The organism is Azovibrio restrictus DSM 23866 (genome assembly GCF_000429665.1).
GTDB classification, from domain to species: Bacteria; Pseudomonadota; Gammaproteobacteria; order Burkholderiales; family Rhodocyclaceae; genus Azovibrio; species Azovibrio restrictus.
The window spans coordinates 127993-178608 of sequence record NZ_KE386938.1 but is presented as its reverse complement, the minus strand read 5'-3'; the positions used below and the strand labels follow the sequence as shown (position 1 = coordinate 178608).

Genomic DNA, 50616 nt, shown 5'->3' with positions numbered 1-50616 from the left:
GCTTCTTCCAGGTTGATGGACATGGGCTTACCTCCGGGAGCTGATCAGGACCGGGTCGCCGAAGTAGCCCGAGAGATCGCACAGGTCCAGGATCTCCAGCACCACCGGCGCGTGATGGACGAGGCCCAGGTTCTTGCCCTGGGCCTGGGCTTCGGTTTTGGCGGCCACCAGCAGCTGTACGCCGGCGCTGTCGATTTCGTTGATCCGGGACAGGTCCACTTCCACGGCGTCGGCACCGTTCAGGGCCGCCAGGAGCCGCTCCTTGACCAGGGCGGCGGTGAAGATGCTGAGTTCCCCTTCCAGGGCCAGTTGGGTGGCGCTCATGGGCATCCTCCTAGGGCAGAACCAGCTTGGAGACGGCGTTCAACATCTGCGCCGGCTGGAAGGGCTTCACCACCCAGGCCCGGGCCCCCGCCGCCTGGCCTTCCTGTTTCTTGGCGTCGCTGGCTTCCGTGGTGAGCATGATCACCGGGGTGAATTTGTAGGCGGGAATCTGCTTGGCCGCCTTGAGAAAGCTGATCCCGTCCATGTTGGGCATGTTCACGTCGCTGATGATCAGGTGCAGCTTGCGCCCGTCCAGCTTGTTCAGGGCATCCTTCCCGTCACACGCTTCCACGACTTCGTAACCCGCCCCTTTCAGGGCAATGCTCACCACTTGGCGAAGGGACGCGGAATCGTCCACGATCATGATCGTTTTACTCATGGCTGGTCCTTGCTTGAATCAGAAGAAGGTAATTTCGGAATCGGCGGCTTCCACCTGGCCCCGTTGGCCACCATGCACCCGGTGCTGCTCGGGCATGGTGTAGGTCTGGGAGAGTTCCTGCAGCCAGATGCCCGCGTCTATGGGCTGGCCCTGGCGTTCCTGCTCGATGATCCGCTCCTTGAGCTTGCCCATGTCCTGGCATACATGGTTGAGCACCTGGCTGATGCGGTCCTGGAATTGCAGGGCCACCAGGATGTCCGCCAGCTCGTCGCTGATGTGCTGGCTTTCGGCCCGCAGGGCCTGGGAGGATTCGGAAAGGCCGCCGGTGGCATCCCGGAACTGGCTCACCACCCGCTCGATGACCTGGCCGGAGGAGACCACAGTGGCTTCGTCCTGCTCGGCGTACTGGCGGGAAATGTTCAGGGTGTTGTGGATGGCCTGGTTCACGGTTTCCACGGTTTCGCTGATCTTGCGCCCGGTTTCCCCGGACAGGCTGGAGAGCTTGCGCACTTCGTCGGCCACCACCGCAAAGCCCCGGCCCACCTCGCCAGCCCGGGCGGCTTCGATGGCGGCATTCAGGGCCAGCAGGTTGGTCTGCTTGGCGATCTCGCCCACTTCCCGGGCCATGCTCTTGAGGGCTTCGGTGAATTGGGACAGCCCGGTGATTTCGCCCAGCAGGGATTCCTTGGTCACCAGGGCCCCCCGCAGGGATTCGATGATGGAGTTGAGCTCCTGCTGGCTGGTGTTGAGCAGGGCCACCAGGTCATGGGTGGCCTGGCCCTGGGAACTGGCCAGGGTGGTTTCCAGCCGCTGGTAGATGTCGGAGAAACGGTTCGCCAGGGCGGTGATGGATTCTTCCGTGTGGGAGCGTGCCATTTCCACCTGCCCGGACCAGATCGGCAGCACGTTGCCGCACAACCGGTCCAGCCCCTCGATGTTGCTGGTGTGTTCCGCCTGCCAGGCGCTACGCGCCGCTGCCATGGCCGCCTGACAGGCCCGGCGCTCACCGTCCTGACTGGCCGCGAGCCAGAAGCCCAGGCCTGCGCCGCCCCCGGCCAGGAGCACGGCGAACACCAGCGCCAGGAGCGTCATCCCCCCCACGGCCAGGACTGCACCGGCCCCCAGAAGGCCAAACCCCGCAACGACAAAGGATGGAGTCCTGGAACTACCTGCAACTGCAAAAGATTCGTTGATCATCGCCTACCCACCCGTGGTGCTGTTGCATTTATTTACACTTTTCAGCCAATCTCGATCAGCCGCAAAGCCTTGTCAAGTCAAATCACAGGGCCCTTCTCCTCCCCTTCCGGAGACAAACCCATAGGCATAATCATATAGGCTGATAGATATTCCGTATGACTTGATTTTCCGCCCACGCCATGGGCATCACTATCGATGAATTTGTGATTCGAGGCCACATCAAGGCACTACATGACAGCCCCACAGGCCAGGACGGCGTCGCCGCAGCGGCATCCCCCTTTCCTGGCCCCGACTCAGAACGCTGCCGCTTCCGCCTCCAGGTAGGCCAGGCTCACGTACTTGCCGATGTTGCTCTCGAAGCCGGCGGTTTCCCGGGCTCGGCTGGCGACCCGGGGGTCCCGCAGCACCAGGGCCTTGGCGGCTTCCAGGGGCTGACCTTCCTGCACCGCCTGGACGCAGGGCTCGTAGATGCCCTGGAACAGCTCCCGGTTCCACTGCAGCACCCCGGCTCCCGGCCGGCCATGGCCGGGAATCCATAGCCGGCTGGCGGCATTCCGCTCCAGTTCCGCGTAGCACTTCAGGGTGCCCAGGTAGGAGCCGTCGTCCATGTTGGCGATGCGCCGGTCCATGGCCACGTCGCCCACGTAGGTGATGCCGTCCTCCACCACCTGGACACAGATGTCGGCCGGGGTATGGGCCTTGCCGTAGTGATGCATGCGCAGGGTGAGGCTGCCGAACCGGAGCTCCTGCCCGTGGGCCAGGGGCTGGTTGGGGACGATCACCCGGGTGCCGGCGGTGGCCTGATTGGTCCATTGCTCCATCAGGGTGCGCCACATGTTGCCTTCCAGGCCCTGGATCGCCGCGATGGTGCCCGGATGGGCGTAGATGGGCAGGTCGCCGAAGGCTTCCACGAAGGCCTGGTTACCCAGGAAATGGTCGCCGTGATAGTGGGAGTTGATGATGGCCAGCACCGGCTTGCCAGGGAATTTCTGCCGCAGCTGGCGGATGGCCATCTCGCCGATCTGCACCGAGGCGCCGCTATCGAGCACCACCAGTCCCCGGGGGGTATCGACGAAGGTCAGGTTGCACATCATCCCCTGGTTTTCCGGGGTGGGAAAACCGTCGGGAGAATGGATCATCCAGACATGGGGAGAGAGCTGCTCCAGGGGATGGTCCTTCACCACGGGCCCCCGGACGAACTCATCCACCTCCCGGGCAACGGCGGAAACCACGTGCCAGGGGGCGAATTCCAGGGTGGTGAGGGCGGTCAGGGCCAGGCTGCCCCGCAGAAAATGGCGGCGCTTCATGGGTGTCTCCCGTGTTGTGCTTGTGCGCCGCATCATCGCGCCAAAGACCGGGGCAGGCAAGGTAAGCTTGGGGCCTTCCCGTTATCCGCCCATAAGCCATGCCAACCCGCCGTTACCCTTTCAGCTTCATCGTCCTCACCGCCCTGGGCGTGCTCACCGGACTCCCGGGCCTCATCAGCATCGCCGGCTTCGGGGCCCTGCTGCACCCGCTCCTGGAAGACCCCATGGCGGGCCTGGCCCTGGTGGTTTCGGCCGTGGCCCTGATCGGCTCGGGCCTGTTTCCCTTCGTCATCGCCCGCCTGACCCGCAGCGAGGGCAGTTTGCCGGAAGGCTGAGCCTCCGGACCCTGCTCCCGGGGGTGCTACAATTTTTCAACAAATATAAATGCCCCAAGGAGAAACCATGGCCCAGGAATTGGCCCAGTTCATCGCCTGGCTGGAACGGCACCCCCGCTCTTACACCCTGCTCAGCCTGGCCGCCCTGGGCCTGCTGGCCTGGCTGGCCAACTGGCTCACCCGGCACATCCTGCTCCGGGGCCTGCGTCGGCTGGTGAGCTTCACCACCCTGGCCCGTGACCCGGACCTCAGCCCCCTGAAGGTCATCGACCGGCTCGCCCACATCGTCCCGGCCCTGGTCTTGAACCTGGGCATCAAGCTGGTGCCGGACCTGCCCGACCCCCTGGTCACCGTGGTGGAGAACGTCTGCGGCGCCTTCATCGTGCTCACCCTGGCCCTGGCTCTGGCCGCCGCCCTGAACCTGGGCAATGCCCTCTACCAGCGCCGCCCCGACGCCCACCAGCGGCCCATCAAGGGCTACATCCAGGTGGCGAAGATCATCGTCTACGGGGTGGCCGCCATCCTGGTGATCGCCAGCCTCATCGACCGTTCGCCGCTGATCCTGCTCTCCGGCCTGGGGGCCATGGCGGCGGTGCTGATGCTGATCTTCCAGGACACCCTGCTGTCCCTGGTGGCCAGCGTGCAGCTCAGCTCCAACGACATGGTGCGGGTCGGGGACTGGATCGAGATGCCCAGCCAGAACGCCGACGGGGATGTGATCGACATCGCCCTGCACACGGTCAAGGTGCAGAACTTCGACAAGACCATCACCACCATCCCCACCAAGAAGCTGATCTCCGACTCCTTCCGCAACTGGCGCGGCATGCAGGAATCCGGCGGCCGGCGCATCAAGCGCAGCCTCTACCTGGACCAGCAGAGCATCCGCTTCCTCACCGACGCGGAACGTCACCGGCTCGACCGCTTCGCCCTGCTGGACGGCTACCTGCCCGCCAAGGAAGCCGAGCTGGAAGCCTGGAACGCCAGCCTGCCCGGCGGCGAACGGGACGTGGTGAACCGCCGCCGGGTCACCAACATCGGCACCTTCCGGGCCTACGTGGAACGCTACCTGCGCCGCCACCCGGGCATCCACCAGGGCATGACCCTGATGGTGCGCCAGCTGGCGCCCACCTCGGACGGCCTCCCCCTGGAGCTGTACTGCTTCACCAACACCACCGCCTGGCTGGCCTACGAGGGCATCCAGTCGGACATCTTCGACCACCTGCTGGCGATCCTGCCGGAATTCGGCCTGCGGGTGTTCCAGCACCCCAGCGGCGCTGACATGCGCGCCATGCTGGAAAGCGCCAGCCAGGCGACAGGCTGAGACGGGGAGGGCGGACTTACTCCGCCCAGATGCCCAATTCCACCAGTTGCCGGGTCGCCGCCGGGGCCCAGCCCCGGTTGGCCGCCGGGCTGGCCGGGCTGGGATGCAGGATGCGCCCGAAACGCACCGGCAGCCCCGCCAGGGCCAGCGTGGCCCGCTTCTCCGCCCAGGCCCCGACCCCGATCACCCACTCGGGCGCCAGAGCCTCGATCATGGCGCGCAGATGGGCGTCGCAAGCCGCCTGCAGGGGCTCCGCCTCCCGGGCCGGCAGCTTGTCCGGCGTCAGGTTGCGGCCTTCCTCGAAGAACACCAGGGGGCAGTAATTGGCGACGAAATGCTCGGCAAAGAAGGCATCCGGCGTGCCGAAGCGCTCCCGGAACAAACCCCACAGCCGCTGGCCGCTGACCTCGCCCCGCGAGCAGGCAAAACCCTCCACCGGACGCTTGGGATTCTCCCGCTCCGGCTTGCCCACCGGCCCCGCCAGCCCGAGCCAGTCCCGCACCGCAGCGATCTCGCCGAAGGGCACCCCGGTCTGGGCCATGCCGAAGGGCCCGGGATTCATGCCCAGGAACACCACCCGCTTGCTCCCGTTGCCGTAACGCTGCAGGTAGTTGCAATGCACCTCCCAGGCGTAATCCAGGGGGTTATAGACGTGGCTGACCGGCGCGGCAAAAGGCAGGGCATCGACCTGGCGGGACAGTGCACGGGCGGCGTCGATGAGGCGGGAGGCGGTGGAGGACATGGGGAAAGGGATGGGTGAAAAGGGGGGGGGATTATCCCAGATCAGCCCCTTGCAGCTCAGTCGCCGTAGATGCTGTCCCGGCGGCCGACGGCGACCGGGGCTGCTCCAGCCGTTCCAGCAGCGACAGATTGTCACCGACCGAATCAAGCGATTTGACCGATTCGAACAATTTGTCCACATTGAGACTGTTGTTTACAGGAAATGAGCCCCCGATCATGCAAACCTATACCGCCAATGAAGCCATGACCCGTTTTGGCGAATTTCTCGACCGCGTGCAGCGCGAGCCGGTGCGGGTGACGCGCCACGAGCGTGTGATGGGCGTGATGGTCAGCGCCGAGGATTACGAGGCAATGCGGGCTTTTTACGCGGATCGTTTGCTGAAAACCATGGACGAAACCGCCGCTGACGCGGAGCGCGCCGGCCTGACACCGGAAAAGCTGGCTGAACTGCTGGCCGACGAAAGCTGATCCGCACGTGCGTTCGAGTTTCCCAGGCTTCGCCGTGGTCATCGACACCAATGTCTGGATCAGCGGCTTGCTGTCCAGCAGCGGGGCGCCCGCGCAGGTGACGCGGTGGGTGGTGCGAAACAGCCAGCCGGTCTTTTCTGCCGAGACCTTTGCCGAGCTCAAGGAACGGCGGTGGCGACCAAAATTTGACCGCTACGTCACGCTCGAACAGCGCCAGCGCTTCCTGCTTGATCTTGAGTCCATCGCACACTGGGTTGAGGTGCCGTCGGCAATTGCCGCAAAGATGCTGTGTCGCGATCCAGCGGATGACAAATTCCTCCATGTGGCGCTCGCAGCCGGAGCCCACTGCTTGGTCACCGGCGACCAGGATTTGTTGGTCCTGAGCGAGACCTCCTCAGCCCTGGGGGTGCGCATCCTCTCTCCCGCCGACGCCATGGGTCAGTCTGAATTCTCGCCCTGATCTGTTCATGCACGAGGCCGAAACCCAGCGCAAGCTGGCTGGTAGCTTAGACCTCTCCTCCCCACTCACGATGCCCCGCGCCGGGCTTCTGCACCAACCCCGAAGCCGAAAGACCTGTCCCAGCACAGTTCGGTCCGCTCCTCCCGCCTGGGCACCTGGAGTTCCAGGCCAGCGGCGGGGGCGATTTCCATGGCGGCGCAGGTGGCGGCCAGTTCGTCCAGGTCCCAGGCCAGCCAGTCGTTCGCCAGGCGGGGCACTTCCCCGGCCAGGGCGCGGGTCAGCCAGGGCTCGGTCTCGCCGGCCCGCGCCTGGCGGCGGAAGACCCAGGCGCCCTCCACACACTCGGCCCGCCAGGCTTCCCGGGGTGCGCCATCGCGCAAGGCGTAGTTGCTGTAGAAGGACTGGGTCATCCATTGGGAGCGGAACTCCTCGTTTGCTTCGAGGATGTTCAAGGGCTCCCTGAGGCGAGCCCGGACGATACGATCCTCGTCCTCCGCCATCCGCCCCTGGCCCAGGCGCAGCCGGGCATCCAGGGCGTCCAGATCGGCGTCGGCCAGCAGGGTGAGCAGATCGGTACTGGAATAGCGGTGGTCCATTGACTTGGACTCCAGACCTGGCCAGACAAAGCAGGGCTCGCCATTGCGCCCCTCCAGCCAGCGCCAGTTGTGCTGCAGGATCGCCACATTGGGTTCGCTTACGGGCCGCAGGCGGTGCCGGTTGATACGGCCGGCGGTCTGGACGATGGAATGGGCACTGGAAGGTTCGATCACGCCCCAGTCGAAATCATGGTCGCGGCCGATTTCCTCCACCGGGGTCGCCACGACGATGAAGGGCACATCCGGCGCGGCACTCGCTGCCAGCAGCCCAGTGATTTCCGCGTCCTGCACGATGTGCCCGTCGCCCCGTTTGCGGTTCAAGAGGAAATCCAGCCGTTTTTCCTTCAGATAACGCTGGATGCGGAATTCCCGGGCGTGGTAGCAGGCCACCCGGGCCAGGGGAAAGGCCAGGGCCAGGGCCCGCGCCGTGGAGATGGCCGTACTGATGTTGGCTACCCGCACCAGACCGAAGGACAGGCGCTTGCCACCCGGCCCGTTCCAGGCATGGGCTGCGTGCAGGCGCGCTACTGCGGCGATGATGGCTTCGTGCAAGGCCGCACCGCTGCGAGTGCAGACCGGCAACACCCAGGCCCGCCGCACCGCTGGACGTGGCACGGCCAGCAGACGCCGGACATGCTCGGCGAATTGCCCGGCCAGGTCCGCGTCGCTGGTATAGGTGGTAGGCGCCGTTTGGTCATCCACGATGGCGATGCCGAAATGAGCCTGCCGGTCTTCCAGGGCGCAAAGCATCTCCACGCCGCTGTGAAAGGCCCGGCACACGGCCTCGGCCACCGGCTGGGGCAGGGTCGCCGAGGAGCAGATGACGCTGCGCCCCATCAACCCCGCCATCTGTACCAGCCGCAGCACGGCCACCAGGGCGCCGGGCTCGTAGGAATCCACCTCGTCCAGCACCAGGTCGCTGTCGGCCATGCGCAGCAGAGCCGAAACATGGTGGCCCTGGCGCCCCGGCTCGCCGGCATTGATCAGGTAATCGATGGTGGACACCAGCACCGGGGCGCCGATCACGCTGCGCAGCAGCGGCCGCCGTTCGGTCAGCACCCGCATCCATTCCGGCAATTCCACCTCGCCGCCCCGGGCGTCGTATTCGGTCGCCGGTCCTTCGCTCTCGAAAGTGCCCGCATGGGCCGCATCGTCGTCCTTGCCCGCCGCGTGCAGCCGGCTGGCGGTGCGGTCGCCGATCACCGTCGCTAGTTCGTCCTCCCCCAGGCCCAGATCGTCGGCCAGGGCATCGCCGGTCTGCAGGGTCAGGCTGCGCAGGTTGAGGGCGATGGCAAAGCGGGGCCGGGGTGACAGCGCGCAGGCCAGCTTGGCGTTGGCGATGGTCTTGCCGGCGCCGGTGGCCGCCATGTTGAAGATCAGCAGCCCGCCTTCTGAACGCTCCCGCAGGGCGCTGACCGCCGCCACCGCCCGGTTCTGCCAGGCGAAGCGCCCCCCTTCGTCGGCCGGCGACAAGATGTGCTCGACGCTCTCCGTCGCCAGCCCGGGCAGGCGCAGGCTGGCCAGATGCCAGGCGAAGTCGGCGGCGCGACCGCCCACGGTGCGCAGGTGCCAGTCCAGGGGCTGATCGTAGGCGCCCTCCTTGGTGTTGGCGTAAAGCCTGCAGCCCTGTACGCCTCCCGGCCAGGGGCGGGCGGAAACCCCATGGTCGGCGAGGATCAGCGCCGCCCGGGCGAGGATTGCCGCCCCTCGCCAGAAGGCCGGGCTGCGCTCCCCGGCCTTGCGTACCAGACGGGCCTGGAGCCGCTCCAGCCCTTCGAGCAGTTCGTCGGGTAGTGCCCCGACAGGCTTCAGTTCCCGGGCCCGGCTGTCTTCCAGCACATGGTTGTCGCTGGTGGGGCTTGAATTACCCTTTACCGGGCCGAACAGGCGGTGATGGGTGGCGATCAGGTAATCCAGGGCGTGCTGGGGGCTGTCGATGCCCGTATCTTCCAGTCCGCCCGGTTCGCACAGGGGCAGCTTGTTCGCCAAGGCCGACCAGGCCTGGCCCCAGTCGCGCCCCCGGCGCCGTTCCTGCAGCAGGCGCATGGAAATCCACTCGTGCCGGACCGGATCGGCCTCGGGAGGCCCGCCCGCCACCGCCCGGGCCAGCTTGTCGGCAAAGAAATTGCCGGACTTGCCCAGGTCGTGCCCCAGCCCCGCCGTATGGGCCAGCAGGCCGACGATGCTGAGCCAGAAGGGCGGCGGTGCCCGGCGCCGGGTGTGACCGGCGGGGAAATGTCCTTCCGGCCCGAAGCAGTCCCGGGCGCCCACCACCCACAACAACCGCATCCGCTCCCGCCCCTCGTTGCGGTAACAGGCCACCGCCGTCTGCCGGGTGGCCGAGGCCTTGAGCAGGCCGCGCAACTCCCGCAGCCTTTCGAGGGTGATCGGCGTCGCCCAGGAACGGACTCCGGTGCGGATCGCGTAACTGTCCAGAATCGCCCGGCTCCGCTTCACCGCCCGCCGCTCGCAGGCTGAAATCAGGGTGATGTGCATGGTGTTTGCTCAGGTCCGTGGTAGCCTTGCGGCCGCCACCGGGAAGGTGGTTGAGAAGTAGTTTTTAGAAACGATAGTAATTGTTTGCCGCCGTGCAGGCGGTTGAAGGCTACTAGGGACCCAAGGTAAAAATAAACCCTAGTTATTAAAAACGGAAATAAATTTTTATTGACAGAAAATCAACCCGGATTTAGCGTGCCAACATCATAGTCATAAGCGAGGAGCATGACATGGCACGTTCCAAGAAGCCCGCCGCCCCCGAACCCCCAGTGTGGGTCAGCCTGCCCCACGAGCTCTACGCGGCCACCTGCGCCGAACTCGTCACTTTTTCCCACAAGACCGTCAATTCCAACGCCCCGGCTGGCGGCATCCGTCTGGCGCCGGAACAGGGGTTGAAACTGCCCTATGTTTCCGCCCGCACCCTGCTTGGGGCAGGGGAGGCGCTAGCCCTCGATTACCCAGCCAATGCCGGCAAGACGGCCACTGCGGTCAAGCAGTTGAACCAGCTCAGGGAGGGTAGCGCCACGGCTCCGGCCGACGAGGCCGAACGCATCCTGGCAACCCTGACGGAAGCCACCGCCCAGGGCACCCAGATCGGCACCGACAAGGTTTCCCTGCGCGCCCGGCAGTTGTTGCTGCCGAAAGAAGGCGGTTACGTGGCGGTCACGCCGCTCACCGCTGGCGGGTTGAACCGCAAGCTCCGGGCCCGGGTACGCCAGCACAACGACCATTTGAAGGAAACGCCGGATGACAGCCGGCGGCGGATTCCCTTCGCGGTGTTCGGTCTGGGGGGCTCCAACCCCCAGAACGTGGGGTCCCTGGTACGCGACATGCAGCGCCCTCTGGTCTTCTTCGCTCCCCCGGAAAACCGCCAGGTGAAGGCCATCCTCGCCCTGCATTTCCAGGGCGTGCGCATCCGCCTGCCTCGCCCCCTGCTGCGCGCTTTCCGGGACTGGTGTGCTGACTGTCGGCGGCGCCATGGGGGCTTGATCCCCACCAATATGGCCACCCGGGATGAGGAAATCGTCCACATCCGCCGCATCGCCCGGGTCGTCCTGGCCCAGGGCGAAGCCGCCCGGCAGCGCCTGCTGGCGCACTTAGATGTGCTGCCGGCGGGCGGCTCGCCCCTGGTTGCCGCCGAGGCCGCCCCCCTGAACCGGGGGCTGGTGGACCCCGAGCTGCGCGACAAGGACTGGCCCCGAACCTTTGCCCTGCACCTGGCCGGGCTGATCGCCGACCACCGTTTCGGCGACGGCCAGGAGGAATTCCAGTTCGAGCAGGCCGACATCCACGAACTGCAGGCCATGATCGAGGAGGTGGCGCGATGAGCTACCTGCTCCTGCCCCGCCTGCGCATCCGCGCCGCCAACGCCCTGGTTGGCAACCTGGCGATCAGCCCGGCCCAGGTCCTGGCCTGCGTGCTGTTCGGCCATAATCTGGGCCTCAAGACCGGCTGCAAGCCTTTGCGCGTCGCCATCCTGCACCACGACGCCCAACTGCTGGGCGAGTACGGCAGCGACGGCTTCTACGACTTCCATCCCCAGCAGCGGCGGGGTGCCACCTTCATCGACGGGGTGGATTACTCCTCCAAGAACCCCCACGCCCTGTCGCTACAGCCCACCGCCAGCTGCCACCTGACCCTGTCGCTGCTGATCCAGGTGCAAGGCGGCATCAACGAAAAACGGGTTGAACGCTTCCTGCGCAGCGCCCGCATCGCGGGCGGCAACATCGACGGCCATGCCAAGATCGAGACAGGAAACGAACTGGACGAGCTGCATCTGCCCAAGGGCTTCTGGCTGATCGAACGCAGCGATCTGCTCCAGGGCGAAGGCTCCCCGGTGGATGCCCTGGTGGCCGCCATCGGCCGCAAGCCAGCCAGGGACACAGCGCCACCGGCCCCGGCCGACGCCACGCCGCCGCCCCTGCCCGAATCCTGGCTCGCCGCCAGCGTGCTCGGCTATGCCATGACCACTCCCTTCGAAACCCGGGCCGGCGTGCGCCAGACCGACGCGGGCGACACCCCGCCCCATGCCTTCTGCGAGCCCCTGCTCGGCCTGGTCCAGTACGTCTCCACCCGGGACTACGGCCAGCGCCCGATTCCCTGGTGGGAACACGGCTGGCTCCAGGACGACGTGTTCGTGGTCCGCCAGCAGCAGGCCCCCCAGTAATCCATCCGCCCCATTTCTTCCCTGCAAAGGAGCTTTCCCATGAATGCACCCGAATTCAAGAAACTGCCCGGCGTCCTCGCCTTCCAGCGCGGCCTGGTGATTACCGATGCCCTGTTTTTCAACGTGCTGCCCGAGGGCCAGAGCCCGGTCATGGTGGTGCGCCACGGCATCCGCGGCACCCAGAACGTGAACAAGGACGGGGACGCGGAGAAGAGCACGGCCGCCAACGCCAAGCGCCAGGAGGTCTCCAACATCCAGACCACCGACACCGCCAAGCTGGATGAAGAAGCCCAGGCCCTGGCCGTGCGCTTCAGCCTGCGCTTTCTCGACTTGAAGGACGTGCTGTTCGCCTGCGCCCCCGCCAGTACCGACGCCGACGACCTGGTGCGCAATTACCGGGACAGCGTCACCGGCTTCATCGAACGGGCCAAGGCCTCCGGCGGCCTGGACGAAGTCGCCCAGCGCTTCGCCCGCAACATCGCCAACGGCCGCTGGCTGTGGCGCAACCGCACCATCGCCCGCAAGATCGAAGTCAGCGTCAAGGTCGCCGGCAAACCCGTCGCCAGCTTCGACGCCCTGGCCACCCCCTTGAACCATTTCGACCAGATCAGCGACGCCGAGCGCCAAGTGGCCGCCTACATTGCCGATGGACTGCGCGGCAGTGACGACAGCGGCCTAGACATCGAGGCACGGCTGGATTTCGGCGTGCGCGGCGCCCTGGAAGTCTTCCCCTCCCAGAACTACGTGGAAGACAAGCCCCGCGGCTTCGCCCGTCCCCTCTACTGCCTGGGCACGCCGGAACGGGCCAGCAGCCGTAGCGGCATGGAGTTCGAAAGCACCCGCACCATGGGCCACGCCGCCCTGCGCGACCAGAAGATCGGCAACGCCCTGCGCACCATCGACACCTGGTACCCGAAATATGCCGACCATGGCCGGCCGCTGCCGGTGGAGCCCAACGGCGCCAGCCTGGAAGCCCAGGAATTCTTCCGCGACCGCAAAACCTCCGCCTTCGAGTTCGCCCGCCGCCTCAACACCCTGGACCCGGCCAGCCCCGAAGGCATGTTCATGATCGCCAGCCTGATCCGGGGCGGCGTCTTCTCCGGGGGCAAGGAGTGATGGAAGCGCGCCATTACGTGGACTTCCAGCTCGGGCCGCGTCCCTCGCCGATAGGGGCGGCCCTGGCCCTGCGGGTGCTGCACGGGGTGTTCGCGCTCTACCCGGGGCAGTACGCCCTGGCACTGCCCGACTACCCGCGCAGCTTTCCCCGCCTGCGGGTGTTCGCCGCCAGTCGGGAAAACCTGGACCGACTGGTGGCGGCTGGCGAAGCCGCACTCCAGGAGATCGGCCGCTTCGCCTATCCCAAGGCCGTCCCCGAGGACTTCGCCGGCCCCTGGATCAGCTATCGCCGCTACCGCATCCCCAGCCGCAAGGCGGAACGCAAGCCCGACGGCAACCTGCGCCTGCGCCGCATCCAGGCCGCCGACACCGCCGAACTGCCTTACTTCGCCCTGCGCAGCCAGAGCAACGGCCAGGCCTGGCGCCTCTACGTGGAAGCCCAGCCCGGCTCGACGCCGGGGCCGGCGGAACCGGATGCCTACGGCCTGGCCACCGCCTCCCGCCCCTTCGCCCTGCCCCGGCTGCCATGAACAAGGCCCGCCCCAAGCCCCGGCAGATCCTGCTCTCCAAGCGGGCCAACATCTTCTATCTGGAGCACGCCCGGGTGCTCCAGAAGGATGAGCGCATCGTCTGGCTCACCGAAACCGGCGAAGACGTGGAGCAGTACTTCAACCTGCCGGAACGCAACACCGCCCTGCTGCTGCTCGGCAAGGGCACCTCGGTCACCGACGCCGCCATGCGCCGGCTGGCCGAATCCAACGTGCTGGTGGGCTTCTGCGGCAGCGGCGGCTCGCCCCTGTTCGCCGCCGCCGAGCCGGTTTTTCTCACCCCCCAGAGCGAATACCGGCCCACCGAATACATGCAGGCCTGGGTGCGCCAGTGGATGGACGAAGCGCGGCGCCTGGAACTGGCCAAGGCCCTGATCGCCGAACGCATCACCCTCACCGGCAAGGCCTGGGCCAGGAACAGCGAACTGCTGCAAAGAAAGATAGAACTCCCCGCCGCCGCCATCGACAAGCTCCGCCAGCGCAGCGCCGCCGTGCCCGACACCCAGGCCCTGCTGCTGGCCGAAGCCGAATGGGCCCGGGCGATCTACGCCAGCCTCTCGGCCGGCCACGGCCTCAACTTCACCCGTCAGGAAGGCATGGGCGCCAAAGGCAGCAAGGAAGAGCGGATCAACTCTTTCCTCGATCACGGCAACTACATCGCCTACGGCCTCGCCGCCGTCGCCCTGAACGGACTCGGCATCAGCTACGCCTTCCCCCTGCTGCACGGCAAGACCCGCCGCGGCGCCCTGGTCTTCGACATCGCCGACCTGATCAAGGACGCCTACGTGATGCCCCTGGCCTTCACCTGCGGCGCCGACCTGCGCGTCAAGGACAACGCCTACCGGGCCCTCCTCATCGAAACCCTGCAGGACGCGGACGCCCTCGACTTTCTGTTTAGCTTCGTCAAACAGCTCTGCGAAAAACCCGTTTAATATCAATCCCCTGGAACCCCTCCGAAAAAACGAAGCCTGAAACAGGTTTTGCGGCGGAGATCCTTGTTTACTTGGGTGAATTCAGGAAAACCATCCAGTTTGCCGCCGTGCAGGCGGTTGAGAAGTCACCTCGTAGCCCCAGACCTCGGTCGATTCTGTTTGCCGCCGTGCAGGCGGTTGAGAAGATGTCCAGGGAGAGGATGTAGTCCTTTCGATTGTTTGCCGCCGTGCAGGCGGTTGAGAAGTTCGTCAAAAGTTCAAGCCGCCGGCGCTCAAGGTTTGCCGCCGTGCAGGCGGTTGAGAAGATGATTGACACTGCAGAAAATGAAGCGACATGGTTTGCCGCCGTGCAGGCGGTTGAGAAGTTTTCCTGCTCGGCCAGGGCGGCGGTGGCGGTGTTTGCCGCCGTGCAGGCGGTTGAGAAGTGAAAATCGCGCTCTACCGCCAACCTCGAAGCGTTTGCCGCCGTGCAGGCGGTTGAGAAGACGGAGCATAAAAATGACCAATGCCTCCCAGGGTTTGCCGCCGTGCAGGCGGTTGAGAAGATCCGGCGCCTGGCAAACCGCACCCGCCTGGCGTTTGCCGCCGTGCAGGCGGTTGAGAAGTCCACGCCCCCCAGCAAGCCGCACAACCTGCCGTTTGCCGCCGTGCAGGCGGTTGAGAAGTTAAAACCGAGAAGTGCGGGTGCGTTCATGACGTTTGCCGCCGTGCAGGCGGTTGAGAAGCGAAGCCCGGCAGCCTCGGAGAAGAGGCGCTTGGTTTGCCGCCGTGCAGGCGGTTGAAAAGGCGCCGCTCCATTTCGCCGGCCAGGTGCATGAGTTTGCCGCCGTGCAGGCGGTTGAGAAGATCAGCAAGCCCTGCCCCTACAGGCATGGGCCGTTTGCCGCCGTGCAGGCGGTTGAGAAGAGTGGCAACCAGGCCGCCGCCAACAACAAACCGTTTGCCGCCGTGCAGGCGGTTGAGAAGGCTTGGTGCTGCCGTCGGCAGCGGTGTAGCTCGTTTGCCGCCGTGCAGGCGGTTGAGAAGCTGGTGGACCGTGAAACCGGCGCGGTGCTGCTGGTTTGCCGCCGTGCAGGCGGTTGAGAAGTCCAGGGCAGCCCCCTCCCCTACTTTGACCGTGTTTGCCGCCGTGCAGGCGGTTGAGAAGAAGGTCTGCCCATCGTGCGGCGGTTCCGGTGAGTTTGCCGCCGTGCAGGCGGTTGAGAAGGGGGGCATTTCCTGGGCGGGGAGGGCGGCGGAGTTTGCCGCCGTGCAGGCGGTTGAGAAGATGGTCAGCCCTTGGGAATGCCACGAAACGAGGTTTGCCGCCGTGCAGGCGGTTGAGAAGACGCCGGACACGGTGATGGAGAGGCTTTCGGCGTTTGCCGCCGTGCAGGCGGTTGAGAAGTTGAGCGCCGAGGCAAAGGCCACGGGCATGGGGTTTGCCGCCGTGCAGGCGGTTGAGAAGCTGCTGGGCATCGAAGGCGGCCAGCACCTGCTGTTTGCCGCCGTGCAGGCGGTTGAGAAGCAGCAGCGCCAGTGGCAAATCATCATCCCCATGTTTGCCGCCGTGCAGGCGGTTGAGAAGACTTCGGGGGGCGCATCGGTATAGAGCCCCTCGTTTGCCGCCGTGCAGGCGGTTGAGAAGCGAACAACTCGGGCAAGGGCGTGAAGCTGGAAGTTTGCCGCCGTGCAGGCGGTTGAGAAGACCAGCAGCAGATCGGCTATGACCGCGCCACGGTTTGCCGCCGTGCAGGCGGTTGAGAAGTGTCGCGCGGCATGGTCACCTACCGCGACCAGGTTTGCCGCCGTGCAGGCGGTTGAGAAGGTGTATTGCGCCCGCCACCTGGCCGCCGTGGCGTTTGCCGCCGTGCAGGCGGTTGAGAAGTTGAGGACGAAATGACCATTCTGGAATTGATCGTTTGCCGCCGTGCAGGCGGTTGAGAAGACGGCCGGCTACCGCGGCACCGCCACGGCTGGGTTTGCCGCCGTGCAGGCGGTTGAGAAGCTGGCCTCAATGCAGAAACGGCACGACTTCCTGTTTGCCGCCGTGCAGGCGGTTGAGAAGTGGCCGAGAAACGCAATGACCTGGACAAGGCCGTTTGCCGCCGTGCAGGCGGTTAACCCCCCTCCTCCCCCCAATACTCCAGACTGCCCGTTCCTCAGTGCTGGGGCCCATGCGGGCTATGGTTGGGGACCTTCGGCAGCAGCGGGGTGAATCTGGCCTGTTCGGTGCGGCCGTCGGGGAAGGTGATGGTGACGATGGCTTTCAGGGTGGGGCTGCTGGCGTAGCTGCCCTTGCCGCTGAGCTTGTTGTCCCCGGCGGGGCTGAGGCTGATCTCGGTTTTCTGTTTGCCGGAGAGCAGGGTGACCTTGCCTTTGGCGCCGGCGGCCGGGAGTTTCTGGTCGGCGTGGTCGGTGAGGTACACGGTCACCGGGTTTTCCCGGGGGGTGGGGCTGTCCTGGACCACGACCAGTTCCAGGTGGTAGGCGCCGGCCATGCGCAGCTGGCCGCCGTTGGGGGTAGTCATGGCGTCCAGGGTGGCGTCGTCGTGGGCCAGGGCGGGGGTGCCGAGGCTGGCCAGCAGAGCCAGACCAAGACCGAAACGGGCGAGTTTTTTCATGATGTCTCCTTGAGGATTGAAGAGGTTTTCAAGCTTGAAACCCCTGTTAAACCACAGAGGCGCCGAGGAAAAACAAAGACTTGTCCCGGAAGGCCGGTTCACCTTCTGGGCGGGCGCGGAAGATAGTGCAAGCCATTGTTTTTGAAATCCTCTGTGTCTTTGTGTCTCTGTGGTGAGGTTTTTCGGTTCAGCGGGTTTTCAATAGGCGTCCTGCTGCTTTTCGGCCAGCAGGCGTTGCAGGGGCTTTTCCCCGAAGGCGAGGAACAGTACCGGGGTGAGCAGGGTGTCCAGCAGGGTGGAGCTGATCAGGCCGCCAAAGATCACCACGGCCACCGGGTGCAGGATTTCCTTGCCCGGGGTGTCGGCGGCGAAGAGCAGGGGCATCAGGGCGATGGCGGCCACCAGGGCGGTCATCAGCACCGGGGTGAGGCGCTCCAGGGAGCCGCGCACGATCATGGCCCGGCCGAAGCGTTCGCCTTCGAAGGCGCACAGGTTGATGTAGTGGCTGATCTTGAGGATGCCGTTCCGGGTGGCGATGCCGGTGAGGGTGATGAAGCCCACCAGGGCGGCCACGGAGAGGGGCTGGCCGGAGATCCACAGGGCGAGCACGGCGCCCACCAGGGCCAGGGGCACGTTGCCCATGATGATGGCGGTGAGCACGGCGGAGCGGTAGCGGCTGTAGAGCACCAGGAAGATCAGGATCAGGGACAGGGCCGCCAGGGCGGCGATGTTGCGGGCAGCTTCGGCCTGGGCCTGGAACTGGCCTTCGAGCCGGGTGAAGTAGCCCTGGGGCAGGGGCAGGGCGGCCAGTTCCTGGTCGATGGCGGCGACCACGGCGGAGAGGTCGCCGGCCTGGGGGTCCACGTTGGCGGAGACGATGATGCGGCGCCGGGCGTTTTCCCGGCCGATCTGGTTCGGGCCCAGGTCTTCCTCGATCCGGGCCAGGCGGGCCAGGGGCACGCTGCCCAGGGGGGTGTCCACCCGCAGCTGTTCCAGGGCTCCGGGGTTGCGGGCCGGGTCGTCCAGGCGCAGGGTCAGGTCGAAGCGGCGGTCTCCCTCGTTGATCTGGCCCAGCTTCTCGCCCCCGGTGAGGCGCGCCAGCTGGCTGAGTAGGTCCCCCGCCGCCAGGCCGTGCCGGGACAGGGCGTCGTAGTCCAGGCGCACCTTGACCTGGGGCATCAGCACCTGTTTCTCGATCTGCAGGTCGGCGATGCCGGGAATGCCGGCCAGCCTCGCTTCGGCGCTGCGGGCCAGAGTACGCAGGGTGTCCAGGTCGTCGCCGTAGATTTTCAGGGCGATCTGGGCCCGCACCCCGGAAAGCATGTGGTCGATCCGGTGGGCGATGGGCTGGCCGATGCCGACGGCGGCGCCCAGGGGCGCCAGGCGCTGGCGCAGTTCGGCGATCACTTCGGCCCGGGGCCGGCTGCCGGGCTTCAGGTCGATTTCCAGTTCGGTGGTGTGCACACCCTCCGCGTGCTCGTCCATTTCCGCCCGGCCGGTGCGCCGGCCCACCTGGGCCACCTCGGGCACCTGGGCCAGGAGCCGCTCGGCCAGGCTGCCGACCCGGCTGGATTCGGCCAGGGACACCCCGGGGTTGAGCAGCAAGGTGACGGTCAGAGTGCCTTCGTTGAAGGGGGGCAGGAAGCTCTTGGGGAAGAAGGGCACGCTGGCGGCCGTGACCAGCACCAGGAGCAGGGCCCCGGCCAGGAGCGGCCGGACCCGCTCGAAGGACCAGTGCAGCAGGCGCTGGTCCTGGCGCTTGAGCCAGCCCACCAGGCGGCTGTCCCCGTGGCCCAGGCCGGGCAGCCGGGGCAGCAGGTAGTAGCACAGCACCGGGGTGATGCTCACCGCCACCAGCAGGCTCATCAGGATGGCGACGATGTAGGCCGCCCCCAGGGGCACGAACAGCCGCCCTTCGATGCCGGGCAGGGCGAACAGGGGCACGAACACCAGCACCACGATGAAGGTGGCGTAGACCACCCCGGAGCGCACTTCCCGGGAGGCGGCGGCAATCACCTCCAGCACCGGCCGGGGGGCGGCAGCCCGGCGGTTTTCCCCGAGCCGGCGCAGCACGTTTTCCACGTCCACCACCGCGTCGTCCACCAGTTCGCCGATGGCGATGGCCAGGCCCCCCAGGGTCATGGTGTTGATGGAGAGGTCGAAGTAGCGCAGGGCAAGCACGGTCACCAGCAGGGAGACCGGAATCGCGGTCAGGGAGATGAAGGTGGTGCGCCAGTTGGCCAGGAACAGGTAGAGCACCACCAGCACCAGCACGGCCCCGTCGCGCAGGGCTTCCATGACGTTGTCGATGGAGGCCTGGATGAATTCCGCCTGGCGGAACAGGAAGCGGGGTTCCTCCACCCCGGGGGGCAGGCTGCGTGCCAGTTCCGCCACGGCCTGTTCCACCTCGCGGGTGAGGGCCACGGTATCCGCCGAAGGCTGTTTCTGCACCGCCAGGATCACCGCCGGGCGGCCCATGAAGCCCGCGTCGCCGCGCTTGATCCCGGGGGCAAAGCCCACCTGGGCCACCTGCTGCAGCAACACCGGCTGGCCGTCCTTGAGACCCACGGGCAGGCGCTCCAGGTCTTCCAGGCGGGTGGTCCGGCCCAGGTGGCGGATCAGCAGCTCCCGGGCCTGGAGGTCCACGAAGCCGCCGGCGGCATTGCCGGCGAAGCCCCGCAGGGCGGCTTCCAGCTCATCCAGGCGCACCCCGGCCGCGGCCATGCGGACCGGATCAGGGCTGACCCGGTACTGCTTCACCTCGCCGCCGATGGGAATCACCTGGGCCACCCCGGGAATGGTCAGGAGCCGGGGCCGCACCACCCAGTCGGCGTATTCCCGCACCGCCATGGGGCTGACCTGTTCTGGATCGGCCGGCAGGGCCAGCATCAGGATTTCCCCCATCAGGGAGGAGACCGGCCCCATCTGGGGCTGGACCCCGGCCGGCAGCTGTTCCCGGACCAGGGACAGGCGTTCGGCCACCTGCTGGCGGTTGCGGTAGATGTCCGTGCCCCAGTCGAATTCCACATAGACCACCGACAGGCCGATGCCCGAGACGGAGCGCACCCGGGTGACGCCGGGCATGCCGTTCAGGGCCGCTTCCAGGGGAAAGCTGATCTGCTGCTCCACCTCTTCCGGCGCCATGCCGCCGGCCTCGGTCATCAGGGTCACCACCGACTTGTTCAGGTCGGGAAAGACGTCCACCGGGGTGTGGCGCAGGGCCAGCAGCCCCTGGAACAGGAGCAGCAGGGCGCAGCCCAGCACCAGCAGGCGGTTCTTCAGACTGCCCTGGATGATGGCGTCAAACATGCAGGCCTCCGGCCGGATGCCCCGGGCGGCAGTGGCTGCCCGGGCGCAGGAAAAGGGATGGGGCGCCCATGATTCAGCGCACCCGGTTCAGGTCCACGGCGCCGTCCCGCACCACCTGCTCGCCGGCCTGCAGGCCCTGGATGACGGCCACCCGGGTCCCGTCCAGGGGCTCCACCCGCACCGAGCGGGCTTCGAAACGCTCGGGCGCCCCATGCACCCAGACCCGGGCCTGGTTGTCCCCGTCCCGCACCAGGGCGCTGGCGGGAATGGCCAGCACCGGAGCGGCGCGGCTCTGGCGCACCCGGGCCAGCACCTGCACCGACTGGCCCAGGACCAGCTGCGGCATGTCCGGCTGCGGCTGCACCCGGAACAGCACCGGCAGGGACTGGGCCTGCAAACTGCGGCCCATGCCCACGAAGGCCAGTTCCACCCCGACGCCCTGGCCCAGGTCCAGGCTGCCGCCTTCCACCCCGGCGGCCAGGGCGGCGGGATCGGGAGCCTGGGCCTGCACGGCCAGACGGGCCGGGTCGAACACCTCGAACACCACTTCCCGGGCGTCCACCACCTGGCCGGCCACCCCGTTGGCGGCGCCGATCACCCCATCCACCGGGGCGCGCAGGGCTTCCCGCCCCAGGCTGCCGGCCACGGCGGCCTTCTTCTGGCGGAAGGCGCGGAGCTCGATGCGGGCCTGTTCGATATCCTTGGCGGGCACGCTGCCTTCCAGTTGCTCCAGACGCGCCACCCGGCTGGCCAGCAGGCTTTCCTGGGCCGTGAGCTCGGCCAGGGCCGCCTGGCCGGCGCCCTTTTCCAGAGCCCCGGCGGCGGGTTCCAGCCAGGCCAGGATCTGGCCCTTCTTCACCCGCTGGCCCAGCACCGCCAGACCTTCGGGCCCGGCCGCGAGGCGCCCGGCCTGCAGGGTCTGCACCCGGCCTCCGCTGCCCGGATCGGCGATCACCTGGCCGGGCAGGCTCAGCACCCGGGGAAAATTGCCGCTCGCCACCGGCGCCGTGCGCAGGCCCTGGGCCCCCATGCGGCGCTGCACGGACTTGGGCACGAACAGGCTGCCGTCGGGCAGGCGCAGGGGCGCTTCGCTCAGGGGCTGGCCGGTGACGGGTTTGACCGGCGCGGCCGCCGTGGCAGCTGCCGGCTCGGCGTGCTCATGGCCTTCGTGGGCCAGGGCGGCGGCGCCGGGTTGCAGGGTCAGGAACGCCAACAGGGCGGCCCAGGTGGAAAGAGGTTTGCTCATGGGGATTTCCTCAGGGAGCGCCGCCGCAGGAATACACCGGCGGCGCCCAGGCCCGCCAGCAGCAGTAACAGCAGCAGCGGGCCGCCCGGCCAGCCGTTCCAGGCGCCGCTGCCAGCCGGGCTGGCGGGCCCGGCTTCGGACAGCACCAGTTCCGCCGCCAGGAGGTCGGCCTGGGTGTCGTTGCTCAGGGTCAGGGTCAGGGGGTGGTGCCCGCCCCGGGCCGGATCTCCCAGGGCTGCCGGCAGGGGCAGGCGGTAGGCGCCCAGGCCGTCGGGCTCGGCCACGCCTTTCCAGCCCTGGCCTTCCACTTCCACGGCCAGGTCGGTCACCGGGGCGTTGTCGGCCCGCTGGTCCACGTAGAGCACCAGGGTGTCGGCGGCCAACACCCCCACCACCTCCAGCGCCTCCCCCTGTACGGCAAAGCGGGGCAAGGCCTGGGCCGGGGCCTGGGCGGCCTCGTCCCCGTGGTCATGGCCCTCGTGGGCGGCCAGGGGCAGGGAACAGATCAGGCCCGCCAGGAGCAGGCCCAGGGTGGATTTCAGGTTCATGGCAACTTTCCCAGGGCCTGGTTCAGGTCGGCGATGGCGCTGGCGCGGCGGATTTCGGCCTGTGCCGCCCCCAGGCGGGCGGCGTGGGTCTGGGCCAGGACCCGTTGATAGTCGGCGTAGCCCAGTTCCCCGAGCTGGAAGGCCCGCTGCAGCAGGGCCTGGCGCTCCCCGGCCAGGGCGGCGCCCTCCCGGGCCAGGCGGGCAGCGGTGTCAGCAGCGGCGAGCCGGGCCCGGGCGCTGTCGATGCGGCCCGGCAGCTCGGCCTGGCGCCGCAGTTGTTCGGCTTCGGCCTGGATGCGCGCCTGATTGGCGGCAGCCAGCCGGGGCTGGCTCACGGCAGCAGATTCCAGGGGAATGCGGAGGCCCACCTTGAGGGCGTCCTGGCGGGGTGCGGCGTAGTCGTCCCGGCTGCGGCTGTAGCTCAGTTCCAGGCTCGGGGCGCCCCGGCGCGAGGCCCGGGCCAGTTCGAATTCGGCCCGGGACAGGTCCACCTGGCGGGCGCCGGCCAGGAGCTCCGGGTGCCCGGCCATATCCTCAGACCCCGGCGGCGTTTCCTCCAGGGGGTCGGGCAGGGCGTCGGCACCGGTAAGCAGGCGCCATTGCTGCCGGGCCTGGGCCAGCTCGGCCTCCAGGCGGGCGGCCTCGCCCTGGCTGGATAGGGCTTCCTGGCGGGCCAGCAGCAGGTCGCTGCGGGCCAGGTCGCCAGCCTTGACCCGGCGCGCCACGTCCGCCTCCAGAGCCGTGGCCAGGCGGGCCTGTTCCCGGGCCAGCTCGGCGGCGCTCAGGGCGGCGCGCAGAGCGGCCAGGCTGCGGCGCAACTCCCCGGCCAGGGCGAGCCGGTCCAGGCTAATGGCGGCTTCCTGCTCTCCTGTCAGGGCCTGGGCGGCCTGCCGGGCCGCCGATTGCTGATGCCACTGCCAGAGGGGCAGGGAGAGCTCCAGCTCGTCTTCCCGGCGGCCCCGGTCTTCGGTGCTCCGGTCGCTGGTGTGCAGCAGGGCCAGGCTGGGCGCTTCCGGAAACAGGGCCGCGGCCGCCTCCTGCCCGGCCCGGGCCGTGTCCTGGCGGGCGGGAACCAGGGCCGCCTGGGGCGCCCGCTGCCAGGCCCGGGCAAAAATGGCGGACAAGGGCTCGGCCCGGAGCGGCAGGCCCAGGGTCAGCAGGGCAGCCAGGAACAGGAGGCGCTTCATCGGGCCGGGTGGTGCTGATAGACCCGGGCCTGGCCGTCCTTACGGATCAGCAGGGTGTCGTAGGCTTGAGGCCGGGGGCTTTCCATGCCCGGGGAGCCCTGGGGCATGCCGGACACGGCGAGGCCGATGGCGTCAGGCCGTTCCGCCAGCAGGCGCCGCACGTCGGCGGCGGGCACGTGCCCTTCGATCAGGTAGCCGCCCACCCGGGCCGTATGACAGGAGCCGTAGGCCTCGGGCATGCCCAGCTTCTGGCGCTGGGCCGGCACATCCCGGACCGGCTGGCTGCGCACGTTGAAGCCGGCGGCAGCCATGTGTTGTTCCCAGGCGCCGCAGCAGCCGCAGGAGGGGCTTTTGTAGACTTCCAGCAGGGGCTGGCCGGAGGCCAGGGCGGTGCCGCTCACCAGGGCGGCGCAGAGCAGGGCAGAAAGTTTCATGGCGGGCTCCTCCAGGGATGTGGCGATGATGGCCGAGGCGCCCCGACACCAGGCTGACGCCCGGATTACATCTTTGTAATGTTCGCCGCCACCGGGGACAGAGCCGCCCCGGCCGGGGCAAAATGACGGCCCGGAGAACACGAGGAGCAGCCATGCGCATCCTGATCGTCGAGGACGAGCCCAAGACCGGCGACTACCTGCGCCAGGGCCTGCAGGAGGCCGGCTTCGGCGTGGACCTGGCGCGCAACGGCCCGGACGGTCTGCACCTGGCCCTGACCGGCGCCCCCGACCTGCTGATCCTGGACGTGATGCTGCCCGACCTGGACGGCTGGCAGGTGCTGCAGACCCTGCGCGCCGCCGGGCGGGAAATGCCGGTGCTGTTCCTCACCGCCCGGGACCAGGTGGAGGACCGGGTACGCGGCCTGGAGCTGGGGGCCGACGATTACCTGGTGAAACCCTTCGCCTTTTCCGAGCTGCTGGCCCGGGTGCGCACCCTGCTGCGCCGGGGCAAGGCCAAGGAACCGGAAATCCTGCGTGCCGCCGACCTGGAGCTGGACCCCCTGAAACGCCGGGCCACCCGGGCCGGCCAGCGCATCGATCTGACCGCCAAGGAATTCGCCTTGCTGGAACTGCTGCTGCGCCGCCAGGGCGAGGTCCTGCCCCGCTCCCTGATCGCCTCCCAGGTCTGGGACATGAACTTCGACAGCGACACCAACGTCATCGAAGTCGCCGTGCGCCGCCTGCGCGCCAAGATGGACGACCCCTTCGACCCCAAGCTGATCCGCACCGTGCGCGGCATGGGCTATGTGCTGGAAGTGCCGGAAGCCTGAGCTCGACCAACCCCGCTTGGCGCAAACCCCGCCCTGAGCCACAATCAAGCCTCCCTGCCACAAGGAAAGCGCTGACATGAGCGATACCGTGTTTGACCTGAATGACATTGAGCACGAACCGAGCGATGCCCAGCTGAGCAGCCTGATGCAGGCGGTTGCCCAGGAAGCCCGCAACAAGGCTGAAACGGCGCGGAATGTGCTGCAGCAGAACGTGCAGAGCGCCATCCAGCAGGCCGTGCGCCAGGCCCGGGAAACCCATTGACCCCCGCGACGCTCAGACCACACCTGAGTCAGCTGGTGAAAATCTATGGCCCGCTCTATCCCTGGGCTCAGGCCATCGCCGAACAAATCCCCCGATAGATCCATGCCGCCCCGCTGGCGCCCCTCCCTCACCCTGCGCCTGGCGCTGCTGTTTGCCCTGCTGTCCACCCTGATCCTGCTGGGCCTGGGCTTGTTCGTGGGGCGCGAAGTGGATATCCACTTTCGCGAAGGGGACCTGGAAGAACTGCACGGCAAGCTGACCCTGAGCCGGAGCATCATCGCCACCCTGCCGGAAGAGCAGCTGCTGGAAGCCCTGCCCAAGCGCCTGGGTCCGGCCCTGCTGGGTCACCCGCACCTGGGGCTGACGGTCCTGGACCAGGAGGGATTTCCCCTGTTCATCGGCGGGGCCGGCATCCCCGAATGGCTGCTGCGCTACCCGGCCGCCCCGGGCGAGGCGGAACACCCCCAGGCCTACGCGGGCGACGACCCAGGCAGAAAGCCCCAGCGCGGCATCCTGGCCCTGGCCCGGACGGCCGACGGGCAATGGGTGCAGGTGGCGATCAGCGTGGATATCGAACACCACCAGCACTTCATGGCTGGCTTTGTCCGCTCCCTGGCCTGGGCCCTGGGCCTGGCCATCCTGGGCAACCTGCTCTGCGCCTGGATCGCCGCCCGGCGCGGCCTGGCGCCCCTGGGGCAGCTGCTGGGCCTGGCCCGGCGGGTTTCCGGCGAGCGGCTGCACGAACGCCTGGAAACCGAGCCGCTGCCCCCGGAACTGCAACCCCTGGCCCGGGAACTGAACCAGATGCTGGCGCGTCTGGAGGACGCCTTCACCCGCCTTTCGGGGGCCGCCTCCGACATCGCCCACGAACTGCGCACCCCGGTCACGGCCCTGATGACCCAGACCCAGGTGGCCCTGAGCCGGGCCAGGAGCGCCGAGGAATACCGGGAGGTGCTCTATTCCAGCCTGGAAGAGCATGAACGCCTGTCGCGCATGATCGGCGACATGCTGTTCCTGGCCCAGGCGGAAAACGGCCTGATGGTGCCGCACCGGGAACAGGTGGATCTGGCGGCGCTGCTGCAATCCCTGGAAGAGTTCTACGGCCTGCTGGCGGAGGAAAAGGGAATCCGCCTGGAGGTGGACGGCGGCGCCACGGTCAGCGGCGACGCCCTGATGCTGCGCCGGGCCCTGGGCAACCTGATTTCCAACGCCCTGCGCTATACCCCCGCCGGGGCGACGGTGCGCCTCCGGATCGCACCGGACAGTAGCGGCGCGGTGGAAATCAGCGTGGAAAATCCCGGCCCGCCCATTCCCGCCGCCCAGCTGGAGCGGATTTTCGAGCGCTTCCACCGGGTGGATGGCGCCCGCCAGCGGGGCGGCGAGGGGGGCGCCGGCCTGGGGCTGGCCATCACCCGTTCCATCGCCGTGGCGCACGGGGGCGACATCCGGGCCGAGTGCGCCGCCGGCCTGACCCGCTTCACCCTGCGCCTGCCCGGCCGGGAGTGAAGGGCGGCCTCAGCCGGGCCGGTGCAGGCCCGGGGCCAGGCCCGCGGGCAGGCGGGGCAACAGGTGCCGCAGCCAGCCCAGGGGTTCCGGCGCCGGGCTCAGACGGGCGGACTGATCACCAGGTTGTTGCGCACTTCCCGCACGCCTTTGACAGCCGCCGCCAGGTGCATGGCCCGTTGCAGCGCATGCTGATCCGGCACCTGTCCCACCAGGGTCACCACGCCGTCCCGGGCCTCGACCCTGAGACTGGCGCCCGTCAGGCCGCCATCCCCCTGCAGATGCCGGCCCACTTGCTCCCCCAGGGACTGGTCCAGGGTCTGCCGGGCTTCGCCCAGGGCGGCCAGCAGTTCCAAGCCCTGATTATCGGTGGCGGAAGCCCCCAGCCCCAGGACGGCCAGAGCCAGCACCAGCCCCAGGCCGGCATGGCGTAAATTTCCTCGCATCATTCTGGCGCTCCTTTTCTTGACTACGGATGGAGCCCCTATGCAAACTTCACGCCAGCATCATTAATTCTTGCGAATCAATGCATTGGAAAAACGCCCCGGGATTTCCCCGGTGTTGGCGTCGCCCCCGGGCGACGCCCCTCAGGAGCGGAACATGGCCGGAGCCAGGTCGTGCTTCTGCAGCAGGCGGTAGAACTCGGTGCGGTTGCGCCCGGCGATGCGGGCCGCGTCGGCGACGCTGCCGTCGGTGAGCTTCAGGAGCTGCACCAGGTAGTTGCGCTCGAAGCGCTGCTTGGCCTCGGCGTAGCTCAGGGCCTCCAGGGCCGGCTGGCGCAGGGCCCGCTGCACCAGGGTCAGGGGAATCAGGGGGGTGGAGGTGAGGGCGCAGCATTGTTCCACCACGTTGTAGAGCTGCCGCACCTGCCCGGGCCAGGTGCTGGTGGCCAGCAGTTCCAGGGCTTCCGGGGCGAAGCCGTTGATGGGCTTGTCGTACTTGCCCGCCACTTGGCGCACGAAATGGGCGGCCAGCAGGGGAATGTCCTCGCGCCGCTCGTCCAGGCGCGGCAGGGTCAGGGACACCACGTCCAGGCGGTAGTACAGGTCCTCCCGGAACTGGCCCTGGGCCATGGCGCTTTCCAGGTCCCGGTGGGTGGCCGAGAGCAGGCGCACATCCACGGGTTCCACCTGGGTCGCCCCCACCGGCCGCACGCTGCGCTCCTGGAGCACCCGCAGCAGCTTCACCTGCAGGGCCAGGGGCATGTCGCCGATTTCGTCCAGGAACAGGGTGCCGCCGCTGGCGGCCTGGATCAGCCCGACCCGGCTGCTGGCGGCGCCGGTGAAGGCGCCCTTGACGTGGCCGAACAGCTCCGACTCCAGCAGCTGCTCGGGAATGGCGCCGCAGTTGATGGCGACAAAGGGCCCGGCGGCCCGGGGACTGGCCCGGTGGATGGCCCGGGCCAGCACCTCCTTGCCCGTGCCACTTTCGCCCCGGATCAGGACGCTGGCGTCGGAGGCGGCCACCATGCGCGCCTCGGCCAGCAGGTCGGCCATGGCGCTGCTGCGATACACCAGTCCCTCCAGCCAGGCTTCGCCGCCGCCGGGCCGGGTGGGCAGGGGCAATGCCTGGGGCTGGCTGCTGGCCGAGAGCAGCAGGGCCTGGTCGATCTTTTCCAGCAGCACCTGGCTGTCGAAGGGCTTGGTCAGGTAGCCGAACACTCCCCGGGAGGTGGCTTCCACCGCGTCCGGAATGGTGCCGTGGGCGGTGAGCAGGATCACCGGCAGCATGGCCCGGGTACGGTGGATTTCCTCGAACAGGGCCAGGCCGTCCCGGCCCGGCAGGCGGATGTCGCTCACCACCACCCGGGGCGGGTCCACCGCCACCCGGGCCAGGGCCTCTTCCGCCGAGCCCACGGCCGTGACCCGGAAGCCCCGGGCCCGGAGCCGCATGGCCAGGAGCCGCAGGATGTCCTCGTCGTCGTCCACCACCAGCACGTGGGCAGCCATTTCCTCCACCCGGGCGTTCATGGATTGCCCTTCTTGCCCACCGGCCTGGGCGGCCGGGTCCGGGGCAGGGTGCGTTCGATGTCGGCCAGGCCATCCAGTTTTTCCTGCAGCTCCGTGGCCCGGCGCTGGCTTTCCTTCAGTTGCAGGCCCTGCCTGTCCAGGTTTCCTTCCAGGCGCAGGCGCTCGGCGTAGGCGTCGGCCAGCAGGCGGGCCAGGGGTTTCAGCTCCCGGGCCGCCGGGTCGGCGGACTTGAGCAGATGGTCCAGGAGACCCAGGGCCTTGGGCAGGTCCGGCACCGCAAGGCGGGGATGGCCCAGGACCATGGCCTGGCGCAGCTGATTTTCCGGCCCGGCGCCCTGGCCGTTCAGGCTCTGGCGCTCGCGCCCCAGTTCGGCGGCGGACAGGGTGCCCAGGTGCTGGTAATAGGCAAGCAGGAGGGCCGCACCGGGCCCCTGGCGCTCAGGGGAGGCGGGCGGGGTGGCGCAGGCGGCCAGCCCCAGCAGGCAGAGGGCCAGGCACAGGGAGCGCCAGCCCGGCCGCAGCCCAGGCAGGAGTCGTTCAGGTTTCATGGGGCAGATCCACACAGAAATGGGCGCCGGGCCCGTCGCCCAGCAAGCTCACCCGGCCCCCCATGGCATGCACCAGTTCGCGCACGATGGAGAGGCCGACGCCGCTGCCCTGGCGCGGTACCGGGGGCCGGCGCTGGCCCTGGTAAAAGGGTTCGAAGATGCGGCTGGCGTCCTCGGGCGCCACGCCGACGCCCTGGTCCCGGCATTCCAGGCGCAGGCCCTGGGACCCCAGGCTGGCGGCCAGGGTGATTTGTCCCCCTTCGGGGCTGAAATCGATGGCATTGGAAAGGAGGTTGTCGAGTACCACGCTCACCTTCTCCGGGTCGAGGCTGGCCGTGGCATCCGGCGCCAGGACCTGTACCTGCAGACCGCGGGCCTGGGCATGCAGTTCCCGGGCCGCCGCCGCCTGTTCCAGCAGGGGCCGCAGGGCCACGGGCCGGCGCTGCAGCCGGCGGGCCTCGAAGGCCAGGGCATTCATGCTGAGCAGGTTCTCGATCTGCTTCTGCAGGGCGGCCACGTTGTGGCGCAGGATTTCCACCACCTCCCGCTGACCTTCAGACAAGGAACCGGGCACCTCTTCCTGGAGCAGGGCCACCCCTTCCTTGAGGGCGGTCAGGGGGGTTTTCAGCTCGTGGGAGACATGCCGCAGGGTCCGCTCCCGGTCGCTTTCCAGTTCCGCCAGACGCTGGCGCAGCCAGTCCAGGCGCTGGCCCAGCTGACGCAGGTCCACCGGTCCCCCCACCTGCACCGCTGCGTCGAAACGGCTGGCCCCCAGACGGACGATGGCGTCCTCCAGCTGCCGCACCGGGCGCACCAGCCACCAGCCCATGGCCAGGGCGGCCAGGAGTGCCCCCCCCAGGGCCAGCAGCAGCTGCAGCCCCAGTTGCAGGCGGTTGGCTTCCAGCTCCGCCAGCAGCCGCTGGTTGTGGGCTTCCACCCACTGCTGGCCGAGCTGGCGCATGCGCCCCTGGAGCTCCGTCAGGCGCGCCAGCCGGGTCCCGAGCAGGGCCGGCTCCACCGGGCCCTCCAGGCTTTCCGCCAGGGCCTGGGCGGTGCTGCGCCATTCCTCCAGCAGCGGCTGCAGGGGCACTTCCTGCTGGGCTTCGAGCCGCTGGATCAGGCTCAGGGCCTGGGCCAGGGCCCCGTCGAAGCCCTGCCGGAAGGCGGCCTTGCGCACCAGCAGATACTGGCGGGTGCTGCGTTCCAGGTCCGTGCCCCGCTCCCCCAGTTCCTGCAGGGTGGCCGACAGTTGCACCGCCTGTTCGCTGCCGTGGCGGCTCTGGCCGGCCAGACGCTCCAGCATCAGCCAGCTCTGCAGGGCGGCGCCGCCCAGGAGCAGGACGATCACGGTGAATCCGGCCAGCATGCCCTGGCGGAAGGAGATACGGATCATGGAAATGACAACGGCGGGTGGCGAAAACCTCGATTTTAGCCTTTTGCTCCCCGGCCCGCCCGCTTCGTCGAGATCCGGCTAAAAGCGCGAATAGCGTTGAAAATCAAGGCACTGAAAAACACGTCGCTTTTTCCCGACAGCAACTTTTCCCATGCCTGCTGGATAAGCCGGGAGGCGCCCAAATACCTGTCGCCTTTTGCCGACAGGCCGCCCGCTTCCGGCACCGGCGCCCTGCCCCACCCACTGGCCCAGGCCCTTGATTCAACGCCGGAATCCGCTTCCTGGCACGGTAATCGCGTAAGCCGGTCCGAGAAGACGTTTCTCGGCCATCCCCAAGGAGTTGCCATGTTCCTGAAGTCCACCACCCCTGCCCGCAACGAACCCATCACCCGCAAGGAAGTGCGCAATGTGCTCAACCCCGGCAGCGTGTCTTCCCTGAACACCCCGAAAGCCCAGGACGCCGCGCCCCCCGCCGCCACGACCCAGGAGACCGCCGCGCCTCCCCTGGAGCCGCTGACCGCCAAGCCCGAGGAAGGGGTCCAGGACGCCCGGCTGATCGTCGGCCCGGCCGTGAAGCTCAAGGGAGCCGAAATTCTCGATTGCGACACCCTGGTGGTGGAAGGACGGGTGGAAGCCACCATGGACAGCCGGGTGATCCGCGTCGCCGCCCAGGGCTCCTTCATCGGCAAGGTGAGCATAGACATCGCCGAAATCCACGGGAATTTCGAGGGCGAGCTGACGGCCCGTTCCCAACTGATCATCCACGCCACGGGCCGGGTGACCGGCAAGATCCGCTACGGCAAGCTGGTGATCGACGAGGGCGGCGAGCTGTGCGGCGACATCCGGGTGCTGGGCTCGGAACCCGCCAGCAGCCAGCCCAAATCCCTGATGGAGCCGCCTCTGCTCAGCGCCGTGAGCGCCTGAGTTGCCCCGCCCGGCGCCGGTCAGGCCGGGCGCTCCCGCGCCTCTGCCAGGAACGGGAGCGCAGGGGTTCCGGCAGCGGCCGCAACATTCATTCAGCATTGACCGCAAATATTCCGGATGTGTATGCTTTCGGGCTGCTCCAGCCCGGCTGATCCTGGCTGATCCGTCCGCGAGGCCCATGCCCTGCGGCGCCGCTCCAGTTCCATCCACACCGAAAGCGATCCATGTCCGCCCACAAGCATCCCGACGCCCTGGTTTACTCCAGCAAACAGGTGGTCCTCTCCGACCTTGCCTATACCTCCTACACCTATCCCGGCGACCAGGAAGCCCTGGCCGCCCTGAAGGCCATTCCCGGCGCCGGCCCCCTGCTGGCCTGGCTGGATGCCAACTTTTCCGAGCAGATCACCCACCTCAGCAACAACGAGCAGATGGTGCGCGTCAACGCCAGGAACTTCGGCTCCCTGTACGCCCTGGTGGAGCGCTGCTGCGCCATCCTGTCCTGCCCGGTCCCCGATGTGTACATCACCACCAACCCGGAGATGAACGCCTATACCTCGGGCCAGCGGCGCACCTGCATCGTGCTGCACAGCGCCCTGGTGGAGGCCCTCAGCCCCGACGAGCTGTGCTTCGTGATCGGCCATGAAATCGGCCACATCAAGGCAGCCCACGGCCTGTACCGGCAGCTGGGCGCCATGGCCATCAACTACTGGGACGTGCTCGCCTCGGTGGTGCCCATCCCCGGCGTGGGCATGCTGCGCATCCCGCTGCTGCTGGCCTACTGGGAATGGTACCGGCGTGCCGAGTTCTCCTGCGACCGGGCCGGCCTGCTCTGCATCCAGGAACTGGCCCCCGGGCTGAGCGCCCTGGCCAAGCTGTCCGGCAAGGTGGCGGGCTACGAGGACGAGCGCGACATCGAGGAAACCATCGCCCAGACCGAAGCCAGCCAGGAGGTGAACAAGCTGGTGCTGCTGGTCTCGATCCTGGAAAACTCCGACAACACCCACCCCTTCATCCCCCTGCGCCTCAAGGCCCTCAAGGAATTCGCCCAGAGTGACGCCTACCGGCAGATCCTGGCCGGCCAGTACGACCGGGCCTCCCTGGCCGCCACGCCTGCCGCCGAAAGCAACGGCGGCGCCGGAGCGGCCGGCCAGGCCGTGCTCGCCGCCGGTAGCGAAGCCGTGGACAAGTGGAAGAACTCGGCTGCCGGTTTCTTCAAGCGCTGAGCCACGACGCTGCACCCCAGGGCCCCGATGCAAGGGGCCCTTTTTTTGTTCTGCAACCCGAGCCCCTGGATCACTGCCGGGATTGGCAACGCCCTGCCAAGCAGGAGGACCAGCAAACCCCATCGAATGTCTGATACACCGCTATCACTTTCGCCAACTATTGTGTCAGCATGGCTGCTTTCAGGAACTATGCCTCACGGCAGAACCAGGCTTCGAACATGACGACCGGCAAGCCCAGAAAGACCCCCGCCCCCAGGAAAGCGGATGTTTCCCTCGCAGCCAAAACGCCGGTCAGCCGACGAAGAAAAGCCCCGGCGGCAGAAGCCGGCAGCGTCGCCCACCCCATCTATCTGGTCGGCATCGGCGCCTCGGCTGGCGGCCTGGAGGCCTTGTCCAACCTGATCGCCGCCCTGCCGACCAATCTCGGTCTGGCTTACGCGGTGATCCAGCATCTGTCGCCGACCCATCGCAGCATGATGGCCCAGTTGCTGGGGCGCGAGACGGCGATGGCGGTGAAGGAAATCACCGATGGCATGGTGCCGGAACGCGACACCATCTACGTGACGCCGCCGAGCAGCAACATGGTCCTGCGCGACGGCCGCTTCGTCCTGCAGGAGGAGCCCAAGAACGCCAGCCCGCGCCCCTCGGTCAATGCCTTCTTCTCGTCGCTGGCGGCGGAGAAGGGCGAGGATGCGATCGGCGTCGTGCTCTCCGGCACCGGCAGCGACGGCGCGGTCGGCCTGCGCGAGATCAAGGCGGTCGGCGGCTTCACCTTCGCCCAGGAACCGCAGAGCGCCAAATACAACGGCATGCCCCAGGCGGCCATCGACACCGGCTGCGTCGACTGGGTGCTGCCGGCGGAAGGCATCGCCCGCGAAATCGCCCAGATTGCCCGCTCCAAGGGCTCGGTCGCCGTCAGCCCGCCGGCCGCGACGACCTCCTTGAAGAAGCTGCTGATCCGGGTCAAGCAACAGACCCGCATCGACTTCGGTAACTACAAGGAAGGCACCATCTGGCGCCGCATCGAACGGCGCCTGGCGGCCCGCCATGTATCGAGCCTGGACGACTATCTGGCGCTGGTCGAGGCCGACCCGGGCGAACTCGATCACCTGTGCAAGGACATCCTGATCTCGGTGACCGCCTTCTTCCGCGACCCCGAGGCCTTCGAGGCCCTGCGCGCGACCTTGCAGGCATTGCTGGCAACCAAGCATTTCGGCGATGAAATCCGCATCTGGGTGCCCGGTTGCGCCACCGGCGAGGAGGCGTACAGCATCGCCATCCTGGTCGCCGAACTGCTCGGCCCGAACCTGAGCCAGTTCCGCATCCAGATTTTTGCCACGGATCTCGATCTCAGCGCCCTGGCCGTCGCCCGCCGCGGCGGCTACCCGGAAACCGCGCTGTCCGGCATGGACCCGGCGCTGGTGGCCCGCCACTTCACCAACACCGGCAACCGCTACGAAGTTTCGCGCACGCTGCGCGACATGGTCGTCATCGCCCGCCAGGACCTGGTACAGGACCCGCCCTTCCTGCGCCTGGACCTGGTCAGTTGCCGCAATGTCCTGATCTACTTCCAGAACGAGTTGCAGATCAAGGTGCTGGCGACCTTCCATTACGGCCTGCGGCCGGGCGGCTATCTCTTCCTCGGCAAGTCCGAGGGCGTCTTCCAGCAGGAAGGCCTGTTCGACCCGAGCGACAAGACCGCCCGCATCTACCGTCGCCGCGCCGGCGAATCGCGCCTGATGCCGATGCCCACCTTCCGCCTGCCGGACAACCGCGAGCGGCCGACCGTGCAGCAACCCAATGCCCAGCAACGCCTGCTGGAGGCCTCGATCAGCCTGTTCGTTCCGCCGACCATCCTGATCAACGCGGCGTTCGAAATCCTGCACATCCAGGGCGATGTCGCGCATTTCCTGACGATTAGCGCCGGCAAGCCGACCACCAATCTGCAGCAGCTGATCCGCCGGGAATTTCGCGCCGATCTCAACCTGATGGTGCATCAGGTGGAGCGCACCTCCGAATCGGCAAGGGGTCGCCCCCACGTCATCAAGACCCTGGAGGGCAAACGACGCATCCTGCTCTCGATCCACCCCCTGGAAAAGGGCGTCACCAGTTCCTTCTTCCTGGTGGCCTTCGAAACGGCGGAGGTCGAAAAGGACGCCAACGGCGAGGCCCGCAGCGACCTGCTGCAGGACTTGGTGGACGTCAAGGCCCTCGAAGAGGAGCTCATCTCGACCCGCGAACGTTTGCAGACGGTGATCGAGGAACTGGAAACCTCCAACGAGGAGATGCAGGCGCTCAACGAGGAGGTGCAAGCCGCCAACGAAGAGCTGCAATCCACCAACGAGGAACTTGAATCCGCCAACGAGGAACTGCAATCCACCAACGAGGAACTGACGACGGTCAACGAGGAACTGCAGGTCCGTACCGGCGAACTTGCCGAAGCGCTCAACGATCTCGAGAAAATCCAGAACAGCGTCGGTTTCCCCATCCTGGTGTGCAACGACAAACTCGAGTTGTCGCGTTTCAACAGCCCGGCCGTGATGATCTTCCTCCTCACCGAGAAATCCCTGGGCCAGCCGCTGCCTTCCCTGCGCCTGCCGTTCGGCATGAAGGACTTCTCGCCCCAGGTCAGGCGCGCCATCGACAGCAATCTGGCGGTCGAGGAGGCCGTGTTTTCCAACGAGCGGCATTACCTGCTGCACATCGCCCCCTATGAAACCACCCGACCGGGGGCGCGCGGCGCGGTCATCAGCCTGATGGATCACACCGAGCGCCTGGCGGCAGAGCGGGCAATCCGCGAAAGCCAGGAGCGCCTGCTGGCGATCATGGACAACTCGACCTCGATGATCTCGCTGAAGGACCTGGCGGGACGCTACGAGTTCATCAACCGGCAGTTCGAGAAAACCTTCGCGCTCAAGTCGGCCGAGGTGATCGGCAAGACCGATGCGCAGATTTTCAGCGGCCGCAATGCCGACCAGTTCCGCAGCAAGGAGCTCGAGGTGGTCCGGCGCCAGGAGGCCATCGAATCGGAGGAGGTGCTGCAGCGCGCCGATGGCAACCGCTACCTGCTCTCGATACGTTTCCCCCTGTTCAGCGCCGACAACGTCATTCAGGGGGTGTGCACCCAGTCCTCCGACATGACCGACCGCCGCCACGCCGAAGAACAGTTGCGCCTGGCCGCGCGCGTCTTCGATCGGGCCGGCGAAGGCATCGTCGTCACCGATCCGCAGCAAAAGATCGTCACCGTCAACGAAGCCTTCACCCAGGTCACCGGCTATACGGCGGAAGAAGTGGTCGGCAAGACACCGGCCGTCCTCGCTTCCGGTCGCCACGACGAGAAGTTCTATCAGGAAATGTGGGAAGTCCTCGCGGCAAAAGGCTGGTGGCAGGGCGAAATCTGGAATCGCCGCAAATCCGGGGACATCTTTCCCGAATGGCTCACCATCAACACGGTGCACGATTCCGAGGGCGAACTGACCAACTATGTCGGGATCTTCAGCGACATCACCCTGGTCAAGGATTCCCAGCGGCGTGTCGAATTCCTTGCCACCCACGATGAGCTGACCAGACTTCCCAACCGTACCCTGTTTGTGGATCGCGTTCGCCAGGCCATAGAGCGGACCAAGCGACATGCGGATCAATTTGCCATCCTGTTCGTCGACCTCGACAACTTCAAGATCGTCAACGACTCCCTCGGACATGCGGCGGGTGACGAGCTGCTCAAGGAAGTTGCCACCATCCTGCGCGACTGTCTGCGGGCGGCCGATACCGTGGCCCGCTTTGGTGGTGACGAGTTTGCGCTGCTGATCGAGGAAACCACGCCAGGAGAGGTGGATATGACTTCACGTCGTATTGCCGATGCACTGGCCAATCCCATGACGATCAGTGGTCACTCCCTGTTCGTCAGCGCCAGCATCGGCATCAGCCTCTACCCGAGCGATGGCACCGACTCCGAGACCCTGCTCAAGAATGCCGACAGCGCGATGTACCAAGCCAAGGAGGCCGGCAAGCGTACCCATCAGTTCTTCACCAGCAAACTCAAGGAAGAAGCAGATGAGCGCTTGCTATTGGGCAACGGTTTGCGGCGTGCCATCGATAACCACGAACTGTTTCTGCTTTATCAGCCCCAGGTCGACATGGCCACAGGCCAGCTGATCGGCATGGAAGCCCTGATCCGGTGGCAGGAGCCCGACAAGGGCTTGATCATGCCGAAGAAATTCATTCCTCTCGCCGAGAAATCCGGGCTCATCCACCATGTCGGAGACTGGGTCGCGGACGCCGCATGCCGTCAGGCAGCCACCTGGATCGCCCAGGGTTACGACGTCCCCAAGATGTCGATCAATGTTTCGGCCGAACAGTTCCGGCGCTCCCACCTCCCCTCTTCAATCAAAAGACTGCTGGGGCACTACGGGCTCGAAGCCAGCCAGCTGACCATCGAACTCACTGAATCGGCATTGATGCTTGACCCCGACCACTGCCGCCGCCTCCTGCGGGATCTGAAGGTACTAGGCGTAGGCCTGAGCATCGACGATTTCGGCACCGGCTTCTCATCCCTGTCATCGCTACGCCAGTATCCCATCGATGAACTGAAGATAGACCGCTCCTTCATCGACGAGGTCGGCTCAAATCCCGATGACAGAGCCATCACTCAGACGATTCTGGCCATGGCCAGCACCCTGGGGCTCTCGGTGGTGGCGGAGGGCGTCGAGACGGAACAGCAGGCAACGATACTACGCGAAATGGCCTGCCCGGCCGGCCAGGGCTATCTGTTTGCCAAGCCCCTGAGCGCCGATGAGATGGTCGGACGCTTGCGCCAGCGGGTTTGAATGGCCAAGGAAGGCTGGAGATCACGGCTTCCTGCGCCCCATTAACCCGCATGCCCTGCCAGCCGGGGCCTGGGGTGGAAGCTGATTTTTGCTGCGCCAGGCCATCGACATGACCCCGGGCTGGGCATAAGCTCTCTGCCTGGGGAAGCATCTCTGCCCTCCTTCGGCGGCATCCGGCTCCCCTCCGGTATAGCCTTCCGCCCCGGCGCCAGGCTTCCTTTTCCTGCAACGATAGGAGCCCAGATCATGAACAACCCTGGAACCAAGCGTCATTTCATTGTCGCGGCCGCCCTGGCCGGCATGATCCTCTCAGTGCAAGCCCAGGCCCAGAGCGGCCCGGCCCGGGGCCCCCTGCCCTTTTCCGCTTACGACCAGAACGGCGATGGCTCGGTCAGCGCCGAGGAGTTCGCTGCAGCTCGCGCCCAGGGCAAGTCCGAGGGACGGCCCATGCGCAATGCCCCGAGCTTTGCCGAGCTGGACAAGAACCAGGACGGCAAGCTGAGCGCCGATGAATTTGCCGCCCGGCAGCCTGGCCCCGGAGGCCGCGGGCCAGGAGCCGGAACCGGCAAAGGGCCAGGCGCAGGCAAGGGAGCCGGCCCGGGCGCCATGCCCAGCTTCGCCGACTTCGATCTGGACAAGGACGGCAAGATCACCGAAGCGGAATTCACCGAAGCCCGCACGGCCAGGATCAGCCAACGGGCGACGGAGGGTTACCCGATGCGCGGCCTGGCCGACGCCCCCGCCTTCGCCGACCTGGATACCAACCATGACGGAGCCCTGGAGCCCGGCGAGTTTGCCGCTGCCCAGGCCCAGCACCGGCAGCAGAGGCGCCAGTAAGCCCTACCTCGTCCCGGGCTACCGGGGCCCCGGCCCGGAGCCATCCTGGCTCAGTCCCGCAGTTCCCGCCCGGTGAGCTTGATGAACACATCCTCCAGGTTGGAGGCCCGGTGCACGTAGCGCAGGCCGCTGGCATCGGCCAGGGCCGCCAGCAGGGGCTGGGGATCGCGGCAGTAGAAGAAGGCGGTTTCGCCGCTCACCTCCACCCGGGCGCTGCTGTCCCGCCGGGCCGCCACGAAGGCTTCCAGGGCACCGGCCGCTTCGTCATAGACTTCCACCACCTGGGGCTCAATGTGGGTGGCGATCAGCTCCCGGGGGCTGCCCTCGGCAATCTTCTTGCCGTGGTCAATGACGATCAGCCGGTCGCAGAGACGCTCGGCCTCGTCCATGAAGTGGGTGGTGAGGAGCAGGGTCTTGCCGGCCACCTTGAGCTGCTTCAGGCGTTCCCAGATCAGGTGCCGGGCCTGGGGATCGAGGCCGGTGGTGGGCTCGTCGAGAAAGACGATGTCCGGGTCGTTCACCAAGGCCCGGGCCAGGGTCAGGCGCCGCTTCATGCCGCCGGAGAGGGTGGCGATGCGGGCATCGGCCTTGTTCTCCAGACCGGAAAACTGCAGCAGCCAGGGAATGCGGGCGGTGATTTCGGCCTTGGCCATGCCGAAATAGCGGCCGAACACCACCAGGTTTTCGGTGACCGTGAAATCCGGGTCCAGGTTGTCGAACTGGGGCACCACGCCGGTACGGGCCCGGGCCACCTGGGCCTGGGCCGGAATCGGCTGGCCGGCCAGGGTGATGCGGCCGGAATCGGGGGCAGTGAGCCCCAGGCAGAGCTTCAGGGTGGTGGTCTTGCCGGCCCCGTTGGGGCCCAGGAGGCCGAAGCAGCTGCCCGGCTCCAGGGCGAAGGAAAGGCCGTCCACCACCGGAGTCCCGGCATAGGCCTTCTTCAGTTCCTCCACCCGCAGGGGTACCTGGGCCGTCATCAGTGCCGCCAGGCCCGGGTGACGATGTCGCGGATGTTGTGCAGGCGCCGGTGGAAGAAATGGTCGGCGCCGGGCACCACCACCACGGGCAGGTCCTGGGGCTGGGCCCAGGCGAACACGTTGGCGAGCGGCACGGTCTCGTCGGCGGAACCGTGGATGAGGATGGTGTCGGCCGGTACGGATTCGGTGTCGTAGTTGCGGGTGCCTTCCACGAAGCCGGCGGCGGTGCCCACCAGTACCAGGCGCTGGGCCGGGTGGCCGGACTCGGCCAGGCGCTTCGCCACCCGGGTCTGGCAGTAGGCGCCGAAGGAAAAGCCGGCCAGGGCCACGGGCAGGTCGCCGCAGCGGCACTTGGCGTCGTGCAGCACGGCGAGCAGGTCCTCGGTCTCGCCTACACCTTCATCGTGCTCTCCCTCGGTAGCGCCGACGCCCCGGAAGTTGGGGCGGAAGGCGGCGTAACCCAGATGCACGAAGGTCTTGGCCAGGGTATAGGCCACCTTGTTGGTGTTGGCGCCGCCGCCGATGGGATGGGGATGGGCGATCAGGGCGATGCCCTTGGGCGCCCCGGGGTTCTCCATGATCACTTCGATCCGGCCCACGGGGCCGTCCACGAAGATCTTTTCCTCCACGACCCTCATACCTGCAGACGCTCCACGATCTTGTCCTGGACCAGGTGGGTCTGGATGATCTCCTCCACGTCCTCCTGATCGATGAAGGTGTACCAGGTACCTTCGGGATACACCACCAGCACCGGCCCCTGGTCGCAACGGCCCAGGCAGCCGGCCTTGTTGACCCGCACCCCGGCGGCATCGAGGCCCAGCTCCCGGGCCCGGTTCTTGGCGTACTGGAACATTTCCGTGGCGCCCTGGTTATTGCAGCAGGACTCCCCTTCGGGACGCTGGTTACAGCAGATGAAGACGTGTTTCTTGAAGTGGCTCATGGTCGCGGGACTGGGGCAAAAGCTGCATTATGCCGCCACCAGCCCGGTTTTGCCGCTCCCGGCAGCAGCCCGGCGCTGGCCGGCTGCCACCGGAAGGGAATCAGAGATGCTCGAACTCGGCCTTTTCGGCTTCGGGGTCCCGGGCCGAAGCGCCGAAACACAGGCTCCCCACGCCCCGGAGCGGCATGCTCTCCCGGCGCAGGAACACTTCCGGTTCGCCGGCCAGGGTGACGAAGGTGCCATTGGTGCTCAGGTCCACCAGGTAGTAGCGGCCGTCCTTGCGCTCGATGCGGGCATGCTGACGGGAGGCCTTGCTGTCGTCGATGACCAGATCGTTGTGATGTTCCCGACCCAGGGTGATGAAGGGGGTCTTTTCGTCCAGCAGGAAGGCCTTGCCCCGGTAGCGCACGCAAAGCTTGGGCTGGCCGCTGCCTGCCCCGGCATCGTAGCCGCCCGGGGGCGCGCCCCGGCTCATGGCGTCCGCGCCCCGCTCCAGGTCCTCCAGGGCCAGGAGGGAGGTGGAGGTGAGGGTGGCGGGCATGTCGTCCTCGCCCACGTCGTGCCAGATCAGCTCCATGACCTGGAAGGCCTCGCCGCCGCTCAGTTCCACCTGGTGCAGGTCGCGTACCCGGACGCCGATGCTGTGGGCCACGGCCAGCAGGATTTCGCGGCTGCAGAGGATCTGGTCCGGCAGGGCCAGTTCCAGGAGCTGGGAAGCGATCAGGCCGGCCTGTTCCTCGCTGTCGGCCTCATGGACGCCCAGACGGATGTTGAGCTTGACCCCCGAGGCCGGCGGCAGGTCTGCCACCCGGCGCTGCATTTCGATGGCGGCCAGACAGGCTTCCTCAGGAGTGGGAAAGGCCGTGCTGATCTGGCCATCCCCGGAACGCAGCAAACGCCCCCGAAACCCGTCCACCACCCGCTCGACACGCTTCAGACAGCGTTCGACTGCGTGAGCGGCCTCCCTTTCACCCAGCCGGCTGGCCAGGCGCACTCCACCGATGATTTCGCCGCGAACTATGGTGATCACTGTGATTCCCTCCGGATTAACCGGCCTCTTCCCCATAAAGTTCCCGAATCATAACAAAAACCTATACCGTCCAATATATTGGACTAAAGTCTTAGCTCTCTGTCAGAACCGTGAGCGGGAACCCCCCGACGGGCGGCAGTTCCGGGGCATCGAAGACGATATCGCCCTCATCAACCCGGGTCTCCAGGGTCAGGCCCTTGAAATCGAACAGGCCATTGTCCGCCAGGTGCGACGGCACCACGTTCTGCAGGGCGGTAAACACCGCCTCGGTCCGGCCGGGAAAACGCCGGTCCCAGTCCTGCATCATTTCACGAATTTTCTGGCGCTGCAGGTTTTCCTGGGAACCACACAGGTTGCAGGGAATGATGGGGAATTCCATGCCCCGGGAATAGCGGGCGATCTGGGCCTCGGCACAGTAGGCCAGGGGCCTGATGACGATGTGGGCGCCATCGTCGGTAACCAGCTTGGGCGGCATGGACTTGAGCTTGCCCCCGAACAGCAGGTTCAGGAACAGGGTATGCACCATGTCGTCCCGGTGGTGGCCCAGGGCGATCTTGTTGGCCCCCAGTTCCTTGGCGGTGCGGTAGATGATGCCGCGGCGCAGGCGGGAGCAGAGAGAGCAGGTGGTCTTGCCCTCGGGAATCTTCTCCTTCACCACGGAATAGGTGTCGGCCTCGATGATCCGGTAATCGACGCCGATCTTCTCGAAGTGGGCCGGCAGCACGTCGGCGGGAAAACCGGGCTGCTTCTGGTCCAGGTTCATGGCGATCAGGCGGAACTCGATGGGCGCCTTGGCCTGGAGGATGCGCAGCAGGTGCAGCAGGGTATGGGAATCCTTGCCGCCGGAAACGCACACCAGCACGGTGTCGCCGGCTTCGATCATGTTGTAGTCGGCAATGGCCTTGCCGGTCTCACGCAGCAGCCACTTTTCCAGGCGCTGCAGGGTCTGGGAACGTTCCACGGAAATCCTTGCTAGTCAGTTACAGGTGGGCCGTACGGCCCCCATCCACGTTGATGACCTGGCCGGTCACATAGGGGGCCTCGGCGAGCAGGAAGCGCACGGCCCGGGCGATGTCCTCGGGGCTGCCTTCCCGCTTCAGCAGGCTGTGATCGACGATGGCCTGGCGCTCCGGGCCGGCCAACTGCCCGTCTTCCGGCCACAGGATGGCTCCCGGGGCCACGGCATTGACCCGCACCTCCGGCCCCAGCTCCTGGGCCAGGGCCCGGGTCAGGGTCAGCAGGGCCCCCTTGGCAGCCGAATACAGGGCATAACCGGCCAGGGGGCGCTCCGCATGGACGTCGGTGATGTTCACGATCACCCCCTGCCGCTGGCGCAGGTGGGGGGCCACCGCCTGGGAGAGGAACAGGGGCGCCTTGAAGTTGCTGCCCACCAGATCGTCCCAGGCCGCCTCGTCGATACTGCCCAGGGGGGTGGGAAAGAAGCTGGAGGCGTTATTCACCAGGGCATCCAGGCCGCCGAAATCGGCCACCACCGCCGCCACCATGGCCTCCAGGGCCGCCACCTCGCGCAGGTCGGCCCCATAGCAGCGCACGCTGCCGGGGCCCTCGCGCTCCAGTTCCGCGGCCAGGGCCTGGGCCCCTTCCTGGTCCTTGCGGTAGTGCAGGGCCAGGTGGGCGCCGGCCCCGTGCAGGAAGCGGGCCGTGCAGGCGCCGATGCGCCGGGACGCACCGGTGATGAGCACGGTTTTGCCCTTCAGGGGCAGGGGATTGACCAGGATCGCCATGGGCCCGCATTTTACGCCATCCCCCGGAACACAAAGGCTAAAATCCCGGCCTTCGCACCCGCTCCCGCCGCCCATGTCCCTGCCCGCCCCCAGCCCCGAAGCCCTGCAACACAGCCAGCAACTGACCGCCACCCTGCAGGCCAGGATTGCCGCTGCCGGCGGCTGGATTCCCTTCGCCGAGTTCATGGCCGAGGCCCTCTACGCCCCGGGCCTGGGCTACTACACGGCCGGAGCGCGCAAGTTCGGCGCCGCCGGGGACTTCGTCACGGCGCCGGAGCTCACCCCCCTGTTCGCCCGGGCCCTGGCCCAGCAGGCGGCCCAGGTGATGGCCCTGAGCCGCCCCCACATCATCGAGGCCGGGGCCGGTTCGGGACGCCTGGCCGCCGATCTGCTGCTGGCCCTGGAGGCCCTGGGCCAGCTGCCGGACAGCTACGGCATCCTGGATGTTTCCGCCGACCTCCGCCAGCGCCAGCACCAGACCCTGACGCAACGGGCCCCGCATCTGCTCGAACGGGTGTACTGGCTGGACGAACTGCCCGCCGCCTGCAGCGGCCTGGTGCTCGGCAACGAGGTGCTGGATGCCATGCCCGTGCATTGCGTCACCTGGCAGGACGGAACCATCCTGGAAAAGGGGGTGAGCCTGGACGGGGCCGGCCAGTTCGTCTGGCAGGAGCGTCCGGCCACAGGCCGGGTGCTGGAGGAGGCCGTGGCGGTGGCCGGGGAGTGCCTGCTGCCGCCCGGTTTTTCCAGCGAGCTGCTGCTGGCCGGTCCGGCCTGGGCCGCCACCTGGGGGGAACGGCTGCAGCAGGGGGCCCTGCTGCTGATCGACTACGGCTTTCCCCGGCGGGAGTTCTACCACCCCCAGCGGCATGGGGGCACCCTGATGTGCCATTACCGTCACCAGGCCCACCCGGACCCCTTCTACCTGCCGGGCCTGCAGGACATCACCGCCCACGTGGATTTCACCGGCATCATCGCCGCCGCCTTCCCGGCCGGGCTGGAGCTGCTGGGCTACACCAGCCAGGCCCAGTTCCTCTTCAACTGCGGCCTGCTCCAGGCCCTGGAAGCCCTGGAACCTGGCAGCCTGCCCTATCTCAAGGCCGCCGCCGCGGTGCAGAAACTGGTGCAGCCCCAGGAGATGGGGGAGCTGTTCAAGGTGATCGCCATGGGCAAGGGCCTGGCCCAGCCCCTGCTGGGCTTTGCCCGGGGCGACCGGAGCCACGCCCTGTAGCGTGGCCCCGCTTCAGAAACCCATGCGCCGGCTGCGGCCGGGCCGGGTGCTTTCCAGGTCTCCGGGCTGCAACGTGTCCCGGCCTGCCAGCTTGGCATTGCCGAAGGCGGCCAGCAGGGCCTTGCGCATGTCCCGGGGCGGCAGGGCGGCCATGCAGTCGAGCACGTCGTCCCCGGGCTCCGGGGCAAAGCCCCAGTCGTGGGCGCCCACCAGATCCCGGTAGAGCTGGGCGGCAATGGCCCGTGCCGCATCCTGGTCGGGACGGGGGATTTCATACACCAGCATGCGGGACAGGATGGGTTCGGGCAGATGCCGGGCCTCGTTGGCGGTGGATACCCAGAGGATGTGGCTGGCGTCCATGTCCACTTCCACGAATTCATCCTTGAAGTGGCTGGCGGTCTCCTGCTCCAGGAGGCCGTAGAGGGCCCCCAGGGGATCGTAGCGGTGGTCGCCCCCGGCCTTGTCCACCTCGTCCAGCACCACTACCGGGTTGGCGTACTCCCCTTCGATCAGGGCCTGGGCCACCTTGCCCGGCTTGGCGTTGTTCCACTGGGAGGAGGCGCCGGAAAGAATCCAGCCCGCCGTCAGGGAACTCATGGAGACGAATTCATAGCCGGTGGACAGCTGCCGGGCCAGGGCCTTGGCGAAGTGGGTCTTGCCCACCCCCGGCTCGCCCAGCAGCAGGATCGGCGTGAAGTGCATGGGCTCGTTGCCGGACACGGCCAGGGCCAGGTACTTCTTCAGGTCGTCCACCACCTCGGAAAAGTTGGGGCACTGCTCGTAGAGGGGGTCCAGGCTGTCGGTGGCCGAGGGCTTGATGACGTAACGCACGCCGCCCAGTTTCTTCATCCGGTCGTAGAGGGCATTGAGGGATTCGTTGCGCTGGGCGCCCGTCTCTTCCATGGCTTTTTCAACGGCTTCGACGGCATAGATGGTACGGTAGTCGGCCAGGGGAATATGCATGCTTGCCATGATGCGCTCCTTTGTAGGAAAGACTGCGAAGCGGGGGTTTTCCAGGCCCCTTGGCGGCTTCCAAGCATCAGCCGTGCCTGATGTGATTAAAATGGCGCCAAATTAGAAAACCCTGATCATGAAAAAATTCCCCAAAACCCTGCGCTGGCTCCTGCCCCTGCTGCTCCTGGCCGGAATCGGCGCTTATCTGGCCCTGGGCCGGGGTCCCCGGGTGGACACCGCCCGTCCGACCCGGGGACCGGCAGTGGAGGCCGTCTATGCCACCGGTACCGTGGAACCGGTGCTGATGGCCCGGGTCGGGCCCCTGGCCGCCGCCCGGCTGCAGGCCATCCTGAAGCGGGACGGAGACCCGGTGCAGGCGGGCGAGGCCCTGGCCCAGCTCGACGACCGGGAAGCTCGGGGCAACCTGGAGCAGCTCGCCACCCGGCGGGACTACCTGCGCCAGGATCTGCGCCGCCAGGAAGCCCTGGTGGCCCGGGGTTTCATCAGTGCCGCCACCCTGGACCGGCTCCGGGCCGACCTGCGCCAGGCCGAGGCGGCAGTGGACGGGGCCCGGAAGCCTCTGGCCGAAACGGTGCTGCGCGCACCAATGGAGGGCGTGGTGCTGCGCCAGGACGGGGAAATCGGCGAGATGGTGAGTGCCGGACAGGTGCTGTTCTGGGTGGGCGCTCCCCGCCCCCTGCGCATCACGGCCGACGTGGATGAGGAAGACATCCTGCGCGTGCGCCCCGGCCAGAAGGCCCTGATCAAGGCGGACGGGCTGCCGGGCCAGGTCATCGAAGGACAGGTGGGCGAAATCACCGAGAAGGGGGACCCGATCAACAAGAACTACCGGGTGCGCATCGCCCTGCCCGATCAGACCCCCCTGAAAACCGGCATGACCGTGGAAGTGAATGTGATCATCCGGGAAGCCGCCGATGCCCTGCTGGTCCCCCTGGGCAGCCTCAAGGGCAGGGAAGTCTTGACCCTGGAGGCGGGCCGGGTGCACCCGGTGCCCGTGGAAGTGGGGGTGCGCGGCCGGGAACAGGTGGAAATTCTTGCCGGCCTGGCCCCCGACGCCGAGCTCATCGTCGCCCCCCCGGCCGGCCTCAAGGCCGGTGACCGGGTCCGGCCCCGCTGAGATGAGGCCCGGCAACCGCCCCCCGCTCCGGGCCTCGCCGCCCGCCGGAGGCAACTGAGATGGGCCTGGTGCTCGAACTGGCCCTGGGCCACCTGGGACAGCGCAAGCGGCAGACCCTGGTCTCCGTGGCCGGGGTGGCCCTGGGGGTGGGTTTCTTCATCGCCATGATGGCCCTGATGGGCGGCTTCCAGAAATACTTCGTCACCCAGGTGATCGACAGCTGGCCCCACATCATCATCAAGGACGAGTTCCGGGACCCGGAGCGCCAGCCGGTGGACCTGCGTTACCCCCGGGGCGCGGTGCGCCTGGAGGGGCTCAAGCCCCGGGACGAGCTGAAGGGCATCCGCAACTCCCGGGAAATCCTCGCCGCCCTGGAGGATGGCCCCTATGCCAGCGCCCCCACCCTGCGCACCCAGGTGTTCTTCCGCTACGGTTCCCGGGACATTGCCGCCACCCTGGTGGGCATAGACCCCAAAAAGGAAGTGCGCGTCACCCAGCTCGCTCAGGACATGGTGGAGGGCAGCCTGGACGCCCTCTACAGCAATGCCAACGGGGTCATCATCGGCGCCGGCCTGGCCAAGAAGCTGGGTATAGGCCTGGGCGAGATGCTCTCGGTCACTTCCCCGGTGGGGGCCGTGCTGAAGATGAAGGTGGTGGGCATCTTCAATACCGGGGTCACGGCCCTGGACAATTTCGAGTCCTACAGCCTGATCAAGAAGGCCCAGGTGCTGGCCAACCGGGCCAATGTGATCAACCAGGTGCGCATCCGCATCCCCGACGTCACCCTGGCCCGCCAGGTGGCCCAGGAGCTGGAAGGCCGCTTCGGCTACAAGGCGGAATCCTGGGAGGAGAGCTACTCCAACGTGCTGGGCCTGTTCAAGGTCCAGAACGGGGTGATGTATTCAGCGGTGGGGGCCATCCTGGTGGTGGCCGCCTTCGGCATCTTCAACATCATCTCCACGGTGATCAACGAGAAGCGCCGGGATATCGCCATCCTCAAGTCCATCGGCCTGTCGGAGGCCGACATCCGCGCCGTGTTCATGATCCAGGGCCTGATCCTGGGCCTGATCGGCACCGTGGCAGGCTGGCTCCTGGGCTACGGACTGACGGAAATGCTTGCCGGCATCCGCTTCAACATGGAGGGATTCGTGCGCACCAACGGCTTCATCCTCGACCGGGGCCTGCAACCCTACGGGGTGGCAGCGGCCTTCGCCCTGCTTTCGGCCATCTTCGCCGCCTGGCTGCCGGCCCGGAAGGCCGCCCGCCTGAACCCGGTGGACATCATCCGGGGGGCCGCCTGATGCAGCCCCGGCCCCTGGTGGAAACCCGCAAGCTGAGCCGCATCCTGAACGACGGCCCGCAACCCGTGCCCCTGGTGCAGGACATCGACCTGCGCATCGAGGCAGGCGAGTTCGTGGCCATCACCGGCCCCTCGGGCTCGGGCAAGTCCTCCCTGCTCTACCTGCTCGGCCTCCTGGACACGCCCACGGCCGGGGAGCTGTGGATAGACGGCCAGGACACGGCGCGGCTGGAGCGCGCGGCCCTGGCCCGGCTGCGCCTGGGCAAGCTGGGCTTCGTGTTCCAGTTCCATTTCCTGCTGCCGGAATTCACCCTGCTGCAGAACGTGATGATCCCCATGCAGAAGCTGGGCCGCCTGGAAGAAGACGCCATGCGCGCCCGGGCCGGGCAGCTACTCACGGAACTGGGCCTGGAAAGCGGCCACGACAAGCGCCCGGACCAGCTTTCCGGCGGTCAGCGGCAGCGAGTGGCGATTGCCCGGGCCCTGGCCAATGATCCCCTGATCCTGCTGGCCGACGAGCCCACGGGCAATCTGGATTCCCGCAATGGGCAGATCGTGTTCGACATCTTCTCCAGCCTGGCAGCCCGGGGTCAGACAGTGATCACCGTGACCCACGACGCCGGTCTGGCGGCCCGCACCGGGCGCCAGATCCACCTGGTGGACGGGCGCCTGGAGGGCTGAATCAGCGGGGGAAGTGGTGCGGGTGGCCCAACACCAGGCGGCCGAACTCGTCCAGCAGGGCCTGGTTCAGGGCGTCGGGATCAAAGCTGTAGCGGGTGGTGCCCAGGCGTTCCAGGTTGCGCGCCTGCACGACCAGCTTGCCCTTTTCATAATCCGCCTCCCAGCGCACGTTCACCTTCACCTCCGGGGCGACGATGAAACGGGCCCTTTCCAGGTAACGGCGCTCGTTGCGGAACTCCTCCACCTTGAAGGCCAGGTTCAGGTCGAACAGCTGCTGCCGGAAGCCATCGGCCACCGTGCCGTCCCGCTCCATCACCAGGGGCTGCTTGCCTGCAAGCTTGTAGGTGAAACTCACCGACTCCATGCTCGCCCCGGCGCTCTGGGGCCGGGTGCGGTAGTCGCTGAAACCCTGTTCCCAGCTCAGGCCCTTGAGCTCCTGGCTGCCGGCCACCAGATAGGCGCGCGGCACCGGGGGCTTGATCACGTTGAGCTGCTGCACCAGTTCGTGGAGGTAGGCGAATACCTGGTGCAGGGCCCGGTCCAGCTGGGCTTCCACCAGGGAAAGCTGACGCTGCTCCGCGTCCTGGAGATTCTGGCGCCGCTCGGCCTCGCTGCGCAGCTGCTCCAGGAGTCCGCCGGCCCCCAGCGGCAGGCCGGCAGGGGCCGCACTTTCTGCCTTGGGTTTGGCCTTGGCTTCCGCCACCACCCGGGGCGAAGCGCCCTCGGCCACGATGTCGGGGAAGGCCAGGGCCCCGGCATCCGCTGCCAGCCCCGGGCCCTTGACCTTCTGTTCCTGGGCCTGGACCTGCTTGGCGGCAGCATCCAGGTCGAAGGCGTCGATATCCGCCAGGAGGGCGGCCTCCATGGCATCCAGCTCCTCGCGGATGCTGAGGCCGGCACGGCGTTCCCGCTTGGCGCGGATCGCCTCGGCGATCTGCACCTGGGTGGGCTTGGGCGTTGAATCCTGTTCTGACATGATGTTCTGGGGCTCTGGCGATGAGGGTCGGCGACTTGGGAATTCCCGTCACTCTGATAAGTCTATACTCTACCTATCCCCTAAGCCTTAAGGAAGAGCTCATGGAAGTCAGCAACGTCAATAGCCTTGCAATGGCCACCAGCCAGGGCCAGACCGGGGACGCGGTGAACATCCTGGTGCTCAAGAAGGCCATGGAACTGCAGGCCCAGTCCGCCGCCCAGCTGCTGGAAGCCCTGCCGCCGATGCCGGCCCCCAGCAATCCGCCCAACCTGGGCCAGAACATCGACCTGATGGCCTGAGCCCTTCAGCACCCCAGCCCGTCCAGCCAGCGCCCCAGGGTCTGGGCCACCTGGGGCCAGTCCTGTTCATGGCTCAGGGCGTGGCCCATCCCCTTGAAGATGTGGGCCTGCTGACCGTAGGTGTGGGCCGTGGCCTGGACCAGGAAGGCCGGCACCAGCTGGTCCAGTTCGGCCCCGGCAATGAACATGGGGGGCCGCTCCCGGAACGGCAGCACGGGCAGGTTGAACATGGTCATGTCCCAGATAGCCCGGTGCGACTCCAGCTGCATGTGGTGGCGGAATTCCTCCAGCACCGCGTCACTGACCGGCTGGGCGAACAGGGCCTCCCGGATGATCTCCAGCCCCGGTTCACCACCATCGAGAATCCGGTTCAGTTCCAGAAGCAGACCGGGCTTCTGCAGCAGCAGGTGGAACTGGGACGCGGCCAGCCCCTGGGGCGGCACGGCACAGAGCAGCACGGCGGCCGGGGCCGGGTGGGTTTCCAGGTACTTCTGCACCACGAAGCCCCCCATGGAATGCCCCAGCAGTACCGGCGGCTGGCCCAGCCAGTCGGCCACCACCGCCACATCCTCCACGTAGTCGGCAATGCTCAGCCAGTCGATGCTGTCCCGCTCGACGCTGTTGCCATGCCCCCGCAGGGACAGGGCGTAGCAGGGGTAACCCGCCTGGGCAAACCAGGGCAGGAAGGTCCCGGCCCACATCCAGGCACCGGCGAAAGCCCCGTGCACGAACAGCAGGGGCGGCTTCTGGCTGGCCTGCTCGGGCAGGCAGGCCAGGACTTCACGACCGGCGACAAGGTGTTGCTGGAGGGGGGGGGAACTAGGCATGGGTCTCTGTCGGATGTGGAAGGAAGCGTGATTAAATGCGACTTTGGTTACAGGAAGCAAATCGGTGTTGAAATGGTTGTTGACCCTGTGCCTGGCCATCATGATCCTGGGGCTGATGGCCCCCTGGTTCCGCCAGCGCTTCGGCCTGGGCCGCCTGCCCGGGGATTTCAGCTGCCGCTACCGGGGCCGGGACTACTTCTTTCCCTTCACATCCACCCTGCTTTTTTCCCTGCTGCTGCTCCTGGTCAGTCACTGGCTGTGAGCGGGGCCACGGCGGCGCTCACCGCCGCCAGCCGGGCCTGGTGCAGGGCTTCCGGGATGCGCGTCTTGTCGGCGCAGGCCCGGGCAATGGCACCCCCGTCCACGCTGCGGAAAGCCGCCGCAGCCGCCTGCCAGAGGGCCTGCTGGGGATAGGGCGCGGCGGCACTGCCCAGGCGCCCCCGGTGATCGGCCACACAGGCCAGCAGCAGCTCCTCGAAGCGCTCGGG

47 protein-coding genes, 1 pseudogene and 1 CRISPR repeat array (1 of these 49 only partly in view) are annotated in these 50616 nt (G+C 67.3%); of the genes and pseudogenes, 22 read left to right on the top strand and 26 right to left on the bottom strand.

The features are described 5' to 3' along the window. Nucleotides 1-27 precede the first annotated feature (27 nt). The 4 genes and pseudogenes from G474_RS0118605 to G474_RS0118590 form a co-directional block, all read right to left on the bottom strand. The gene (locus G474_RS0118605; RefSeq protein ID WP_043463233.1) at nucleotides 28-324 is read right to left on the bottom strand and encodes an STAS domain-containing protein; all 297 of its coding nucleotides are present in this window, start codon (nucleotides 322-324) and stop codon (nucleotides 28-30) included. 10 nt (nucleotides 325-334) lie between these two features. Then, nucleotides 335-703, bottom strand: coding sequence for a response regulator (locus G474_RS0118600; RefSeq protein ID WP_026686026.1), 369 nt, complete (start codon nucleotides 701-703; stop codon nucleotides 335-337). Nucleotides 704-721: 18 nt separating this feature from the next. Then, nucleotides 722-1312, bottom strand: a pseudogene (locus G474_RS24635) (methyl-accepting chemotaxis protein); the annotation flags it as partial. Nucleotides 1313-2193: 881 nt separating this feature from the next. Then, nucleotides 2194-3207, bottom strand: a complete 1014-nt coding sequence (locus G474_RS0118590; RefSeq protein WP_026688253.1) for an MBL fold metallo-hydrolase — start codon at nucleotides 3205-3207, stop codon at nucleotides 2194-2196. Nucleotides 3208-3305: 98 nt separating this feature from the next. Here G474_RS0118590 and G474_RS0118585 point away from each other — a divergent pair, with 98 nt between their 5' ends. Together G474_RS0118585 and G474_RS21675 are read left to right on the top strand one after the other, a co-directional pair. Further along, a complete protein-coding gene (locus G474_RS0118585; protein ID WP_026688252.1) occupies nucleotides 3306-3542 on the top strand; it encodes a hypothetical protein in 237 nt (78 codons plus the stop codon). Between the two features lie 67 nt (nucleotides 3543-3609). Further along, the gene (locus tag G474_RS21675; RefSeq protein ID WP_043465311.1) at nucleotides 3610-4863 is read left to right on the top strand and encodes a mechanosensitive ion channel family protein; all 1254 of its coding nucleotides are present in this window, start codon (nucleotides 3610-3612) and stop codon (nucleotides 4861-4863) included. A gap of 16 nt (nucleotides 4864-4879) precedes the next feature. Here the strand turns inward: G474_RS21675 and G474_RS0118575 are convergent, their stop codons facing one another. Next, complete coding sequence (locus G474_RS0118575) at nucleotides 4880-5605, bottom strand: uracil-DNA glycosylase family protein (RefSeq protein WP_026688251.1); 726 nt, start codon at nucleotides 5603-5605, stop codon at nucleotides 4880-4882. 215 nt (nucleotides 5606-5820) lie between these two features. On the opposite strand from G474_RS0118575, the gene G474_RS0118570 reads away from it, so the two are divergent. Both G474_RS0118570 and G474_RS0118565 read left to right on the top strand, forming a co-directional pair. Continuing rightward, nucleotides 5821-6072, top strand: a complete 252-nt coding sequence (locus G474_RS0118570) for a type II toxin-antitoxin system Phd/YefM family antitoxin (protein WP_026688250.1) — start codon at nucleotides 5821-5823, stop codon at nucleotides 6070-6072. Nucleotides 6073-6106: 34 nt separating this feature from the next. Continuing rightward, nucleotides 6107-6532 (top strand): putative toxin-antitoxin system toxin component, PIN family, encoded by a 426-nt coding sequence (locus G474_RS0118565; protein WP_211228155.1) that lies wholly within the window; start codon nucleotides 6107-6109, stop codon nucleotides 6530-6532. A gap of 65 nt (nucleotides 6533-6597) precedes the next feature. Here G474_RS0118565 and G474_RS21670 read toward each other — a convergent pair whose 3' ends face one another. Continuing rightward, nucleotides 6598-9624 carry a P-loop NTPase family protein gene (locus tag G474_RS21670; RefSeq protein WP_051282436.1) on the bottom strand — a complete coding sequence of 1009 codons (3027 nt, stop codon included), beginning with the start codon at nucleotides 9622-9624 and terminating at the stop codon, nucleotides 6598-6600. 230 nt (nucleotides 9625-9854) lie between these two features. Between G474_RS21670 and G474_RS22325 the strand changes: the two genes are divergently transcribed. The 5 genes from G474_RS22325 to cas1f are packed head-to-tail and all read left to right on the top strand — an operon-like array spanning nucleotide 9855 to nucleotide 14387. Next, the gene (locus tag G474_RS22325) at nucleotides 9855-10952 is read left to right on the top strand and encodes a hypothetical protein (RefSeq protein ID WP_051282435.1); all 1098 of its coding nucleotides are present in this window, start codon (nucleotides 9855-9857) and stop codon (nucleotides 10950-10952) included. Beyond that, complete coding sequence (locus G474_RS21660; protein WP_051282434.1) at nucleotides 10949-11791, top strand: type I-F CRISPR-associated protein Csy2; 843 nt, start codon at nucleotides 10949-10951, stop codon at nucleotides 11789-11791. Before G474_RS22325 ends, G474_RS21660 begins: the two co-directional genes overlap by 4 nt. Nucleotides 11792-11830: 39 nt before the next feature. After that, entirely contained in the window at nucleotides 11831-12907 is a 1077-nt protein-coding gene (gene csy3 / locus G474_RS0118545; protein WP_026688248.1) for a type I-F CRISPR-associated protein Csy3, read from the top strand. Continuing rightward, complete coding sequence (locus G474_RS22320; RefSeq protein ID WP_026688247.1) at nucleotides 12907-13437, top strand: type I-F CRISPR-associated endoribonuclease Cas6/Csy4; 531 nt, start codon at nucleotides 12907-12909, stop codon at nucleotides 13435-13437. The genes csy3 and G474_RS22320 overlap by 1 nt, the downstream gene beginning before the upstream one ends. Next, nucleotides 13434-14387, top strand: a complete 954-nt coding sequence (gene cas1f / locus G474_RS0118535; RefSeq protein ID WP_026688246.1) for a type I-F CRISPR-associated endonuclease Cas1f — start codon at nucleotides 13434-13436, stop codon at nucleotides 14385-14387. The genes G474_RS22320 and cas1f overlap by 4 nt, the downstream gene beginning before the upstream one ends. Before the next feature lie 97 nt (nucleotides 14388-14484). Further along, nucleotides 14485-16494: direct repeats of the CRISPR family, unit length 28 nt; unit sequence GTTTGCCGCCGTGCAGGCGGTTGAGAAG. 34 nt (nucleotides 16495-16528) lie between these two features. Here cas1f and G474_RS0118530 read toward each other — a convergent pair. The 6 genes from G474_RS0118530 to G474_RS0118505 all read right to left on the bottom strand — a co-directional run bounded on the left by G474_RS0118530 (nucleotide 16529) and on the right by G474_RS0118505 (nucleotide 23714). Further along, nucleotides 16529-16990 (bottom strand): hypothetical protein, encoded by a 462-nt coding sequence (locus G474_RS0118530; protein ID WP_026688245.1) that lies wholly within the window; start codon nucleotides 16988-16990, stop codon nucleotides 16529-16531. Nucleotides 16991-17188: 198 nt separating this feature from the next. Beyond that, nucleotides 17189-20299 (bottom strand): efflux RND transporter permease subunit, encoded by a 3111-nt coding sequence (locus G474_RS0118525; protein ID WP_026688244.1) that lies wholly within the window; start codon nucleotides 20297-20299, stop codon nucleotides 17189-17191. A gap of 73 nt (nucleotides 20300-20372) precedes the next feature. Then, complete coding sequence (locus G474_RS0118520; RefSeq protein WP_043465307.1) at nucleotides 20373-21545, bottom strand: efflux RND transporter periplasmic adaptor subunit; 1173 nt, start codon at nucleotides 21543-21545, stop codon at nucleotides 20373-20375. Further along, nucleotides 21542-22093 carry a hypothetical protein gene (locus tag G474_RS21650; RefSeq protein WP_051282433.1) on the bottom strand — a complete coding sequence of 184 codons (552 nt, stop codon included), beginning with the start codon at nucleotides 22091-22093 and terminating at the stop codon, nucleotides 21542-21544. Before G474_RS21650 ends, G474_RS0118520 begins: the two co-directional genes overlap by 4 nt. After that, nucleotides 22090-23280 carry a TolC family protein gene (locus tag G474_RS0118510; protein ID WP_026688242.1) on the bottom strand — a complete coding sequence of 397 codons (1191 nt, stop codon included), beginning with the start codon at nucleotides 23278-23280 and terminating at the stop codon, nucleotides 22090-22092. Before G474_RS0118510 ends, G474_RS21650 begins: the two co-directional genes overlap by 4 nt. Next, nucleotides 23277-23714, bottom strand: coding sequence for a DUF411 domain-containing protein (locus tag G474_RS0118505; protein WP_026688241.1), 438 nt, complete (start codon nucleotides 23712-23714; stop codon nucleotides 23277-23279). Before G474_RS0118505 ends, G474_RS0118510 begins: the two co-directional genes overlap by 4 nt. Nucleotides 23715-23866: 152 nt before the next feature. Here G474_RS0118505 and G474_RS0118500 point away from each other — a divergent pair, with 152 nt between their 5' ends. The 3 genes from G474_RS0118500 (at nucleotide 23867) to G474_RS0118490 (ending at nucleotide 26312) form a co-directional block, all read left to right on the top strand. Beyond that, nucleotides 23867-24544 carry a heavy metal response regulator transcription factor gene (locus tag G474_RS0118500; RefSeq protein ID WP_026688240.1) on the top strand — a complete coding sequence of 226 codons (678 nt, stop codon included), beginning with the start codon at nucleotides 23867-23869 and terminating at the stop codon, nucleotides 24542-24544. 76 nt (nucleotides 24545-24620) lie between these two features. Next, nucleotides 24621-24806, top strand: coding sequence for a hypothetical protein (locus tag G474_RS0118495; protein ID WP_026688239.1), 186 nt, complete (start codon nucleotides 24621-24623; stop codon nucleotides 24804-24806). A gap of 102 nt (nucleotides 24807-24908) precedes the next feature. After that, nucleotides 24909-26312 (top strand): heavy metal sensor histidine kinase, encoded by a 1404-nt coding sequence (locus G474_RS0118490; protein ID WP_026688238.1) that lies wholly within the window; start codon nucleotides 24909-24911, stop codon nucleotides 26310-26312. 98 nt (nucleotides 26313-26410) lie between these two features. On the opposite strand, the gene G474_RS21645 is transcribed toward G474_RS0118490, so the two are convergent. The 4 genes from G474_RS21645 to G474_RS0118470 all read right to left on the bottom strand — a co-directional run bounded on the left by G474_RS21645 (nucleotide 26411) and on the right by G474_RS0118470 (nucleotide 30220). Then, the gene (locus G474_RS21645; protein WP_043465305.1) at nucleotides 26411-26758 is read right to left on the bottom strand and encodes a BON domain-containing protein; all 348 of its coding nucleotides are present in this window, start codon (nucleotides 26756-26758) and stop codon (nucleotides 26411-26413) included. Nucleotides 26759-26896: 138 nt separating this feature from the next. Beyond that, on the bottom strand, nucleotides 26897-28279 hold the full coding sequence (locus G474_RS0118480; protein ID WP_026688237.1) for a sigma 54-interacting transcriptional regulator: 1383 nt from the start codon (nucleotides 28277-28279) through the stop codon (nucleotides 26897-26899). Further along, nucleotides 28276-28827 carry a permease gene (locus G474_RS21640; RefSeq protein ID WP_211228154.1) on the bottom strand — a complete coding sequence of 184 codons (552 nt, stop codon included), beginning with the start codon at nucleotides 28825-28827 and terminating at the stop codon, nucleotides 28276-28278. Before G474_RS21640 ends, G474_RS0118480 begins: the two co-directional genes overlap by 4 nt. Then, nucleotides 28817-30220, bottom strand: a complete 1404-nt coding sequence (locus G474_RS0118470; protein ID WP_026688236.1) for a HAMP domain-containing sensor histidine kinase — start codon at nucleotides 30218-30220, stop codon at nucleotides 28817-28819. Before G474_RS0118470 ends, G474_RS21640 begins: the two co-directional genes overlap by 11 nt. 345 nt (nucleotides 30221-30565) lie before the next feature. On the opposite strand from G474_RS0118470, the gene G474_RS23070 reads away from it, so the two are divergent. From G474_RS23070 to G474_RS0118450, 4 genes are all read left to right on the top strand, one after another. After that, nucleotides 30566-31144, top strand: coding sequence for a bactofilin family protein (locus G474_RS23070; RefSeq protein WP_026688235.1), 579 nt, complete (start codon nucleotides 30566-30568; stop codon nucleotides 31142-31144). Nucleotides 31145-31368: 224 nt separating this feature from the next. Further along, a complete protein-coding gene (locus G474_RS22315) occupies nucleotides 31369-32367 on the top strand; it encodes a M48 family metallopeptidase (RefSeq protein ID WP_026688234.1) in 999 nt (332 codons plus the stop codon). A gap of 218 nt (nucleotides 32368-32585) precedes the next feature. Further along, the gene (locus G474_RS21625; RefSeq protein WP_051282432.1) at nucleotides 32586-37193 is read left to right on the top strand and encodes an EAL domain-containing protein; all 4608 of its coding nucleotides are present in this window, start codon (nucleotides 32586-32588) and stop codon (nucleotides 37191-37193) included. A gap of 246 nt (nucleotides 37194-37439) precedes the next feature. Next, nucleotides 37440-38030, top strand: a complete 591-nt coding sequence (locus G474_RS0118450; protein ID WP_026688232.1) for an EF-hand domain-containing protein — start codon at nucleotides 37440-37442, stop codon at nucleotides 38028-38030. A 50-nt stretch (nucleotides 38031-38080) separates the two neighbouring features. On the opposite strand, the gene G474_RS0118445 is transcribed toward G474_RS0118450, so the two are convergent. From G474_RS0118445 to G474_RS0118420, 6 genes are all read right to left on the bottom strand, one after another. After that, on the bottom strand, nucleotides 38081-39007 hold the full coding sequence (locus tag G474_RS0118445) for an ATP-binding cassette domain-containing protein (protein WP_026688231.1): 927 nt from the start codon (nucleotides 39005-39007) through the stop codon (nucleotides 38081-38083). Further along, complete coding sequence (locus G474_RS0118440) at nucleotides 39007-39645, bottom strand: alpha/beta hydrolase (RefSeq protein ID WP_026688230.1); 639 nt, start codon at nucleotides 39643-39645, stop codon at nucleotides 39007-39009. Before G474_RS0118440 ends, G474_RS0118445 begins: the two co-directional genes overlap by 1 nt. Beyond that, entirely contained in the window at nucleotides 39642-39947 is a 306-nt protein-coding gene (locus G474_RS0118435; protein ID WP_026688229.1) for a (2Fe-2S) ferredoxin domain-containing protein, read from the bottom strand. The genes G474_RS0118440 and G474_RS0118435 overlap by 4 nt, the downstream gene beginning before the upstream one ends. 100 nt (nucleotides 39948-40047) lie before the next feature. Continuing rightward, nucleotides 40048-40977 (bottom strand): FHA domain-containing protein, encoded by a 930-nt coding sequence (locus tag G474_RS0118430; protein WP_026688228.1) that lies wholly within the window; start codon nucleotides 40975-40977, stop codon nucleotides 40048-40050. Between the two features lie 91 nt (nucleotides 40978-41068). Next, nucleotides 41069-41938, bottom strand: a complete 870-nt coding sequence (gene ttcA, locus G474_RS0118425; protein WP_026688227.1) for a tRNA 2-thiocytidine(32) synthetase TtcA — start codon at nucleotides 41936-41938, stop codon at nucleotides 41069-41071. A 19-nt stretch (nucleotides 41939-41957) separates the two neighbouring features. Next, a complete protein-coding gene (locus G474_RS0118420; RefSeq protein ID WP_043465303.1) occupies nucleotides 41958-42722 on the bottom strand; it encodes a pteridine reductase in 765 nt (254 codons plus the stop codon). Nucleotides 42723-42795: 73 nt separating this feature from the next. Here G474_RS0118420 and G474_RS0118415 point away from each other — a divergent pair, with 73 nt between their 5' ends. Further along, nucleotides 42796-43953, top strand: coding sequence for a class I SAM-dependent methyltransferase (locus G474_RS0118415; protein WP_026688225.1), 1158 nt, complete (start codon nucleotides 42796-42798; stop codon nucleotides 43951-43953). Nucleotides 43954-43965: 12 nt separating this feature from the next. Here the strand turns inward: G474_RS0118415 and G474_RS0118410 are convergent, their stop codons facing one another. Next, nucleotides 43966-44925 carry an AAA family ATPase gene (locus G474_RS0118410; protein WP_043465301.1) on the bottom strand — a complete coding sequence of 320 codons (960 nt, stop codon included), beginning with the start codon at nucleotides 44923-44925 and terminating at the stop codon, nucleotides 43966-43968. A gap of 118 nt (nucleotides 44926-45043) precedes the next feature. Here G474_RS0118410 and G474_RS0118405 point away from each other — a divergent pair, with 118 nt between their 5' ends. Genes G474_RS0118405 through G474_RS0118395 form a run of 3 tightly spaced genes read left to right on the top strand, consistent with a single transcriptional unit; the run spans nucleotide 45044 to nucleotide 48026 of the window. Further along, nucleotides 45044-46045 carry an efflux RND transporter periplasmic adaptor subunit gene (locus tag G474_RS0118405; RefSeq protein ID WP_026688223.1) on the top strand — a complete coding sequence of 334 codons (1002 nt, stop codon included), beginning with the start codon at nucleotides 45044-45046 and terminating at the stop codon, nucleotides 46043-46045. A gap of 59 nt (nucleotides 46046-46104) precedes the next feature. Next, a complete protein-coding gene (locus G474_RS0118400) occupies nucleotides 46105-47346 on the top strand; it encodes an ABC transporter permease (protein WP_026688222.1) in 1242 nt (413 codons plus the stop codon). Further along, on the top strand, nucleotides 47346-48026 hold the full coding sequence (locus G474_RS0118395; RefSeq protein WP_026688221.1) for an ABC transporter ATP-binding protein: 681 nt from the start codon (nucleotides 47346-47348) through the stop codon (nucleotides 48024-48026). The genes G474_RS0118400 and G474_RS0118395 overlap by 1 nt, the downstream gene beginning before the upstream one ends. Nucleotide 48027: 1 nt before the next feature. Here the strand turns inward: G474_RS0118395 and G474_RS0118390 are convergent, their stop codons facing one another. After that, a complete protein-coding gene (locus tag G474_RS0118390; RefSeq protein ID WP_043465298.1) occupies nucleotides 48028-49002 on the bottom strand; it encodes a hypothetical protein in 975 nt (324 codons plus the stop codon). 101 nt (nucleotides 49003-49103) lie between these two features. On the opposite strand from G474_RS0118390, the gene G474_RS0118385 reads away from it, so the two are divergent. Then, the gene (locus G474_RS0118385) at nucleotides 49104-49301 is read left to right on the top strand and encodes a YjfB family protein (RefSeq protein ID WP_026688219.1); all 198 of its coding nucleotides are present in this window, start codon (nucleotides 49104-49106) and stop codon (nucleotides 49299-49301) included. A gap of 5 nt (nucleotides 49302-49306) precedes the next feature. On the opposite strand, the gene G474_RS0118380 is transcribed toward G474_RS0118385, so the two are convergent. After that, nucleotides 49307-50128: an alpha/beta hydrolase gene (locus G474_RS0118380; protein WP_051282431.1), complete on the bottom strand. Its 822-nt coding sequence runs from the start codon at nucleotides 50126-50128 to the stop codon at nucleotides 49307-49309. A 64-nt stretch (nucleotides 50129-50192) separates the two neighbouring features. Here G474_RS0118380 and G474_RS0118375 point away from each other — a divergent pair, with 64 nt between their 5' ends. Continuing rightward, nucleotides 50193-50390, top strand: a complete 198-nt coding sequence (locus G474_RS0118375; RefSeq protein ID WP_026688217.1) for a DUF2905 domain-containing protein — start codon at nucleotides 50193-50195, stop codon at nucleotides 50388-50390. On the opposite strand, the gene G474_RS0118370 is transcribed toward G474_RS0118375, so the two are convergent. Continuing rightward, nucleotides 50374-50616, bottom strand: the end of a protein-coding gene (locus G474_RS0118370; RefSeq protein ID WP_026688216.1) for a multifunctional CCA addition/repair protein. The gene runs 999 nt beyond the window's last position; 243 of the gene's 1242 nt are visible here — the last part of the coding sequence; its start codon lies beyond the right edge, outside the window; it ends in the stop codon at nucleotides 50374-50376. The genes G474_RS0118375 and G474_RS0118370 overlap by 17 nt on opposite strands.

Excerpts from the sequence above, each read along its gene's own strand:
- G474_RS0118590 (WP_026688253.1), bottom strand. The coding sequence starts at position 3,207 with ATGAAGCGCCGCCATTTTCTGCGGGGCAGCCTGGCCCTGACCGCCCTC.
- G474_RS0118585 (WP_026688252.1), top strand. The coding sequence starts at position 3,306 with ATGCCAACCCGCCGTTACCCTTTCAGCTTCATCGTCCTCACCGCCCTG.
- G474_RS0118570 (WP_026688250.1), top strand. The coding sequence starts at position 5,821 with ATGCAAACCTATACCGCCAATGAAGCCATGACCCGTTTTGGCGAATTT.
- G474_RS21645 (WP_043465305.1), bottom strand. The coding sequence starts at position 26,758 with ATGATGCGAGGAAATTTACGCCATGCCGGCCTGGGGCTGGTGCTGGCT.
- G474_RS0118495 (WP_026688239.1), top strand. The coding sequence starts at position 24,621 with ATGAGCGATACCGTGTTTGACCTGAATGACATTGAGCACGAACCGAGC.
- G474_RS21660 (WP_051282434.1), top strand. The coding sequence starts at position 10,949 with ATGAGCTACCTGCTCCTGCCCCGCCTGCGCATCCGCGCCGCCAACGCC.
- G474_RS21670 (WP_051282436.1), bottom strand. The coding sequence starts at position 9,624 with ATGCACATCACCCTGATTTCAGCCTGCGAGCGGCGGGCGGTGAAGCGG.
- G474_RS0118520 (WP_043465307.1), bottom strand. The coding sequence starts at position 21,545 with ATGAGCAAACCTCTTTCCACCTGGGCCGCCCTGTTGGCGTTCCTGACC.
- G474_RS22325 (WP_051282435.1), top strand. The coding sequence starts at position 9,855 with ATGGCACGTTCCAAGAAGCCCGCCGCCCCCGAACCCCCAGTGTGGGTC.
- G474_RS21625 (WP_051282432.1), top strand. The coding sequence starts at position 32,586 with ATGACGACCGGCAAGCCCAGAAAGACCCCCGCCCCCAGGAAAGCGGAT.
- G474_RS0118530 (WP_026688245.1), bottom strand. The coding sequence starts at position 16,990 with ATGAAAAAACTCGCCCGTTTCGGTCTTGGTCTGGCTCTGCTGGCCAGC.
- G474_RS0118420 (WP_043465303.1), bottom strand. The coding sequence starts at position 42,722 with ATGGCGATCCTGGTCAATCCCCTGCCCCTGAAGGGCAAAACCGTGCTC.
- G474_RS0118490 (WP_026688238.1), top strand. The coding sequence starts at position 24,909 with ATGCCGCCCCGCTGGCGCCCCTCCCTCACCCTGCGCCTGGCGCTGCTG.
- G474_RS0118575 (WP_026688251.1), bottom strand. The coding sequence starts at position 5,605 with ATGTCCTCCACCGCCTCCCGCCTCATCGACGCCGCCCGTGCACTGTCC.
- G474_RS0118385 (WP_026688219.1), top strand. The coding sequence starts at position 49,104 with ATGGAAGTCAGCAACGTCAATAGCCTTGCAATGGCCACCAGCCAGGGC.
- G474_RS0118450 (WP_026688232.1), top strand. The coding sequence starts at position 37,440 with ATGAACAACCCTGGAACCAAGCGTCATTTCATTGTCGCGGCCGCCCTG.
- G474_RS0118415 (WP_026688225.1), top strand. The coding sequence starts at position 42,796 with ATGTCCCTGCCCGCCCCCAGCCCCGAAGCCCTGCAACACAGCCAGCAA.
- G474_RS23070 (WP_026688235.1), top strand. The coding sequence starts at position 30,566 with ATGTTCCTGAAGTCCACCACCCCTGCCCGCAACGAACCCATCACCCGC.
- G474_RS0118380 (WP_051282431.1), bottom strand. The coding sequence starts at position 50,128 with ATGCCTAGTTCCCCCCCCCTCCAGCAACACCTTGTCGCCGGTCGTGAA.
- G474_RS21650 (WP_051282433.1), bottom strand. The coding sequence starts at position 22,093 with ATGAACCTGAAATCCACCCTGGGCCTGCTCCTGGCGGGCCTGATCTGT.
- G474_RS0118505 (WP_026688241.1), bottom strand. The coding sequence starts at position 23,714 with ATGAAACTTTCTGCCCTGCTCTGCGCCGCCCTGGTGAGCGGCACCGCC.
- G474_RS0118525 (WP_026688244.1), bottom strand. The coding sequence starts at position 20,299 with ATGTTTGACGCCATCATCCAGGGCAGTCTGAAGAACCGCCTGCTGGTG.
- G474_RS21640 (WP_211228154.1), bottom strand. The coding sequence starts at position 28,827 with ATGAAACCTGAACGACTCCTGCCTGGGCTGCGGCCGGGCTGGCGCTCC.
- G474_RS0118395 (WP_026688221.1), top strand. The coding sequence starts at position 47,346 with ATGCAGCCCCGGCCCCTGGTGGAAACCCGCAAGCTGAGCCGCATCCTG.
- G474_RS0118470 (WP_026688236.1), bottom strand. The coding sequence starts at position 30,220 with ATGATCCGTATCTCCTTCCGCCAGGGCATGCTGGCCGGATTCACCGTG.
- G474_RS0118410 (WP_043465301.1), bottom strand. The coding sequence starts at position 44,925 with ATGGCAAGCATGCATATTCCCCTGGCCGACTACCGTACCATCTATGCC.
- G474_RS22320 (WP_026688247.1), top strand. The coding sequence starts at position 12,907 with ATGGAAGCGCGCCATTACGTGGACTTCCAGCTCGGGCCGCGTCCCTCG.
- G474_RS0118440 (WP_026688230.1), bottom strand. The coding sequence starts at position 39,645 with ATGAGGGTCGTGGAGGAAAAGATCTTCGTGGACGGCCCCGTGGGCCGG.
- G474_RS0118445 (WP_026688231.1), bottom strand. The coding sequence starts at position 39,007 with ATGACGGCCCAGGTACCCCTGCGGGTGGAGGAACTGAAGAAGGCCTAT.
- G474_RS0118600 (WP_026686026.1), bottom strand. The coding sequence starts at position 703 with ATGAGTAAAACGATCATGATCGTGGACGATTCCGCGTCCCTTCGCCAA.
- cas1f (WP_026688246.1), top strand. The coding sequence starts at position 13,434 with ATGAACAAGGCCCGCCCCAAGCCCCGGCAGATCCTGCTCTCCAAGCGG.
- G474_RS0118390 (WP_043465298.1), bottom strand. The coding sequence starts at position 49,002 with ATGTCAGAACAGGATTCAACGCCCAAGCCCACCCAGGTGCAGATCGCC.
- csy3 (WP_026688248.1), top strand. The coding sequence starts at position 11,831 with ATGAATGCACCCGAATTCAAGAAACTGCCCGGCGTCCTCGCCTTCCAG.
- G474_RS0118605 (WP_043463233.1), bottom strand. The coding sequence starts at position 324 with ATGAGCGCCACCCAACTGGCCCTGGAAGGGGAACTCAGCATCTTCACC.
- G474_RS0118435 (WP_026688229.1), bottom strand. The coding sequence starts at position 39,947 with ATGAGCCACTTCAAGAAACACGTCTTCATCTGCTGTAACCAGCGTCCC.
- G474_RS0118500 (WP_026688240.1), top strand. The coding sequence starts at position 23,867 with ATGCGCATCCTGATCGTCGAGGACGAGCCCAAGACCGGCGACTACCTG.
- G474_RS0118400 (WP_026688222.1), top strand. The coding sequence starts at position 46,105 with ATGGGCCTGGTGCTCGAACTGGCCCTGGGCCACCTGGGACAGCGCAAG.
- G474_RS0118480 (WP_026688237.1), bottom strand. The coding sequence starts at position 28,279 with ATGAACGCCCGGGTGGAGGAAATGGCTGCCCACGTGCTGGTGGTGGAC.
- G474_RS22315 (WP_026688234.1), top strand. The coding sequence starts at position 31,369 with ATGTCCGCCCACAAGCATCCCGACGCCCTGGTTTACTCCAGCAAACAG.
- G474_RS0118510 (WP_026688242.1), bottom strand. The coding sequence starts at position 23,280 with ATGAAGCGCCTCCTGTTCCTGGCTGCCCTGCTGACCCTGGGCCTGCCG.
- G474_RS21675 (WP_043465311.1), top strand. The coding sequence starts at position 3,610 with ATGGCCCAGGAATTGGCCCAGTTCATCGCCTGGCTGGAACGGCACCCC.
- G474_RS0118405 (WP_026688223.1), top strand. The coding sequence starts at position 45,044 with ATGAAAAAATTCCCCAAAACCCTGCGCTGGCTCCTGCCCCTGCTGCTC.